The 56,345-nt window shown below is 62.1% G+C and carries 53 protein-coding genes and 1 pseudogene (2 of these 54 running past the window's edge); 25 read left to right on the forward strand and 29 right to left on the reverse strand.

What is annotated here, in order from left to right:
- The 6 genes from prmA to gcbA form a co-directional block, all read right to left on the reverse strand.
- Window positions 1-541, reverse strand: partial view of a 50S ribosomal protein L11 methyltransferase gene (gene prmA, locus NWV16_RS04025; RefSeq protein ID WP_260522057.1) — the 5' portion only. Its footprint begins 338 nt before the window's first position; the window shows 541 of its 879 coding nt (coding positions 1-541); its start codon is at window positions 539-541; its stop codon lies beyond the left edge, outside the window.
- 165 nt (window positions 542-706) lie between these two features.
- Window positions 707-2,065, reverse strand: coding sequence for an acetyl-CoA carboxylase biotin carboxylase subunit (accC, locus tag NWV16_RS04030; protein ID WP_065260263.1), 1,359 nt, complete (start codon window positions 2,063-2,065; stop codon window positions 707-709).
- Between the two features lie 17 nt (window positions 2,066-2,082).
- Window positions 2,083-2,550 carry an acetyl-CoA carboxylase biotin carboxyl carrier protein gene (gene accB / locus NWV16_RS04035; protein ID WP_065260262.1) on the reverse strand — a complete coding sequence of 156 codons (468 nt, stop codon included), beginning with the start codon at window positions 2,548-2,550 and terminating at the stop codon, window positions 2,083-2,085.
- A 24-nt stretch (window positions 2,551-2,574) separates the two neighbouring features.
- Entirely contained in the window at window positions 2,575-3,030 is a 456-nt protein-coding gene (gene aroQ, locus NWV16_RS04040) for a type II 3-dehydroquinate dehydratase (protein WP_065260261.1), read from the reverse strand.
- A 174-nt stretch (window positions 3,031-3,204) separates the two neighbouring features.
- The gene (locus NWV16_RS04045; RefSeq protein WP_260522058.1) at window positions 3,205-5,151 is read right to left on the reverse strand and encodes a methyl-accepting chemotaxis protein; all 1,947 of its coding nucleotides are present in this window, start codon (window positions 5,149-5,151) and stop codon (window positions 3,205-3,207) included.
- Window positions 5,152-5,202: 51 nt separating this feature from the next.
- Complete coding sequence (gene gcbA / locus NWV16_RS04050) at window positions 5,203-6,867, reverse strand: diguanylate cyclase GcbA (RefSeq protein ID WP_065260259.1); 1,665 nt, start codon at window positions 6,865-6,867, stop codon at window positions 5,203-5,205.
- Between the two features lie 324 nt (window positions 6,868-7,191).
- Here gcbA and NWV16_RS04055 point away from each other — a divergent pair, with 324 nt between their 5' ends.
- The 10 genes from NWV16_RS04055 (at window position 7,192) to NWV16_RS04100 (ending at window position 16,841) form a co-directional block, all read left to right on the forward strand.
- On the forward strand, window positions 7,192-8,340 hold the full coding sequence (locus tag NWV16_RS04055; RefSeq protein WP_260522059.1) for a DUF2515 family protein: 1,149 nt from the start codon (window positions 7,192-7,194) through the stop codon (window positions 8,338-8,340).
- Window positions 8,341-8,408: 68 nt separating this feature from the next.
- On the forward strand, window positions 8,409-9,059 hold the full coding sequence (locus NWV16_RS04060) for a hypothetical protein (protein WP_260522060.1): 651 nt from the start codon (window positions 8,409-8,411) through the stop codon (window positions 9,057-9,059).
- The gene (locus NWV16_RS04065; RefSeq protein WP_260522061.1) at window positions 9,038-9,544 is read left to right on the forward strand and encodes an Hcp family type VI secretion system effector; all 507 of its coding nucleotides are present in this window, start codon (window positions 9,038-9,040) and stop codon (window positions 9,542-9,544) included. The genes NWV16_RS04060 and NWV16_RS04065 overlap by 22 nt, the downstream gene beginning before the upstream one ends.
- The gene (locus tag NWV16_RS04070; protein ID WP_260522062.1) at window positions 9,541-10,017 is read left to right on the forward strand and encodes a hypothetical protein; all 477 of its coding nucleotides are present in this window, start codon (window positions 9,541-9,543) and stop codon (window positions 10,015-10,017) included. The genes NWV16_RS04065 and NWV16_RS04070 overlap by 4 nt, the downstream gene beginning before the upstream one ends.
- A gap of 137 nt (window positions 10,018-10,154) precedes the next feature.
- Window positions 10,155-11,222 carry a DUF2333 family protein gene (locus NWV16_RS04075; protein ID WP_065260254.1) on the forward strand — a complete coding sequence of 356 codons (1,068 nt, stop codon included), beginning with the start codon at window positions 10,155-10,157 and terminating at the stop codon, window positions 11,220-11,222.
- Between the two features lie 3 nt (window positions 11,223-11,225).
- Window positions 11,226-11,783, forward strand: a complete 558-nt coding sequence (locus tag NWV16_RS04080) for an NUDIX hydrolase (RefSeq protein ID WP_260522063.1) — start codon at window positions 11,226-11,228, stop codon at window positions 11,781-11,783.
- Window positions 11,784-11,970: 187 nt separating this feature from the next.
- Window positions 11,971-12,342, forward strand: a complete 372-nt coding sequence (locus tag NWV16_RS04085) for a translation initiation factor Sui1 (protein WP_065260252.1) — start codon at window positions 11,971-11,973, stop codon at window positions 12,340-12,342.
- Between the two features lie 219 nt (window positions 12,343-12,561).
- The gene (gene speA / locus NWV16_RS04090; protein WP_065260251.1) at window positions 12,562-14,475 is read left to right on the forward strand and encodes an arginine decarboxylase; all 1,914 of its coding nucleotides are present in this window, start codon (window positions 12,562-12,564) and stop codon (window positions 14,473-14,475) included.
- A gap of 231 nt (window positions 14,476-14,706) precedes the next feature.
- Complete coding sequence (locus NWV16_RS04095; RefSeq protein WP_260522064.1) at window positions 14,707-16,050, forward strand: type VI secretion system Vgr family protein; 1,344 nt, start codon at window positions 14,707-14,709, stop codon at window positions 16,048-16,050.
- On the forward strand, window positions 16,047-16,841 hold the full coding sequence (locus tag NWV16_RS04100; protein ID WP_260522065.1) for a DUF4123 domain-containing protein: 795 nt from the start codon (window positions 16,047-16,049) through the stop codon (window positions 16,839-16,841). Before NWV16_RS04095 ends, NWV16_RS04100 begins: the two co-directional genes overlap by 4 nt.
- Here NWV16_RS04100 and NWV16_RS04105 read toward each other — a convergent pair.
- Entirely contained in the window at window positions 16,832-18,199 is a 1,368-nt protein-coding gene (locus NWV16_RS04105; protein ID WP_260522066.1) for an MATE family efflux transporter, read from the reverse strand. The genes NWV16_RS04100 and NWV16_RS04105 overlap by 10 nt on opposite strands.
- 37 nt (window positions 18,200-18,236) lie before the next feature.
- On the reverse strand, window positions 18,237-18,530 hold the full coding sequence (locus NWV16_RS04110) for a hypothetical protein (RefSeq protein ID WP_065260247.1): 294 nt from the start codon (window positions 18,528-18,530) through the stop codon (window positions 18,237-18,239).
- Between the two features lie 143 nt (window positions 18,531-18,673).
- On the opposite strand from NWV16_RS04110, the gene NWV16_RS04115 reads away from it, so the two are divergent.
- The 5 genes from NWV16_RS04115 to NWV16_RS04135 all read left to right on the forward strand — a co-directional run bounded on the left by NWV16_RS04115 (window position 18,674) and on the right by NWV16_RS04135 (window position 23,107).
- Window positions 18,674-18,976, forward strand: coding sequence for a MazG-like family protein (locus NWV16_RS04115; protein WP_260522067.1), 303 nt, complete (start codon window positions 18,674-18,676; stop codon window positions 18,974-18,976).
- Complete coding sequence (locus tag NWV16_RS04120) at window positions 18,976-19,725, forward strand: methyltransferase (protein WP_260522068.1); 750 nt, start codon at window positions 18,976-18,978, stop codon at window positions 19,723-19,725. The genes NWV16_RS04115 and NWV16_RS04120 overlap by 1 nt, the downstream gene beginning before the upstream one ends.
- Window positions 19,726-19,737: 12 nt before the next feature.
- Window positions 19,738-20,349 carry a DUF4136 domain-containing protein gene (locus NWV16_RS04125; protein WP_260522069.1) on the forward strand — a complete coding sequence of 204 codons (612 nt, stop codon included), beginning with the start codon at window positions 19,738-19,740 and terminating at the stop codon, window positions 20,347-20,349.
- 54 nt (window positions 20,350-20,403) lie between these two features.
- The gene (locus tag NWV16_RS04130; protein WP_065260243.1) at window positions 20,404-20,961 is read left to right on the forward strand and encodes a DUF4136 domain-containing protein; all 558 of its coding nucleotides are present in this window, start codon (window positions 20,404-20,406) and stop codon (window positions 20,959-20,961) included.
- Window positions 20,962-21,109: 148 nt separating this feature from the next.
- Window positions 21,110-23,107 (forward strand): pilus assembly protein TadG-related protein, encoded by a 1,998-nt coding sequence (locus NWV16_RS04135; protein WP_260522070.1) that lies wholly within the window; start codon window positions 21,110-21,112, stop codon window positions 23,105-23,107.
- Here the strand turns inward: NWV16_RS04135 and NWV16_RS04140 are convergent.
- Together NWV16_RS04140 and NWV16_RS04145 are read right to left on the reverse strand one after the other, a co-directional pair.
- Complete coding sequence (locus NWV16_RS04140; RefSeq protein WP_260522071.1) at window positions 23,104-25,854, reverse strand: ATP-binding protein; 2,751 nt, start codon at window positions 25,852-25,854, stop codon at window positions 23,104-23,106. The genes NWV16_RS04135 and NWV16_RS04140 overlap by 4 nt on opposite strands.
- The gene (locus NWV16_RS04145) at window positions 25,851-26,297 is read right to left on the reverse strand and encodes a TadE/TadG family type IV pilus assembly protein (protein WP_260522072.1); all 447 of its coding nucleotides are present in this window, start codon (window positions 26,295-26,297) and stop codon (window positions 25,851-25,853) included. Before NWV16_RS04145 ends, NWV16_RS04140 begins: the two co-directional genes overlap by 4 nt.
- A 75-nt stretch (window positions 26,298-26,372) precedes the next feature.
- Here NWV16_RS04145 and NWV16_RS04150 point away from each other — a divergent pair, with 75 nt between their 5' ends.
- Entirely contained in the window at window positions 26,373-26,843 is a 471-nt protein-coding gene (locus tag NWV16_RS04150) for a prepilin peptidase (protein ID WP_260522073.1), read from the forward strand.
- 124 nt (window positions 26,844-26,967) lie between these two features.
- Entirely contained in the window at window positions 26,968-27,744 is a 777-nt protein-coding gene (locus NWV16_RS04155) for a response regulator transcription factor (RefSeq protein ID WP_312846921.1), read from the forward strand.
- Between the two features lie 49 nt (window positions 27,745-27,793).
- Here NWV16_RS04155 and NWV16_RS04160 read toward each other — a convergent pair whose 3' ends face one another.
- From NWV16_RS04160 to cpaB, 8 genes are read right to left on the reverse strand one after another with little or no spacing between them, the layout of a single operon-like run.
- Window positions 27,794-28,066 carry a DUF3613 domain-containing protein gene (locus NWV16_RS04160; RefSeq protein ID WP_260522075.1) on the reverse strand — a complete coding sequence of 91 codons (273 nt, stop codon included), beginning with the start codon at window positions 28,064-28,066 and terminating at the stop codon, window positions 27,794-27,796.
- A gap of 16 nt (window positions 28,067-28,082) precedes the next feature.
- Window positions 28,083-28,805: a tetratricopeptide repeat protein gene (locus NWV16_RS04165; protein ID WP_260522076.1), complete on the reverse strand. Its 723-nt coding sequence runs from the start codon at window positions 28,803-28,805 to the stop codon at window positions 28,083-28,085.
- A gap of 15 nt (window positions 28,806-28,820) precedes the next feature.
- Entirely contained in the window at window positions 28,821-29,702 is an 882-nt protein-coding gene (locus NWV16_RS04170) for a type II secretion system F family protein (protein WP_260522077.1), read from the reverse strand.
- Window position 29,703: 1 nt separating this feature from the next.
- Window positions 29,704-30,588 (reverse strand): type II secretion system F family protein, encoded by an 885-nt coding sequence (locus tag NWV16_RS04175; RefSeq protein WP_260522078.1) that lies wholly within the window; start codon window positions 30,586-30,588, stop codon window positions 29,704-29,706.
- An 18-nt stretch (window positions 30,589-30,606) separates the two neighbouring features.
- On the reverse strand, window positions 30,607-31,875 hold the full coding sequence (locus NWV16_RS04180) for a CpaF family protein (protein WP_260522079.1): 1,269 nt from the start codon (window positions 31,873-31,875) through the stop codon (window positions 30,607-30,609).
- Window positions 31,872-33,062 (reverse strand): pilus assembly protein, encoded by a 1,191-nt coding sequence (locus NWV16_RS04185; protein WP_260522080.1) that lies wholly within the window; start codon window positions 33,060-33,062, stop codon window positions 31,872-31,874. Before NWV16_RS04185 ends, NWV16_RS04180 begins: the two co-directional genes overlap by 4 nt.
- A complete protein-coding gene (locus NWV16_RS04190; protein WP_260522081.1) occupies window positions 33,059-34,282 on the reverse strand; it encodes a type II and III secretion system protein family protein in 1,224 nt (407 codons plus the stop codon). The genes NWV16_RS04185 and NWV16_RS04190 overlap by 4 nt, the downstream gene beginning before the upstream one ends.
- 20 nt (window positions 34,283-34,302) lie before the next feature.
- Window positions 34,303-35,244 (reverse strand): Flp pilus assembly protein CpaB, encoded by a 942-nt coding sequence (gene cpaB, locus NWV16_RS04195; protein WP_260522082.1) that lies wholly within the window; start codon window positions 35,242-35,244, stop codon window positions 34,303-34,305.
- Between the two features lie 330 nt (window positions 35,245-35,574).
- On the opposite strand from cpaB, the gene NWV16_RS04200 reads away from it, so the two are divergent.
- The 4 genes from NWV16_RS04200 (at window position 35,575) to NWV16_RS04215 (ending at window position 39,164) form a co-directional block, all read left to right on the forward strand.
- Entirely contained in the window at window positions 35,575-35,781 is a 207-nt protein-coding gene (locus NWV16_RS04200) for a Flp family type IVb pilin (protein ID WP_065260230.1), read from the forward strand.
- 112 nt (window positions 35,782-35,893) lie between these two features.
- Window positions 35,894-36,106 carry a Flp family type IVb pilin gene (locus tag NWV16_RS04205; RefSeq protein WP_260522083.1) on the forward strand — a complete coding sequence of 71 codons (213 nt, stop codon included), beginning with the start codon at window positions 35,894-35,896 and terminating at the stop codon, window positions 36,104-36,106.
- A gap of 63 nt (window positions 36,107-36,169) precedes the next feature.
- Window positions 36,170-36,577 carry a response regulator gene (locus NWV16_RS04210; protein WP_065260228.1) on the forward strand — a complete coding sequence of 136 codons (408 nt, stop codon included), beginning with the start codon at window positions 36,170-36,172 and terminating at the stop codon, window positions 36,575-36,577.
- 187 nt (window positions 36,578-36,764) lie between these two features.
- Window positions 36,765-39,164, forward strand: a complete 2,400-nt coding sequence (locus tag NWV16_RS04215; protein ID WP_260522084.1) for an autotransporter domain-containing protein — start codon at window positions 36,765-36,767, stop codon at window positions 39,162-39,164.
- 17 nt (window positions 39,165-39,181) lie between these two features.
- Here NWV16_RS04215 and NWV16_RS04220 read toward each other — a convergent pair whose 3' ends face one another.
- The 4 genes from NWV16_RS04220 to NWV16_RS04235 all read right to left on the reverse strand — a co-directional run bounded on the left by NWV16_RS04220 (window position 39,182) and on the right by NWV16_RS04235 (window position 45,115).
- Window positions 39,182-40,852, reverse strand: coding sequence for a ShlB/FhaC/HecB family hemolysin secretion/activation protein (locus NWV16_RS04220; RefSeq protein ID WP_260522085.1), 1,671 nt, complete (start codon window positions 40,850-40,852; stop codon window positions 39,182-39,184).
- Between the two features lie 135 nt (window positions 40,853-40,987).
- Window positions 40,988-42,556 (reverse strand): collagen-like triple helix repeat-containing protein, encoded by a 1,569-nt coding sequence (locus NWV16_RS04225; RefSeq protein ID WP_260522086.1) that lies wholly within the window; start codon window positions 42,554-42,556, stop codon window positions 40,988-40,990.
- 349 nt (window positions 42,557-42,905) lie between these two features.
- Window positions 42,906-43,760: a MaoC/PaaZ C-terminal domain-containing protein gene (locus tag NWV16_RS04230; protein WP_260522087.1), complete on the reverse strand. Its 855-nt coding sequence runs from the start codon at window positions 43,758-43,760 to the stop codon at window positions 42,906-42,908.
- A 2-nt stretch (window positions 43,761-43,762) separates the two neighbouring features.
- A complete protein-coding gene (locus tag NWV16_RS04235) occupies window positions 43,763-45,115 on the reverse strand; it encodes a 3-oxoacyl-ACP reductase (RefSeq protein ID WP_260522088.1) in 1,353 nt (450 codons plus the stop codon).
- Between the two features lie 278 nt (window positions 45,116-45,393).
- Between NWV16_RS04235 and NWV16_RS04240 the strand changes: the two genes are divergently transcribed.
- Window positions 45,394-46,671, forward strand: a complete 1,278-nt coding sequence (locus NWV16_RS04240; RefSeq protein WP_260522089.1) for an acetyl-CoA C-acetyltransferase — start codon at window positions 45,394-45,396, stop codon at window positions 46,669-46,671.
- Between the two features lie 49 nt (window positions 46,672-46,720).
- On the opposite strand, the gene NWV16_RS27780 is transcribed toward NWV16_RS04240, so the two are convergent.
- Together NWV16_RS27780 and NWV16_RS27785 are read right to left on the reverse strand one after the other, a co-directional pair.
- Window positions 46,721-47,578: a methyl-accepting chemotaxis protein gene (locus NWV16_RS27780; protein ID WP_409315751.1), complete on the reverse strand. Its 858-nt coding sequence runs from the start codon at window positions 47,576-47,578 to the stop codon at window positions 46,721-46,723.
- Window positions 47,579-48,667: pseudogene (locus NWV16_RS27785) on the reverse strand (cache domain-containing protein); the annotation flags it as partial. It lies immediately after the preceding gene.
- A gap of 440 nt (window positions 48,668-49,107) precedes the next feature.
- Between NWV16_RS27785 and NWV16_RS04250 the strand changes: the two are divergent.
- Window positions 49,108-50,004: a PA4780 family RIO1-like protein kinase gene (locus tag NWV16_RS04250; protein WP_260522091.1), complete on the forward strand. Its 897-nt coding sequence runs from the start codon at window positions 49,108-49,110 to the stop codon at window positions 50,002-50,004.
- A 47-nt stretch (window positions 50,005-50,051) separates the two neighbouring features.
- On the opposite strand, the gene cueR is transcribed toward NWV16_RS04250, so the two are convergent.
- The 3 genes from cueR to NWV16_RS04265 form a co-directional block, all read right to left on the reverse strand.
- Window positions 50,052-50,465: a Cu(I)-responsive transcriptional regulator gene (gene cueR, locus NWV16_RS04255; RefSeq protein ID WP_260522092.1), complete on the reverse strand. Its 414-nt coding sequence runs from the start codon at window positions 50,463-50,465 to the stop codon at window positions 50,052-50,054.
- On the reverse strand, window positions 50,462-52,852 hold the full coding sequence (locus NWV16_RS04260; RefSeq protein WP_260522093.1) for a heavy metal translocating P-type ATPase: 2,391 nt from the start codon (window positions 52,850-52,852) through the stop codon (window positions 50,462-50,464). The genes cueR and NWV16_RS04260 overlap by 4 nt, the downstream gene beginning before the upstream one ends.
- 108 nt (window positions 52,853-52,960) lie before the next feature.
- Window positions 52,961-53,344 carry a hypothetical protein gene (locus NWV16_RS04265; RefSeq protein WP_065261262.1) on the reverse strand — a complete coding sequence of 128 codons (384 nt, stop codon included), beginning with the start codon at window positions 53,342-53,344 and terminating at the stop codon, window positions 52,961-52,963.
- Between the two features lie 148 nt (window positions 53,345-53,492).
- Between NWV16_RS04265 and NWV16_RS04270 the strand changes: the two genes are divergently transcribed.
- Window positions 53,493-53,690 carry a heavy-metal-associated domain-containing protein gene (locus tag NWV16_RS04270; RefSeq protein ID WP_007958490.1) on the forward strand — a complete coding sequence of 66 codons (198 nt, stop codon included), beginning with the start codon at window positions 53,493-53,495 and terminating at the stop codon, window positions 53,688-53,690.
- A gap of 117 nt (window positions 53,691-53,807) precedes the next feature.
- Window positions 53,808-55,010 carry a multidrug effflux MFS transporter gene (locus tag NWV16_RS04275; protein ID WP_260522094.1) on the forward strand — a complete coding sequence of 401 codons (1,203 nt, stop codon included), beginning with the start codon at window positions 53,808-53,810 and terminating at the stop codon, window positions 55,008-55,010.
- A gap of 12 nt (window positions 55,011-55,022) precedes the next feature.
- Here NWV16_RS04275 and NWV16_RS04280 read toward each other — a convergent pair whose 3' ends face one another.
- Both NWV16_RS04280 and NWV16_RS04285 read right to left on the reverse strand, forming a co-directional pair.
- The gene (locus NWV16_RS04280; RefSeq protein WP_169428718.1) at window positions 55,023-55,196 is read right to left on the reverse strand and encodes a hypothetical protein; all 174 of its coding nucleotides are present in this window, start codon (window positions 55,194-55,196) and stop codon (window positions 55,023-55,025) included.
- A gap of 166 nt (window positions 55,197-55,362) precedes the next feature.
- Window positions 55,363-56,345: the 3' portion of a zinc-binding alcohol dehydrogenase family protein gene (locus tag NWV16_RS04285; protein ID WP_260522095.1), read on the reverse strand. It continues 31 nt past the right edge of the window; the window shows 983 of its 1,014 coding nt (coding positions 32-1,014); its start codon lies off the right edge, out of view; its stop codon occupies window positions 55,363-55,365.

Consider the following 56,345-nt stretch of genomic DNA (forward strand, 5'->3'; position numbering starts at 1 on the left):
TCGCGCCGAGCAGCAGGGCGGCGATAGCCAGAATCCCCGAGCCGCAGCCGAAGTCCAGGACGTTGCAGTCTTTCAGATCCTGACCGTCGAGCCATTCCAGGCACAGGGCGGTGGTCGGGTGGGTGCCGGTGCCGAATGCCAGGCCTGGGTCCAGCAGCAGGTTGACCGCGTCAGGGTGCGGTGCGGCGTGCCAGCTCGGTACGATCCACAGGCGCTGGCCGAATTGCATCGGCTGGAAACCGTCCATCCAGCTGCGCTCCCAGTCCTGGTCCTCGATCACTTCGCTGTGATGTTCGGGCAACGGGCTGCCGGTCAACAATTCGAGATGAGCCAGAACCGGCGCCGCTTCGGTACCGCCCTCGAACAGGGCCAGCAGGTGAGTATGCGTCCACAGCGGGGTGGTATTGAGTTCGGGTTCGAAGATCGGCTGATCTTCGGCGTCCATGAAGGTCACCGATACGGCGCCCACTTCAAGGAAAGCGTCTTCGTAGGTTTCGGCTTGTTCCGGGCTGATGGCGAGACGTACTTGCAGCCAAGGCATGGCGGGCACCTGTGAAAAAGATTGATTGCAGCCAGATGGCTGCGAGAAGCGCGCAAGTTTACGCGAGCGCGACGGTTTTGTGGGAGCGGGTAATGTGTGAGCAGATGAAAACTGCGCAAACAACAAAGCCGCCCGAAGGCGGCCTTGTCGTGTGCCGGTGAAAGCTTAGTGCTTGTCGCCGGCCAGCTTGTGCTCGAGGTAGTGAATGTTCACGCCCCCTTTGCAGAAGCCTTCATCGCGGGTCAGGTCACGGTGCAACGGAATGTTGGTCTTGATCCCGTCGACCACGATTTCATCCAGGGCATTGCGCATGCGTGCCATGGCTTCGTCGCGGGTGGCGCCGTAAGTGATCAGCTTGCCGATCAGCGAGTCGTAGTTCGGCGGAACTGCATAACCGCTGTACAGGTGCGAATCAACGCGAACGCCGTTGCCGCCCGGTGCGTGGAAATGCTTGACCGTGCCCGGACTCGGCATGAAGGTGCGCGGGTCTTCGGCGTTGATCCGGCACTCCAGCGCGTGGCCGCGGATGACCACATCTTCCTGGCGGATCGACAGCTTGTTGCCGGCGGCAATGCTGAGCATTTCCTTGACGATGTCGACACCGGTGACCATTTCCGAAACCGGGTGCTCCACCTGAACACGGGTGTTCATTTCGATGAAGTAGAAACGACCGTTCTCATACAGGAACTCGAAGGTGCCGGCACCACGGTAGCCGATGTCGATGCACGCCTGGACGCAGCGAGCGAAGACTTCCTGGCGGGCCTTCTCGTCGATGCCCGGTGCCGGCGCTTCTTCGAGAACCTTCTGGTGGCGGCGCTGCAGCGAGCAGTCGCGGTCGCCCAGATGGATGGCATTGCCCTGGCCGTCGGACAGCACCTGCACTTCGACGTGACGCGGATTGGTCAGGAATTTTTCCAGATAGACCATCGGATTGCCGAACGCCGCGCCAGCTTCGGTGCGAGTCAGTTTGGCGAATGCGACCAGGTCTTCTTCCTTGTGCACCACGCGCATGCCGCGACCACCGCCGCCGCCGGCGGCCTTGATGATCACCGGATAGCCGACCTCGCGGCCGATGCGCAGTGCCGTTTCTTCGTCTTCCGGCAGCGGGCCGTCGGAACCAGGAACGGTTGGAACGCCAGCGGCGATCATCGCGTGCTTGGCCGACACCTTGTCGCCCATCAGGCGAATGGTCTCGGCTTTCGGGCCGATGAAGGCGAAGCCGGAATTCTCGACCTGCTCGGCGAAATCGGCGTTTTCCGCGAGGAAACCGTAGCCTGGGTGAATGGCAGTGGCGCCAGTCACTTCAGCGGCTGCGATGATGGCCGGGATGTGCAGGTAGGATTGCGCAGCGGAAGCCGGGCCGATGCAGACGGATTCGTCTGCCAGACCCAGGTGCATCAGCTCTTTGTCGGCCTTGGAGTAAACGGCGACGGTCTTGATGCCCATCTCTTTGCAGGCACGCAGAATCCGCAGGGCGATCTCACCGCGGTTAGCGATCAGAACTTTTTCCAACTTCGCAGTCATCAAAGGCTCTCCGCAGTTCAAACGATGGTGAACAGCGGTTGGTCGTACTCAACCGGCTGGCCGTCTTCGACGAGGATGGATTCGATCACACCGCTGGTTTCAGCTTCGATGTGGTTCATCATCTTCATGGCTTCGACGATGCACAGAGTGTCGCCTTTCTTCACGGTCTGGCCGACTTCAACGAAGGCTGGCGAGGTTGGCGAAGATTTGCGATAGAAAGTGCCGACCATCGGCGAACGGGCAACGGTGCCGTTCAGCGCCGGAGCAGCCGCGGCAGCCGGAGCGGCGGCAACAGGAGCTGCGGCAGCGGCAGCGGCTGGCGCGGCAACCGGAGCGGCTGCAGGCGCCGGAGCGTAGTACTGCTGGGCTGGAGTCTTGCTGTTACGGCTGATGCGAACGGACTCTTCGCCTTCCTTGATCTCGAGCTCGTCGATGCCGGACTCTTCCAGCAATTCGATCAGTTTCTTAACTTTACGGATATCCATGAATCATCAACTCCCAAGGGTCGGTCAGGGGCGTATAGCTTGTTGTTCAAGCTGCTCTAGTGCAGCCTCCAGGGCCAGTCGGTAACCGCTGGCGCCAAGGCCGCAGATCACTCCCACCGCTACGTCGGAGAAGTAAGAGTGATGGCGGAAAGGTTCGCGTTTGTGCACGTTGGACAAATGCACTTCGATGAATGGGATGCTCACTCCCAGCAGCGCGTCACGTAATGCGACACTTGTGTGTGTAAAAGCTGCCGGATTGATAAGGATGAAGTCCACGCCTTCGCTGCGGGCGGCATGGATGCGATCGATCAATTCGTACTCGGCGTTGCTTTGCAGGTGCAGCAGATGATGGCCGGCTTCGCGGGCGCGGCGTTCCAGATCCTGATTGATCTGCGCCAGGGTGGTCGACCCGTAGGTCCCGGGTTCCCGGGTGCCGAGCAGGTTCAGGTTGGGGCCATGCAGCACCAGTAGCGTCGCCATCTGCGTGTTCCTTGTTTTGGGTGAGCCTTTATCAGAACCCGGCGACTATGCCGCAAAGGCTTTGTGACTGTCCAGTTCTCTGCAATAGCCAGCACGATCTCCGATGTTTGCGCGAAATATGTGACTGGGCAGTGAGATCCGGTCATTCGGGCACCCAAGACCGCATTATCGCGATCAGACGCGGAATGCCTGCACCGCAGTGTGCAGTTGCCCACCCAATACCAGCAGATTCTCCCCCTGTTCGCGTCCTTCACCGATACGAAGCAGGTTATCCCCACCCAATTGATGGATTCGTTCGCTGTGATCGCGGATCTCGCTGACCGCGCCACTTTGTTGTGCCGTGGCTTCGGCGATGCGGACCGCCGTGTCGGAAATGGTCTGGATCGCGCCGACGATCTTGTCCAGCGCACCGTCCGCCGATTGCGCCTGGCTGGCCGTGGCTTCGGCATGCTCCACTTGTGCGCGCATGCCTTCGACCGATTGTCGGGCAGCGGTTTGCAGGCCGGCGATCAGGGTTTGAATTTCAGCGGTGGCGCCGGCGGTGCGTTGCGCCAGCGAGCGGACTTCCTCGGCCACCACGGCGAAGCCGCGACCCATTTCACCGGCGCGGGCGGCTTCGATTGCTGCGTTCAGCGCCAGCAGGTTGGTCTGGTCGGCAATCGAGCGGATCACTGTCAGTACGCCACCGATGGTCGCCGACTCTTGCGCCAGATGTTCGATCATCTGCGCATTGCCTTGTACTTCACCGACCAGGGCATGCAGGCCGGTGAGGCTCTGGCCGATGACTTTCTGCCCGTGCTCGACGGCCAGGCCGGCATGGCGACTGGCATCCGCCGCCTGACGCGCATCACCGGCGACTTGCTGGATGGTCGCTTCCAGTTCGCTGAGGGAGTCGCGGATCAGCGCCGTGTCACCGGCCTGATGTTCGGCGCCGCTGTGCAAGTCGTTGCTCAGTTCGGCCAGCGTGCGGCTGCTGCCCGCCACTTGTTCGGCATTGCCGCGAATAGTGCCCACCAGATCCACCAGATAGGCACGCAGACGATTGAGCGAGGCTTCGATGTCGTGCAGCTCGCGGTTGGTCTTGCCCAGATGGATATCGCGGCTGAAGTCGCCTTCGGCCCAGGTAGACAAAGCGGGTGCGAGGTTGGTCAGGGTGCGGGCCAGGCGTCGCTGCAGGGTGTCGATCAGCAGGGCGATCAACAGGATCAGGCCGATCATCACGCCTTGCATCAGACGCACTTCGCCCTGAATCTGCCCGTGCTGGGCGCGTACCACCGGTTCGAGTCCGGCGATGGCTTGTTGCACGGCAGCGATTTTCTGGTGGGTCGCGGCGCTGAGGTCGGTGCGTTTCTGGATCTGCTCGCGGGTACGTGCCAGTTCGGCCGGATAGCGATTGAGCAGACTGTTGAGGTCGCGTTTGAGGCCTACGCCGGCATCTTCGGCAACCGCTTTTTCGGTGCTTTCGATGCCCATCAACGAGGCGAAATCGTCGCTGCCGGACTCACTGCTGGTCACCACCCCAAGCAAGGGCAAGGCGTCGATCGCCTGGGCCCGGGTACGGATGCTGCTCACTTCGCGCTCGACATCGGCGGCCAGTTCGCTGCGACCGCTGCTGACCAGTTTGTCCCGTGCCAGCGACAATTTGCCCAGGTGTTGCGACGCGGCCAGCAACGGCACCAGATAGGCCGGGTTGCCGCCCGCATAGGTACTGAGCTGGTCGAGGCTGGCGCTCAGCTCGCGCTCGGCCTGGAGCAGCAATGCCTGAGGATCACCGGCCAGTTTGCCGGCAGCGAGGAGGTCGGTCTTGCTGAATTCTTCGAGGCTCGACAGGCTCGGACGCAGCGTCTCGGCCAGCGCCGGTGGCAGTTCGCCGAGTTCTTTCTGCAGGCTGTCGATGGCCTGGCTGGCACTGCTCAGGCGCAGGGCGTCGCCACTGCCGAGGTAGTCCTCGACGTTGCGTGCGACTTCATTCTGAAATTGCTGCGACAGAGCGAGGTAGCGCTCCATCAACAGATACGGACGCTCGAGGGCTTTCTGCGACCACCACAGCGTGGCGCCGAGGGCCACGCAGACGGCGACCAGCAACAGCGTGTTGAGATTGGTGAGCAACTTCAGGCGCATGACGGCTACCAACGGCAGTAATGGTAAGCGCCTGAATTTATTGCGGTTCTGTTACAGGGTTATGACCGAATCGGTCGATTCCGATGAAAAAGTGGCACTTTGCTCCCGCGCGGTTTGCACCCGGTTTCGGCCTTGTGCCTTGGCGCGATACAACGCCTCGTCGGCCTGGCTGGCCATCATCAGGCTGTCGGAATCGTCGCGCATTTCCACCACGCCGGCGCTGAAGGTGCACCACAAATCCTGAGGCTGGGCCGGGTAATGAATCTCGGCGAAGCGCTGGCGGATTTCGTCGAGCACTTTATGGGCAGCTTCTATATCGGTATCGGGCATGACGATGGCGAACTCTTCGCCACCATAACGACCAATGAAGTCGGTCTTGCGCAAACGTTGCTTGAGGAACAGCGCCAGGCTCTTGATCACTCGGTCGCCCATGGGGTGGCCGTGGCTGTCGTTGACCCGCTTGAAGTGGTCGATGTCGAGCATGGCAAAGCTCAACGGCTTGTTCTCGCGACGGGCGCGGAACGAACAGTCTTCGAGCAGTTGCAGGATGTGCGTGTGGTTGTACAGCCCGGTGAGACTGTCGCGGACCATGCGTGCCTTCAGGTTGCGCGCGCGGGCGGCGCGATTGCGTACGGTGGTGATCAGGTGCCGCGGCTTGATCGGCTTGGTCAGGAAGTCGTCGCCGCCCTCGCTCATGGCATCGAGCTGCTTGTCCAGGTCGTCTTCGGCCGACAGATAAATGATCGGCACGCTGACGTAACGGTCGTTGTGGCGGATGACCTTGGCCAGTTCGGTGCCGGTGCAGGCCGGCATGTACATGTCGAGGATGATCAGATCCGGCTGGAAGTCCGCCAGTTCGGCCATTGCCTGAATCGGCTCGATCAGCGTACGGGTCACGATCCCGGCACTGTTGAGCAGCCGCTCGGTGTGCAGGGCCTGGGCGCGGGAATCGTCGATGATCAGCACTTTATAGGGTTCATACTGGGCGACGCAGGTCAGTACTTCGATTTTCTCCAGCAGGCTCGAGGCTTCGAGGGTGCCGGTGAGAAATTCCTGACCGCCGGCGCGCACGGCGGCGAGGCGGGTTGGTGTGTCGGTTTCATGCAGGCTGAAGAACAGCAGTGGCAAGGGTTCTTCCAGACCTTGCTGGGCTTCGGCGGCGAGTTTCAGGCCGACGCCGGCGCCGCTGAAATCCACGTCCATGACGATGGCGGCCGGCAGGCGCTCGACCATCGATGAACGAAACGCCGACACGCTGTCCAGCGCCTGGGCACTCAGGCCGAAGAACTCCAGTTGCTTGGCCAGCCGCTCGGCGCGGTCGTGATCCTGAAGCATCACGTAGATCGGTTTGCGCAGGGGCGGCAGGAAGGTCTGGTCGAGCTGGTCACCATGGCGCAGGCCGGTGCGGGACAAACGTTGCATCAAGCGGTTGAGGTCGGTGATCAGGCCGCTGCTCAGGCGCCCGCGATTGGCGTCCACCGCTTCCAGTGACTGGCTGATGTGGTGGGCCAGTTGGGTGTGCTCGGGCTGTTCGAAGCGCTCGGCGAAACGCAACAGGCGCAAATTGGCCTCGCTCAGCTCGGCGAGGTCGGCCGTGGACCACTCGCTGCGTTGCAGGCGCTGCCATATCTCAAGAATCTGACGTGCCTGATGAATTACCCGCTGGGCAAAGTGGTGCTTGAGGCGCTCACGGCTGGGGTCTTCTGGCTCGGTCATATCCTGACTACTAGTTAGGCTGCATGCTGAGGTCGACTGGTGGCTCTATGCTAGCACCTCTTTTCCCTTACATGAGTGTCGTACGTCAATAATCTGCGGTACGTCACTATTCAGTTTCTGACCGCGTGGTTTCGTCCCGGACCTGCTCGTCGATCAAGTGTCCGTGAACAGGGTTCTTCGGGAAGTTTCCCAAGGCTTTTGAGGAAGCGTCCCGGTGGCGTGAGGGCTTTGTCTGTCAGCGCATTCTGATTTTTCCCCGAGGCGGTTTCGGCAGGATTTCGGACTGGTAGGGTCAGGGAAACCCCTACAAGAATTTCTCCGGATATGAGCCAGTGTTTCAACGAACACCCCAGCGATAACCAGCGTCTGAATCACAGCACCCAGCCGGTTGCAGATTGTGAATGCAACGAAGAAACGTTGTATGGCGAGAAGAGGCGGGTAACTGAGGTCCCCGTGCTGACGTGCCAGTGCATCTGGCGTCGCTTTCAGCAGGAAGCCGAAGCCGTTGTCGCCCCCGATGGCGTGCTGATTGCCGATCCGGTGCAACGCAACCGGGCGATCAACGCCGCCTATGCCCGGCTGTGGTTGCATGACGCGCGATTCCAGTGGGCAGGTCTTGCAGCGTTTGCATCGAAGCAGGTGGGCTGCGGGTTGCTGCATGCGGCCGACAGCATCGAACTGATTCGTCAGGAACACGAGGCACGGCAGCGAATGCGGGAAGGACGCCGCGAGTCCGGACTGCTGACCCCGGCCAGAATGCCCGGGCAGGCGGAGGCCTTGAGTGACTACGAACAGGCGAGAAACCGCAATCCCGTGCCTGCGCTGGATCTGCGCCTACCGGGTGAAGAGCTGTCGTTGGTGCAGCAACAGTACCGCCACGTGTACGACATGATGGCGATGGGCAATACCACGTTGTTTCTGGATGTCTATCCGTTGCATCGGTTTTATGCGGTGCGTGGGTGGGAGGAGTTGAAGAAGTGCTTGAAAGAGCGTGAACGAATTTATGGGCACGCGAAGTTTCCCGTGCTTTGGCCCGTCGGTCAGGAAGCGCTCCCGTTTGGGCAAGCATTTGAGCAAATTCTGAACGCCTTCGAAGCGATAGATGCGGGGAAAATTGCCTCAAGCGTGCAGCATCTGGCCTGGCACGAACAGCAAAACATTCTTCAGCCGAGCATCTACGAAAACCGTCAATTGGTAATGCTGCTGCGTAGCAACCATTTTTCCTACGTGACCGGCTTCCCTTCCGGTGTGGCCCAGGCCATCGAGCTGACCCTCACCAGTCAGTGTCAGCGGGTCGATGACGGTCGCACCATCGATTTTGGCCGCGACCCGCTGGCGGATCTGTCCGACATCGATCAGCGAATGGAGTTTGTCCTGCGGGCGGCAGCCCGTTTTGACCAGATGCTCAATGACAGCAACAGGGACGCACTGGCGCAATCCATTCGAGAAATCGCTGCCAGGGAAGACGCTTGATGCGCTTGCGATCCTGTCTGTCCAGATGGCGCTGTTGGGCATGGCTGATGCTTTGTGGTGTTCTGGCCGTGGCTGCCGCACGCCAGTTGACGCAGCCATTGTGGGGCGACTCCGTGATCGCCATGTCCATAGGCGGAACCTATGAATACATGCGTGACCATTCGACCGCACCCCTCGCTATATGGGGCCATGTTGGCAGGCCCGTTTGGGGTGGCGCTTCCAAAACACCTGCGCGCCTGCGATTTGTCGATCCGCAGTACGGGTTCGAAACGCCGCCGGCGCGGTTCTTTACGTTCACGTTCGAGGGCCATCTGGTCGGTAATATTCGTATGTCTCCTCAGATCGAACCCTTGTTGATCGATGATGCCTTGAAGGTCGTTCTCGATCTGCAAGCCCAATGGTGCGCGAAAGGGTGGAGGCCGCTGGGGACCCCGTTGCATCCCACCATCGCGGACACCCCGGAGTGGCGAGCTTATCTAAGACCGGGGATACGGACTGGAACCACTTACTGGAAGGCCGGCGACCAGTACGAAGTGATGTTGTTCATTGGACGATTCGCCGATTCCAGGCACCCCGACCAGGAGCGCTATCTCATCACCCTGGAACTCAGCAAACCCTGGCGATTCGAGGGTATGGAGCACGTCGATGAAGTACCTCATCCCTTTCCCCCGCCTCAACCCGAACAAGGAGCAATACCATGCCAACCCCCGCGTTCATGACGATCTACGGCAGCCGTCAGGGCTTGATCAGCGCTGGTGCCTTCACCGAACCGTCGGTGGGCAACAGCTACCAGAGCGGGCGGGAAGACAAGATCATGGTTCAGGCCTTCAGTCATGGCATTTTCCTGCCCAAGGGATCGGGTGCCGGGCGGCGGATGCACAAGCCTCTGGTCATTACCAAGGTCATCGACAAGTCGTCGCCGCTGATCCAGATGGCAATGTGTTCGGGTGAGCTGCTGAGCAAGTGTTGTGTAGAGATGTATCGCACATCGGCCCATGGCATTCAGGAGCATTTTTATACGATTGAACTGGAGGACGCGCAGATCGTCAGCGCCGAAGTCTTTATGCCGGACTGTCAGGACCCCGCCGCCTCGCACCTGACGCAACGGGAAAAAGTCCAGTTCAGCTATCGACGCATTTACTGGCGACACGAGATCAGCCGGACGATGGGCTCCGATGAATGGCAGAGCGAGGGCCAGGCATGAGGCTGATTCATCGATCACACGTTACCCAGCTCGAACGCCGACAGGCTTATCCCGTGGATCAGGCACTGGAGCGGGTATGCAAGGCATTGCTCGACCGGCAACCGATCCAGGGCCTGGATCAGCTGCGGGCCGGCCTTGTGGTCGATCTGGACAGCGAGGTGCTGGAGCAGATCGAACAGGGCGAATGGTTGCTGCTCACGGGTGAAACAGAAGGCGGCGACTGGCCGGTCTACGACGCTGCCTTCGATCAGGCGGTGCTCGATCTGATGAACAATCCTCCGGCCCAGCCAGTCCGGATTCCGCGAATCTATCGTCTGGTCGAGAGCATGACCGGCGAGCCGCTGTCGCAGCAGCCCTACATTGCAACGGTTGACGGGGTCCCCATCCAGCGCCGAACCGACGGTGCCGGCATTGCCCATCTATTCATGCCGGACGATACCCGGCAGATCGCAATGAGGATCTTCAACGTCTGAGAGAGGCGTCTATTCTTTCGCTCACGGGCAACGTCCGATTGATTTTCCCCGATGCTCCATTCGTGGGTGCCGGGTCGAGGCACGTTGTTGTATGGTTGCTGTCGAACCGTTGAACCCAAGTTTGAAAGGATATCGCCATGCTGGACTGGAAGAATCGCGCGGGCAGCGCGCCCGAACGTGCCGCCGAGCCGAAATCCGCCACCCGCAGTTATGTGGGCGGCCTGTTGTTCAGCCGTGCGCTGGCCACGCTGGTCGGTATTTACCTGTTGGTGACCATCGCCCTGGGCTGGTACTGGAGCGAGGAGCCGGCCCTGTTCCCGGTGGCGCAGAATGCCCAGCTGGCCGCCGAGAAAGAAGGCAAGCAAATGGTGGTCGGCTACACCACCGTCGAAACCCTCAAGACGGTTGCCGGCACCCTGCTGAACAAGCCGGGTGGCTACATTTCCAACGATCGTTTCCCGCCTGGCCTGTGGATGGACAACATGCCGAGCTGGGAATACGGCGTGCTGGTTCAGGTGCGCGACCTGACCCGTGCCTTGCGCAAGGACTTCGCCCGCTCGCAGTCGCAGTCGGCTGAGGACGCCGATCTGGCCAAGGCCGAGCCGCGCTTCAACTTCGACAACAAGAGCTGGATCCTGCCGTCCAGCGAGTCGGAATACCAGGAAGGCATCAACTCCCTGAGCCGTTATCAGGCGCGCCTGTCCGACCCGACGCAAAAGAATGCGCTGTTCTATGCCCGCGCCGACAACCTGAACAACTGGCTGGGTGATGTCGGGACTCGTCTGGGTTCGCTGTCGCAACGACTGTCGGCCAGTGTGGGTCGGGTCAAGCTCAACACCGCGCTGAAAACCGAAGTCCCGGCGGTGGGTGAAGTGCCGCAGGTGGACGAGGAAGTCGTCGAGACGCCGTGGATGCAGATCGACAACGTGTTCTATGAAGCCCGTGGCCAGGCCTGGGCGCTGTCGCACCTGCTGCGCGCCATCGAGGTCGACTTCGCCGACGTGCTGGCGAAGAAGAACGCCACGGTCAGCGTGCGCCAGATCATCCGTGAGCTGGAGGCTTCCCAGGAAACCGTCTGGAGCCCGATGATCCTCAATGGCAGCGGCTTCGGGATCCTGGCCAACCACTCGCTGGTCATGGCCAACTACATCTCCCGGGCCAACGCCGCCGTGATCGATCTTCGTCAACTGCTCAATCAAGGCTGATTCATGAGCGACAACGCCAGAGAGGCGGCCCACCGCGCCGCCTCGGATGCCGAACGGATCGCCTGGGTCGACGAGCAGGACAACCTGCTCGGCTCCCTCGTCCGCTCCGACTTGCGCGCGCGCGGGCTGATCGGCCGTGGCACCTACATCATGCTGTTCAACTCCGCCGGTGAGCTCTGTGTCCATCGGCGGACCCTGAGCAAAGCCATTTATCCCGGTTACTGGGACGTGGCGGCGGGCGGCATGGTGCAGGCGGACGAAACCTACGCCGAGTCGGCGGCCCGTGAGCTGGAAGAAGAGCTGGGCGTGAGCGGCGTTGAGTTGATGGCGCATGACCATTTTTTCTTCGAGGACCCCGGCAATCGCCTGTGGTGTTCGGCGTTTTCGGCCGTGTGGGACGGGCCGTTGATCCTGCAGCCGGAAGAAGTGCTTGAAGCGCGCTTCATTCCGGTCGATCAGGTCATGCTGGAAATCGAGCAGAAGCCTTATTGCCCGGACTCTCTGGCCGCATTGAAACGCTATCTGAAAGCCCGACAGGGCGACGTCGCAAAGAACTCGTAAATTGGCGCCGATTGGCACTTAGCAATCGGCGTTTTTGCCGTTACACTGCGCGACCTTTTCAAGCTGTGCCGGCCTGCCTTTTGGAAGCAACCGGTGCAGTAGCGCTGCCCCTGCCTGAGTGGGGCTTCGCGGTCGATAGCCTTGCCCAAGGCTGCGATCAGTCTTTGTCCTCCCGAGAGGATTGCCGGTGGCCAAAAAAGCCGCATCCTTCGCCGCCTTGGGCGGCCTGGTATTTTCCACCGACGCAGGTCGTCATTGCCCGGAATGCAGTAAGCCGGTGGACGCCTGTATCTGCAGACAAACCGTGATCCCGGCCGGCGACGGCATTGCCCGCGTGCGTCGCGAGAGCAAGGGTCGTGGCGGCAAGACGGTGACCACCATCACCGGCGTGCCCCTGGCCGAAGACGCGCTCAAGGAGCTGGCGACAACGTTGAAGAAACGTTGCGGCACCGGCGGTGCGTTGAAAGACGGGGTCATCGAGATCCAGGGCGATCACGTCGAGCTACTCTTGGCCGAGTTGGTCAAGCACGGTTTCAAGGCGAAGAAGTCCGGCGGCTAGCAGCCTCTGTGAAAACCACCGGTGGCTTGATCCGGCACTGATGATCATCGGTTCCGGCGTCGTCTCCATGGTTTTCACAGAGCCTGTTCAAGACCGGTTTCTAAACTCAACGCTGTCAGCGCGGTCTACCGCCCCGCTGACGAACCGTCATTTTCATTCTTTAGACTGCGCCGGCCTGCAACCAGGCGACGCACCATGACTTCTTTATAGGGGACTTCGATGTCCGTACGACGCACACGCAAAGACGATGGCAGCCAATGGACAGTTGCGGACAGCCGCAGTGTTTACGGGATTCGCCATTGGGGGGCCGGGTATTTCGCGATCAATGACGCCGGTCGCGTCGAAGTTCGTCCGAACGGCCCGAACAGTTCGCCGATCGACCTGTTCGAACAAGTCGACCAGTTGCGCAAGAGCGGCCTGTCGTTGCCGCTGCTGGTGCGCTTCCCCGACATCCTGCAAGACCGCGTGCGTCAGCTGACCGGTGCTTTCGATGCCAACATCGAGCGTCTGGAATACCAGAGCAAGTACACCGCGCTGTACCCGATCAAGGTCAACCAGCAGGAAGCGGTGATCGAAAACATCATCGCCACCCAGAATGTCTCCATCGGCCTGGAGGCCGGCTCCAAACCTGAGCTGCTGGCCGTGCTGGCGCTGGCGCCGAAGGGCGGCACCATCGTCTGCAACGGTTACAAGGACCGCGAGTTCATCCGTCTGGCACTGATGGGTCAGAAGCTCGGCCACAACGTGTTCATCGTGATCGAGAAAGAGTCCGAAGTCGGTCTGGTGATCGAAGAGGCCGCTTCGCTGCGGGTCAAGCCACAGGTCGGCCTGCGGGTGCGCCTGTCGTCGCTGGCATCGTCGAAGTGGGCGGATACCGGTGGCGAGAAATCCAAGTTCGGTCTGTCGGCGGCGCAACTGCTGTCGGTGGTCGAGCGCTTCCGCGCGGCCGGCCTGGACCAGGGCATTCGCCTGCTGCACTTCCACATGGGTTCGCAGATCGCCAACCTGGCTGACTACCAGCATGGTTTCAAGGAAGCGATCCGTTACTACGGCGAGTTGCGCAACCTCGGCCTGCCGGTCGATCACATCGATGTCGGCGGCGGTCTGGGCGTGGACTACGACGGTACCCACTCGCGCAATGCCAGCTCGATCAACTACGACATGGACGACTACGCCGGTGTCGTGGTGGGCATGCTCAAGGAGTTCTGCGATGCGCAGAGCCTGCCGCATCCGCACATTTTCTCCGAGAGCGGCCGTTCGCTGACCGCCCACCACGCGATGCTGGTGGTGCAGGTGACCGACGTCGAGAAGCACAACGACGACGTGCCGCAGATCGAGAACAAGGAAGCGCTGCCGGAAACCGTGCAGTGGCTGGTCGACCTGCTCGGGCCGACCGACATCGAAATGGTCACCGAAACCTACTGGCGCGCCACCCACTACATGAGCGATGTCGCTGCCCAGTATGCCGACGGCAAACTGACCCTGGCCGAGAAAGCCCTGGCCGAGCAGTGCTATTTCGCCGTGTGCCGTCGCCTGCACAACTCGCTGAAGGCACGTCAGCGTTCGCACCGTCAGGTGCTGGACGAGCTCAATGACAAGCTGGCCGACAAGTACATCTGCAACTTCTCGGTGTTCCAGAGCCTGCCGGACACCTGGGCGATCGATCAGGTGCTGCCGATCATTCCGCTGCACCGTCTCGACGAAGAGCCGCTGCGTCGTGCGGTACTGCAGGATCTGACCTGCGACTCCGACGGCAAGATCAACCAGTACGTCGACGAGCAGAGCATCGAGACCAGCCTGCCGGTGCATGCGCTGAACGAAGGCGAAGACTACTTGCTCGGCGTGTTCCTGGTCGGCGCCTATCAGGAAATCCTCGGCGACATGCACAACCTTTTCGGTGACACCGACTCGGTGAACATCTACCAGAACGCCGACGGCAGCGTGTACCACGCCGGGATCGAGACCCACGACACCATCGAAGACATGCTGCGCTACGTGCACCTGTCGCCGGAAGAGCTGATGACTCACTACCGCGACAAGTGCGCCAGTGCCCGCATCAGCGCCAGCGAGCGCACCCAGTTCCTCGATGCGTTGCGCCTGGGCCTGACCCGCTCCTCCTACCTGTCTTCCTGACGGCAGGTTCCAGCTCCATCGGGTTGTCTGAAATTGTTCCGCACCAAGCGGAAGTTTCAGATGACCTGGTGAGACTTCTCTTCTTCGACTTGCGAATTGACCGTCGCCCTCACGAGAAAAGTGATGTCGTCTGCTTTTCGCGTAGGTCATTTCCGAATCTGTACTTCGGCTCTCTACTCGGCCATGGCTCTCGGCGAGAATCCCCGCCCGCCTTCCTGTAGAGAATCGCTTATGTTCGATCCAGCCGACGAGCCGTCGTTTCGCCTCGATGTCGCGGGTCTGCCCGCCCCGCTCGAAGTCCTGGCCTTTACCGGGTGCGAGGCCATCAGCGAGCCGTATGCGTTTGAAGTCGATCTGTTGATCGAGGATCCTCATCTTGACCTGGCCGGGCTGCTGCATCGCTCGGCGTACTTGTCTTTCGGGCCGCCGGGCAATGGTGTGCACGGCCAGTTGCAGGGGCTTGTCCAGCACGAACACGGTCACGGGCCCAGGTTGTGTCGCACACGGCTGGAGCCTCGATTGAGCTGTCTGGGACTGCGCCACAGCCAGCGAATCTTCAGTGGTCGATCCGTTCCGCAAATTCTGGATCAGGTCCTCAGGGAGCATGGCATCACAGGTCTGCGACGACGGTTCGAATTGCAGGCCGAGTATCCGCTCCGGATGTTCTGCACCCAATACGGCGAGTCGGATCTGCAACTGGTACAGCGCTTGTGTCGGCAGGCCCGGATTCACTATCACTTCGAACATGGGCATGACGGCCATTGCGTGGTGTTCGGGGATGATCCGGCGAGGTTGTCCCGAATCGGAACTGTACGATTCGATATCGAGGGGCAGGTGCCGGCAGTGCGGCGCTGGCTGATCAGGGAGCGAGCTGGAGAAGGCGGCGAACGTGTCCGGCGGATTCGCACCGCACAGGGGCATTCGGATGTGCCGAGTCTGCGCTGCGGACAATGGCTGAGCCTGGCTCCGGCACCGTTTGCAGAGGGTGCGACGGACTGGCTGCTGACCCGGATCGAGCATCGTGCCGACCGGATGCTCGAACCTTCCTATGTCAATCGCCTCTGCGCCGCCGAACACTTGCGGGTCAATGTGCCGCTCGTCGAGCATCCGGCACCGCGCATGAGCAGTCTGCAACGGGCCTGGGTCGTGGCGGTCGATGAACCACGACCTGACCGTTCGCGGCCCGTCGCGGTGCAATTCGACTGGCTTTATCAGGGCGAGGGCGCACGGCCCAGCCACTGTTGGCTGCCTTTGGCTCCCGCGCTGGCGGACAACGTGCTGGCGTCAATGCGTGAAGGTGTCGAGGTGGTGGTGAGTTTTCTGGAAGGCGATCCGGAGCAGCCGGTGATCAGTGGTGTTCTGCAACCGCCTGTACCTTTCGAATGCCCCGAGCGTGACGAACCGCCGCCACTGCCCGATGTCCTGGAGAGTGACGGACTGGCGCAATGGCTGCTTCGCGGTGAGCCGTTGCTCCTGCTATGCCTGATGCCCGGAGGTGGCAGCTATCGACACTGTCGGGCGTCGGTGTGCAGTTGTCGGCTGGTTGCCGGGGTCGGCCCGGGCGACGGGCGATGAGCGGCAGGGGGCCGGGGCAGAGTGCGCAATGGCTGTTGCTGGATGTCGCACAGGCGGCGCAGGCCGTGAACGTATTGCAGCAGGCGTTTGCGGGTGTGCCGAGCATGAGATTGTTTGACGGCACGGAGTTTCAGCCCGCAGCCGATCTCGGCCCGTTGCTGATCGACCTGCGCGACCGGCCGGTCCTGTCGGCGCTGTGTCATTCCGATCCGCAGACCTGGTGCGGGCTGTTGCTGGGCAGCAGGGCTCCTGCCGAGGCCATGCGTGGCCATTTGCAGCGGATGCTGACGGTCACGGTCGGTCTGAATCACCGTGCGCTGCTCAATTATTACAACGCCCAGACCGCCAGTTACTTTTTCGACGCCTGTGATGCCCGACAGTTGAGTCAATGGCTGGGTCCGATCGACTGGCTGCGCTGGTTCGGCGGTACGTGGGTCGATCGGGCGAACGGCAGCCAGGGCTGGCAGCAACTGAGCAATCCGGGGCTGGCCGTCGAACCGTTGCCGATTGAACAAAACCTGACCCGACGGCAGCGAGAACACCTGCATCGCTGCCTGCTGGACCAGCATCTGTGGCGCTGGAGCCGGGCGACAGGTGCTGGTTATCGCTCGTTGTCCAACTGGTTCGAGCAGGGGCTGTCATTGGGTTTCAGCGAGCGCAGCATACTGGACGACTGGTTATGGCTACGCTTGCAGCATCCACGGGCGGTGCTGGTGCAACCGCCGCCGGGATTGACGCCGCGTGAGCGGCTCGAGCATGTGCGCCGCCGCTGGCAGAACGATCAAGGGTGAGCGCTGCCCCCGTGAGCGGCTCCGGCGAACCAACCGTCGTTGTGCCGCAAACGCCACGCCAGCGTTCCGAGCGTCAGACTGCGCAACACCATGAACAGCAGGAAGGATATCCACAGACCATGGTTGCCCAATCCACTCAGTGCCCAGGCGACGGGCAGCAACAGCGTCACCGTCAACAACATGCCGTTGCGCATTTCCCTGGCGCGGGTGGCGCCGATGAACAGGCCGTCGAGCAGGTAGCTCCAGACCGCAATCAACGGCAACACGGCGAGGTAGGGCAAATAGATGAAGGCGGTCTCGCGTACGCTCGCTATGTCGGTCTGCATTTCGATGAACAGGTGGCCGGCGAACAGAAACAGTCCGGCAAAGCCCAGGCTCGCCAGCAACGACCAGCCGCCGGCCACCACCAGTGAACGGCGCAGGGCGAGGCGGTCGCGGGCGCCGATGGCATGGCCGCACAAGGCTTCGACCGCGTGGGCCAGTCCGTCCAGTGCATGGGCGGTCAACAGCAGGCCGTTGAGCAGCAGCGCATTGGCCGCCACCGTCGCGTCGCCCAGTCGCGCGCCTTGTACGGTGATCAGGAAAAACACCGATTGCAGCGCCAGGCTGCGAATGAAGATATCGCGATTGACCCCCAACAGCGGACGCCAGCTTTGCCACGCCCTTAATGCCGCCCAGACGATATGCCCGGGATAAGCGCGCAAGGCCTTGCGGGTGAGCGCCAGACCGAGCAGGGCGCCGCACCATTCGGCGACCACCGAAGCCCTGGCCGAACCGACCACACCCCAGTCCAGACCGATCACGAACCACAGGTTCAGTACGATATTGATCAGGTTGGTGGTCAGCAGAATCGCCAGCGGCGCCCGAGCGTTCTGGGTGCCGAGGAACCAGCCGACCAGCGCATAGCTGGCCAGTGCCGCCGGCAGCCCGAACAGACGGGTGTGGAAGAAGTCGCGGGTCAGTTCATTGAGTTCCGGCGACGGCTGCATGAAGTGCAAGGCGACCCCGCTCAATGGCACGCCCACGGCACCCAGCAGCAATGCCAGCCCCATCGCCAGCAACAGGCCCTGCAACAGGATTTGTCGTAAAGCCGCACCATCGCTGCGCCCGGCGGCTTGCGCGGCGAACCCGGTGGTGCCCATGCGCAGGAAGCCCATGGCCCAGGCCAGCACGGTGTACAGACTGGCGCCGACTGCAACGGCACCCAATTGATGGGCGTGGGGCAAGTGACCGATGACGGTGCTGTCGACCAGCGCCACCAGCGGCACGGAAATGTTGGAAAGGATCATGGGGGCGGCGAGGGCCCAGACCCGGCGATGGGTCGGGCGGTCGCGCCAGTCGGTGATCAGATTGCGCATGCGGGCTCCTTGGGGAGCGGCATTGTAACGGGTGAGGTCAGTGAATGATCCAGCTCAACAGCCAAAGGCCCAGCAGCAACCAGATGATCCCGGCAATGATCGAGGCGTTCATGAAGGCGCGGATCGCCGACCACAGCAGCATCAGGCCGATGATCAACGCGATGATGCTGATGATCGACGTGTCCATGCCCAGCGCCTTCGCCAACCCGTCGACGAAGTTGCCGCCGGCATGGCTCAACACGTTGAACAGACCGCTCAGGCCGTCGACGATAAAACGGATGATCGAGCCGAGCGCCTGGCCCAGCCATTCGAAAAAGCTTTCTACCTGCATGTTTGCATCCTGATGAAAGAGCTGAGCCTTGGGCCGCAGCGGGTGCGGCCGAGTTCCCTGCAAGCATAGAGGGTTTTAACCGGTGGCTGGCCCTTGCCTTCGATCCGCATCCCCCCGAAGCTATACGCCTTCAGGAGAACCCGATGAACCTTGTTGAACTGACCGAACGCCTGCACGCCATTCGCGACCGCAATGACTGGCGGCAATTTCACAGCCCGAAAAACCTGGCCATGGCCGCCAGTGTGGAAATGGCCGAACTGGTCGAGATCTTCCAGTGGCTGAGCGAAGACCAGTCCCGCGAATTGTCCGCCGATAAACTGGCCCATGCCGGGCAGGAAGTCGGTGACATCGTTCTGTATCTGTTGCTGCTGTGCAGCGAGCTGGGGCTGGACATGAATGAAGTGGTGCGCAGCAAGCTCGCCGACAGCGAACGGCGGTTCAGCTGATGAGCGACCGTCATTTCGATCAGTTGGCGACGCGCTTCGCCGAGAAGATCTACGGCGGCGCCAAAGGCGCGATCCGCCTCGCGGTGCTGCAGGCCGATCTCGCCGAAGTCCTGCCGGATCGTCCGTTGCGGGTGCTGGATATCGGCGGCGGCCTGGGCCACATGTCGCTGTGGCTGGCCGAGCGCGGGCACGACGTGACCTTCACCGAACCGGCTGAGCCGATGCTTGAAGGCGCACGCCAGCGTTTCGCCGAGGCCGGACAGACCGCGACGTTCATTCAAGCACCGTGGCAGGCCCTGCTCGGCCAGCTCACCGAACCCTATGACGTGGTGATCTGCCATGCGGTGCTCGAATGGCTGGCCGAACCGCACTCGATCCTGCCGGTGCTGCATCAACTGACCAAACCTGGCGGCTGGCTGTCGCTGGCGTTCTACAACCGTGATGCGCTGGTTTACCGGAACCTGCTCAAAGGTCATTTCAAGAAAATGCGCAGGAACGACATGGCCGGCGAAAAGCAGAGCCTGACGCCTCAGCAGCCGCTGGATCCCCGCGAACTGGCCACGCAACTCGAAGGGTTGTGGCAGGTCGAAATCCAGAGCGGGGTGCGGGTTTTCCATGATTACATGCCGGTGGAATTCCAGGCCCGCGCCGAGTTGATCGATTTGCTCGAGATGGAGCTCGCCCACCGTCGTCACCCAAGCTTCGCCGGGCTTGGGCGCTACCTGCACTGGATCTGCCGGCCGATCTGATCGGAGCATGAAATGAAAGGTCATTCCGGGGTATTGCTGATCTGTCTGGGTCTGGCCGCGTGCCAGGGCAGCAACCCTTATGTCGCGCAGTCACGGCCCCTGCCGCCGGCGCCAGCGCAAGCCGCGACCACCTTCGACCGCAGCGCCTATCCCGCGCCGCCACGGGATTACGGGCGCTACCGCAGCTGGGCGTGGCTCAACGGGCGCCTGCCCCCGGGCAGTGCCTGGGCGGATTCGGCACAGGTGGCCGAAGCCGTCAGCAGTGCGCTGGACCAGCGTGGCTTGCGGCCGTTGCATGACAACCGTCCGGCCGACTTGTTCGTCAGCGCCAACCTGAGTCTGGAAACCCGCTTGCGCCAGGTCCAGGACGATTACGGCTACTACGGCGGATACGGCGGCTATGACCGCTACGGCCGGGGCTACGGGATGTACAACTCGGTGCCCATTGTTCGCACTTATCAGGAACAGGTCGTGGTGGTGCGGATCGATCTGTTCGATGCCGGCACCGGTCAGCCGGTCTGGAGTGCCAGCGCCGAAACCGGCACGCAAGGCAATCAGAGTGACCGGGCCGATGCGATCCGCGAGGCTGTGGAAAAGGCCATGTCGGCGTATCCTCCCGGTTAGCTTCCCGTGAACCGGAAGCTCCCCCAGGTTCATGTTTTCCACCGGAGAAAAACCATGTTCCGCCGTTTTGCTTTACTGGCCATGGCCGCGCTGCTCAGCGCCTGCGCCGCCAACCAGGTCAATCATGACTACGACGCCAGCCGCGACTTTGCCGCCTACCGCAGCTGGAGCTGGAAAGAACCCGCCCTGCAATACCGTCCGGACGACCCACGGATCAAGAGCGACCTGACCGAACAGCGAATTCGTCAGTCCGTCGCCGATCAACTGGACCAGCGCGGCCTGCGTCCGGCCGCAGCGGGCAGCAAAGGTGATTTGAACGTACAGGCCTATCTGATCGTCGAGGATCGTCAGCAACAGGTCACCACCAACTATGGCGGCGGTTGGGGCGGCCCATGGAATGGCTACTGGGGCGGGCCGATGTACAACGAAACCCGCAACATCACGTACAAGGTCGCGACCATCCAGATCGATCTTCTCGACGGCAAGGACGGCAAACTGGTGTGGCGTGGCAGCGACGAGCAGATGCTCAGTCGTACGCCGAACCCGGCGGATCGCAGCAGCGCCATCCATGAAACGGTGACGCGTATCCTGTCGAACTACCCTCCGCGCTAGGTGAGCGCCACATAACGGGAGCCCAGGGGCTCCCGTTTTTTTTCGAAGGGACGGCTGGCGCGTTGCCAGCAGTGTCGTCATGCCGCGTCTACACTGAAATCCACCCACGGAGCTTGCGCCCGGCCGTGCGCCGGCAAAGGAGTGCGCCATGTCGCGTCGTTCGCAGTGTCGCGGCCCTGCCCGGCAGCGGGGGGCTATCGGCTTGATGGCGGCCGCCACCCTCAGCCTGGCGTTGGTGTTGATGTTGCTGATGGTGGACACCGGCCGTTTGTACATGGAGCAGCGCAAACTTCAGCGGCTGGTGGACAATGCGGCGCTGGAAGCGGTCAGCCGTGGCGGCAATTGCCTGCCGGGCCTTACTGCCGCCGCTTACGCCGGGCAAAGTGCGGCGCGCAATGGTTTTGTCGCCGATGCCAACAATGTGCTGGTGGTCGACTGCGGCACACTGGTGACAGCTTCCAGCGGTTTGCGCACATTCAGCGTGGACGCCACTCAGGCGGTGGCGGTCAAGGTCGCCGCCAATCACAGCGTGACCACCAGTTTCGCCGGCGGCGTACAGTCACTGTTCAGTGGTACGCCGTTCAATCTCAACACCGTGCTTTATGCCTCGGCAGTGGCCGCCAAACCCCAGCCGACCGTGGCCCAGCTGAATATCCGCAGCAATCTGGCCAATATCAGCACCGCCCAGTCGAACATCCTCAATCCGCTGTTTTCCGGCCTGCTCGGCGGTAACGTCAACCTGACGGCCCTGGGCTGGAACGGCCTGCTGAACACGGACATCAATCTGCTCAGCTATCTGAATCAACTGGCGATCAACCTCAACGTCGCCGCCGGCAATTACACCCAGCTGCTCAATACCCAGACCACCGTGACGCAACTGATCCAGGCCGCGATTACGGTGGTTCAGCTCAACGGCGCCACCGCCGACGTGATCACCGCGCTGGGACAATTGCAGGTGGCGGCGATCAATGCCGCGCCGCTCAAGCTGGGCGATATTCTGCAGTTGCAGACCGGCACCACAGCGGCCGGGCTCGACGCCAATCTGCAATTGCTGCAACTGATCCAGGGCGTGATCCAACTGGCCAACAGCAACAGCGCCGTGGCCGCCACCTTGCCGATCAGCGTGCTGGGGCTGGCGAATGTCACGGTGCGGGTCAAGGTCGTCGAGCCGCCGCAATTTTCCGCCATCGGCGATCCGGCGTTGGCCAAGGCCGACCCGCAGGGGCCGAACCGGATTTATGTGCGCACTGCGCAGATCCGCACGATGCTTTCGGTGAATCTGCCGGTCCTGTCCGGAGTGACCGGACTGACCAACGCGGTGTTGGGATTGGTCGGCACACTGACCCCGACACTCAATGCGCTGCTCAGCCTGAATCTGGTCGCCACCCTGAACTCGGTGGGTTGCCTGCTGGGTGCCGGCTGTCAGCAACTGGACCCGCAACTGCTGCCCTCGCCGGAAATCGACATCAGCCTCGATGCCGGCGGGGCCGTCAGTTATGTCACCGATTACAGTTGCCCCGCCGGTAATACCGGAACCAAGAGCCTGACGGCCCACACCCTTACCTCCGTAGCCGACCTCAAACTGGGCAAGATCGATCCGACCAACGCCTTTTCTTCCTCGGCCGAACCCACGGTCACGCCGTTGCCGCTGGTGGACCTGGGCATCGTGACGTGCCACAAGATCCTTGGCATCGGCACCTGCGACCCGAGCACCCACGTGCAATACGGTGCCGGCGGCATTGCAATCATGGTCAACTCCAGTGTGGCGCAGAACACTCAGGATCTGCTGTTTTCCAGCGGCACGCCGTTCGCCACTCCGCCCAACCTTAAGCTGCCGCCGAGCGTGATTGCCGTCGCGCCCACCAGCAATATCGTCAACAGCCTGGCGAGCACCCTCGCCGGGATCAATCTGATCGTCTACAGGCCGCAGGGCAGCAATCCGCTCGGGGCCATCGTGACCGGCGTCGCCAGCCTGATCAGCGATGTCACGACGATCCTGCAACCGCTGATCACCAATCTCGTCAGTCCGCTGCTCGACCCGTTGCTCAACAACTTGCTCAATGGGTTGGGGATCAATCTGATGGACGTGGACGTGGGCGCCAATATGACCTGCGGTCAGACCGGCAAGGCCTATCTCGTCATCTAGTCGTCGTGGGCGATCGGCAGTTCGATGCAGAACCGCGCACCGTCCGCCGAGTTGCTTACGCTCAGATGGCCGCCCATGTTTTCGATGATGCCGTAACTCACCGACAACCCCAGACCGGTCCCCACGCCCACCGGTTTGGTGGTGAAGAACGGCTCGAAAATCCGCTCCAGCAGACGCGGGTCGATACCCCCGCCGTTGTCCTCGACCCACAGACGCACCTTCTGCTCGTCACGCTCGGCGTAGATCGAAATCCATGGCTTGAACGCCGTATCGGACTCGCGTTTGCCCAGCAGCGCATCCCGGGCGTTGACCATCAGGTTGATCAACACCTGCTCCAGTTGATCGACGTATCCGCGTACCTGAACCTCAAATGCGGTTTCGCTGATGCGCAGGTCCACACCCTTGCCGCGCATGCCTTCGGCCAGCAGCGACAGCGTGCCTTCGATGGCGCTGGCGGGGTTGAACAGTTGCTGCTCGATCTCCGAGCGGCGGCCGAACACCCGCATGTGGTCCACGACTTTCGCGGCACGCTGGACCTGGGCGTCGATGCGGTTGAGTTTGTCGGTCAGGTAGTCGATCTGTGCATCGCCGTTGCTCAGGCGTTTCTGCACATTGACGATGGCCATGCGCATCACGTTCAGCGGCTGGTTGATCTCGTGGGCGAGGCCTGTGGCCATTTCGCCGAGGGTGGCCATTTTCGCGCTTTGGGTCAGCTGTTGCTGGGAGCGGCGCACTTCGGTGTTGTCGCGGCCCACGGCCTGCACTTCGATCAGTTTCCCGTGCTCATCGAACACGCCGCGATCCGACCACACCCACCACGCATGCTCGCGCCCCGGCAATTGCAGATTGATTTCGGCGGTGCTGACCGGGGATTCCGGGGTCAACTGTGCCAGGCGTTCGACGAATGCTGTGCGCTGCGCATCGGACATCCAGCTGCCCAGATCGACGCCGGCCAGCGCTTCGGGAGCGCATTCCAGATACTTCGCCAGCGGGCGGTTGCCGAAGGTCAGGATCAGGTCCGGACGATAGCGGCAGATCATCGCCGGGGAGTCTTCCACCAGGATCCGGTAGCGTTCTTCGCTTTGCCTGACCTGCTCGGCGGCCAGCGTCGCCTCGGTGACGTCCAGCCAGAGTCCGACGGCTTCCACCGGCAGGCCAAGGTCGTTGCGCAGCAGGCGGGCTTCATCGAGCAACCAGTGATAATCGCCGCGATGGTCGCGCAGGCGATAACGGGCACGCACCGAGCCTTCGCGCAACAGCTGCCGGGTCCGTTCGAAATACAGGGGCCGGTCATCGGGATGAATCCGCTCCACCAGCGCAGCGGCATCGCAGTCTTCCAGGCTCCAGCCCAGCAGCGGTTGCAGGCTGGCGCTGAAAAACGCCGGCAGCAACGCGCCCTCGACGTAGTGCTGGACATAGATCACCGCCGGCGAGCTGGCGATCAGATTGTCCAGCCGCGCATGAGCCGCCGCGGCCCGTTGCTGCTGATTCTTGATGTCGCTGATGTCCAGCATGAAGCCCGCCAGCCGACGGTGATCGCCGGTGCCGCTGACCTGTCCCTGAAGGCGATACCACGCTGGCGTCTGACTGGCGTCATGAGGGTGCAGGCGCACGCACAGGTCGAGGATTTCTCCATGCAGCTGGAGCGACTGCAATCGGCTGCGCACTTCTTCGCGGTCGGCGGGGTGGATCAGGTTCAGCCAGTTTTCCAGGGGCAGCGTCGAACTGTCCTGTTGCAGAATGGTGGTCAGTGTCGGCGCCAGTTGGATATGTTCGCCACCGCTGCCGATTTCCCACCAGCCGGTGCCCAGCAGTGTCTGCAACGATTCCAGGCGTTCCAGTTGCAGTTGATGCTGTTGCTCGCGCAAGCGCCCGAGCAGCGGCCCCGCCAATGCCCCGGCCAGCATCAGCCAGTCGCGGTCGGTCAGGTACGGGGCGGTCTTGTCGACGGCGTAAAAGCCGCAGAGCAGCCACGCCATGACGCCTCGATCGTCGCTGTAGGGCACGGCGAACCCCTCGGCGTTGCCGAACAGGCCCTGGACCCGTGAATGTTCATACTGGCCGTAATGCGCACCCAAGCGTTGCGGGGCGGTGCCATTGAGACTGTCCAGCGGCGTGCCCAGGCGCTGGCCGTCATGCCACAGCGCCGGTGCATCGTGGGCGTGGAATTCGCAGTGAATCTGCCACCCCTGTTCCTGTTCATTGAGCAGTGCGAGTGCCACACACGGGATCTGCCAGCGCTGGGCAATCATCTGCAGTTGATCGCTGACGACCGTGGGCAGTCGCCCCAGGCTGCAGCTGCGCAACTGCTTGCTGATCTGCTCGGCAATGGCGTGGCACGCCTCGCGTTGATGGGCCTGCCGGCGTTCGGACAAGAGATCGGTAATGTCGATCAGTTGCAGCAGCCAACCGTTGCCCAACGGCTGTACCCAGCCGCGCAGGTGCAGGACCTGCTCGCCCAGACCGGTGAAGTCCAGGTCCAGCAGTTGCCCTTGCCAGTCCGGGGGCCGGCCTTCGATGGTCAGAGTGCTGTGGGGCAACAGATGGTCGCGCAGTGGCAGCGGTGTATCCCGGGGCACCTGCTGCGCCAGCAGGTGGCGCAACGGTCCGGCGATTTGCAACACAGAACCTTCGCCATCGAGGTACAGATGCAGGCCCGTCGCCGGTGAGCCGAGCACATCCGGCACGTCGCCGGCGAGCGGACCGCGCTTGAGCAGGCGACCGAACAGATTGTCCCCGGGCGTCAAAATTTCAGGCTCGAGCTGGCGGTCAAATGGGTGGGCAGGCTCGGAACAGCGCCGATGCCCGGCAACACCAGAAACGGAATGACCTGATTGAGCTTGCTGACGGGGTAGTTGACGCTGACGGTGAGCGTGCCTTGCGCGGCGTCATAGGTCGCCGACGTGTCCACGCCAACCACCACGTTCAGGGAGGCTGGCAAGCCTGAAAACTGCTGCGTCAGGGCGGCATTGGCGGTGTTGACGACAACCGTCGAATAGTTGGGCGTCGTGGGGTCGACCGCGACGCTTCGACGTACCGCCTCGGCCGTGGCCTGATTGAACGTCTGCATCAGCACGAGCGGCAGGGCGTAGCTGACCAGGCCGTAAAACACCGCGAAAAAGATCACGAACACCAGGGCGAACTCGATCGCCACCGCGCCTTTTTGCGCCTTCCGAGAGCCGGTTTTCATCCGTGCGTCTACCCTGACAGTCACTGCGTAGTACCAGCATAGAATCATTCAGCCAAAACGGACGGTTTTTACCGGATGCAAAGTCTTGTTCTTCTGATCTGGCTGACCCTGTGCGCGGTCCAGGATGCCCGGCAACGCAGGATTGCCAACATCATGACGTTGGGTGTTGGTGCCCTGGCACTGGTTTATCTGCTGTATTTCGGAACGACCTGGACGGGGGCCGCAGCGGTGCAGGGGGGCTGGGCTTGTCTGTTGGCGCTGGCGTTCACCCTGCCGGGGTATTTCATGGGGCGCATGGGGGCCGGCGATGTGAAATTAATGACAGCCCTCGGTCTGGCGACGGACGGTCTGTCGCTGCTCGGTGTTTTTGTCGGTGCCGGCGCAGCGAGCCTGGTCTGGATCCTGCTGGCGCCAAGACTCTGGCTGCATATGAGTCAAGGACTTAGGCATCGTCTTCGATATATGACGCCATCGATGACAAAAAAGCTGCCATTTGCGCCGTTCGTGCTGGTCGGTTTTTTGCTGGCACTCCCCTGGATCCATTAGTCGCCAAACGCCACTAGTCTTATGTACATAGTCGGAAAGTGCGTCTACTTTCAATGTACTGGTTATACAGCCAACGGCTGACAGTACAGGAATGGTCAGTTTTGGCCCGGGCATGGAGTGGCACGTGAACAAGCTTACGTCTGCGGTAAAGGTCCTCGTTGTCGATGATCAGCCATTGATCGTCGAGGAGCTCTGCGAGTTTCTCGAGAGCAGCGGGTTTCGCTGTGTACCCTGCGGGTCCGGCAGGGAGGCGGTCGAGCGTTTTGCCGAAGATCCGGCGATCGGTCTGGTGCTGTGCGATCTGCACATGCCGGACCTCGACGGCATTCAACTGGTGCAGGAGCTGCAACGCCAGGCCGGCAAGCAGCGGGTGTTCGAGGCGATCATGCTGACCGGTCGCGCCGACAAGCAGGACGTGATCAAGGCGTTACGCGCCGGAATTTCCGATTACTACCAGAAGCCGGTCAATCTCGACGAGTTGCTCGAAGGCTTGCAGCGCCAGGAAACGGTCCTGCAGGAGCGGCAGAAAACCCTGCAACTGGGGCACTTGAACCAGAAATTGCAGGACCTGTCGTCGTCCATCGATGATCTGTATCAGGATCTGGACAGGGTGCGCCGCGGGCCGGCAATCGTCAGCGAACAGGCATCGGGTGACGCGGATGCACTGGAGATCCCGGCCATCTTCAATCAGTTGTCCCCACGGCAACTGGATGTGGCGCGACTGGTGGGCAAGGGGCAGACCAACTATCAGATTGCCTGCGAACTGGGCATCACCGAAAACACCGTGAAACTTTACGTCTCGCAGGTGCTGCGCCTGACCCATATGCACAACCGCACCCAACTGGCGCTGGCCCTTTCGCCGAGCGCAGCGGCTTTGCGGCAGCGGGTCACGGAGCATTGACCGGGCTTTGCAGCCGTCAGAGTCAGATCACCGACGGCTGCCTTACCCCTCAATTCTTGGTGTCGATCTTGCCTCCGGCATCCTGGTCATAGAAGTCGGGGATGTCGTATTTGTATTTCTTCAGCCAGCGTTGCATGGCCAGTTCCCGCTCGGTGGCCGTGGCGGCCTGCGGATCCGGGGAGGCGGCCTTGTTACGGCTTTGCAGCAGCAGCCAGCCCTCGGTTTCCTGCTGCTGGGCCGAGGCAGGGCCGGCGTCGATGGCCTGTACGCCGAGCGGCAGGCTCAGCAGGCTCAGGCAGCACAGTGTCTTGAAGATGTGCATGGCAGCTCCTTGAGGGTCATTTGAGGGTTGCCGGTTGCGGATCGGCCACCGCCGCGACCTGATTGCTTGCGGCAGATTTGGCCGGAACCGGAGCCTTGAGTCTTTCTGCGCGCTCCTGAGCCTCGGTGAACTGTTCCGGGCTCAGGTGCGCACGACTGACGATTTCGGCGGCTTGCTGCCAGTTGTTCTGGTAGATCAGCAGGGTGACCAGATTCAGCGTCGCCAGTTGATTGTTCTGCTTGAGTTCGATGGCTGTCAGGAACTCGAAGCGCGCGTCTTCGAGTCGCAACTGATTGAGGTACACCACGCCCAGATCGTTGTGGATGTTTTCATTGGTCGGCGCCAGCCGAACGGCCCGTTGCAGGTGAGCCTGCGCCTGACCGTTATCGCCCCGGGCGGCATACAGCTGACCCAGACCGTGTTCGGCGTCGGCACTCAGGCAGGTGCCGAGCAGACCGCGATACAGCGGTTCGGCTTCGCTGCGCCCCAGCAGGCGATAGACCTTGGCCTTGCGCAGACGCACTTCCACCAGGGTGTCGGGCAGACCCTGCAGGTTGGCCAGACTGGCGTGCAGCTTGCCGTCGTTGGCCAGTTCGTCCACCAGATTCAGCGACAGCTCCTGCTCCGAACTCAGCTTGCTGCAACCGGCGGGCGCCAGCATGGCTGTCCACGGCGCCTGGCCATCGGTTGCGCAACCGCCCAGCAGCAACAGGCTCGCCACCACCATCAGTGCTTTCATCAAACGCTCTCCATGTCAGGACGCGAACGCCCGGGTGATTGCGGTAAATCCGGGGCCCGCCAGCACGATCAGCAAGGCCGGAAACAGGAACAGCATCATGACCATCGACATCTTCGCCGACATCTTCGAGATGTACTCCTGCAAACGCGTCAGACGTCGGTCATCCAGCAGTTGCTTGAGCGCCAGCAGCGATTTCATCGCGCCGCCGCCCTGTTGAATCAGTTGCTGGAGGATCACGCAGGTGTCGGTGAACTCATCCACCGCCAGCATCGTCGCAGCGTTGTTCAGTTCCTGACCCAGTTCCAGCCCCGAGTCGACGCGGGCCAGAATCAGGCGCAATTCGCTGGTCAGTTCCGGCAACAGTTTCTGCCCTTCGATGCTCAACACACGCAACGCCTGTTCGACCGCCATGCCGGATTCGAACAGGATGCGCAGCAGAGGAAGGAACGTCGAAACCTCCACGGCGATGTTTTTCTGCCGCCGGGCGGCGGCATAGGCCAGCAGGCGCTTGGGCAGCAGATAACCGGTGCCGGTGGCGAACATCGGCACCAGCCAGCCCTTGGGCGTCTGGGGAAAGAACACTTCCTGCAAGAACAACCCGATGCCCAATGCCAGCAGCGGCGTACCGATCTGGCACGCGGCAAACAGCGAGCGCTCGCTGGCGCGGCGCCAGCCGAGGCGGTTGAGCAGGGTCTGGGTTTCGCTGTCCATGCTCACCGAGCGCTGGCCGAAACGGCTGTTGCCCAGCGCTCGCATCCAGTTGCGCAGACGGCTTTCGCGCACCAGATGACCTTGCAGGCGCTGGTTGACCTGACGCACCCGACGGCGTTCAGTCAATAGATGGTTGCCGACCAGCATCAGCGCCCCGAGCAGCATGAGACTGGCCAGGATCACCATCTCAGACACTCCTCAACATGCGCCACAGCGCCAGGCTGCCGATCACCTGCAACACCACCGCGACGATCAGCATGGTCTGGCCACCGGGGTCTTTCCACATGCCGAGCATGTAACCGGGATTGGTCAGCATGAAATAGCTGACCAGGATCACCGGCAGCGATCCGAGCACCCACGCCGTCAGGCGGGTTTCGCCGGTCAGGGCGCGCAGCTGGCGGGCGCCCTGATCGCGCTCGCGGATCAGTTTGATCAGGTTTTCCAGCAGCTCGCTGGCATTGCCGCCGTAGCGGTGATTGACCTTCAGGCCCAGGGCGAACATGCGCAGTTCGTCCTGTTCGTAGAGCTCGGCGAAGTCGTTCACGGCATCCGGCAGGTTCACCCCCAGTTGCACGTTGCGCTGTACCCGGCCCATTGCGGTTTTCAACGGATCCTCGCTGGACTCGATGCCGCCGAGCACGGCGTCGCTCAGGGTGCGCCCGGATTTGAGGCTGCGCACCGTGTGATCGAGCAACTGCGGCAGTTGCTCGATCATGCGACGGAGCCGCCGTCGATACAGCCAGGCGATGTACAGCCGCAGCGCCAGAGGCGGCGCCAGCGTCAGGATCAACAGACCGACCCAGTCGGCGGCCAGGTAACCGAGCATCATCGCGATGACCCACAGCGCCAGCCATAACCCCAGACGCTCGCCGGGACGGCCCAGACCTGCGCGCAGGAACATGCGCTCGAGCCCGATCCTGGAGGTTTTTCCCGGCGCAGTCTGTGGTTGTCCGGCGGCCAGGCGGCTGAGCACCCGTTCGTTGGCGGTCTTGCGCACGCCCTGCAGGAACAGGCGGATCGACAGCCCCAGCAGCATCAGGCAAATGGCGATGAGAATCACCGGCCCCGTCATGACGAAAGCTCCATGCGCTCAGCCCAGGCTCGATTCGTGCCGCAACTTGTCGCCGGCCGGATTGACCGCTTCGCGCAGGAAGCCGAACCCGGTGCGCCGGTCGAGGCGGAACAAGGTGTTGGTGACATAGATGTCTTCGCGCACACCGACCACTTCCACCACCTCGCTCACGCAGCGTCGGCCATCGGGCATGCGGGTCAACTGGATGATCAGGTCGAGCGCGGCACAGATCATCTGTCGCAACGTGCGCTCGGCCACCGAGCGGCCGGTCAGACCGACCAGGGTTTCCAGACGCAGCAGTGCGTCCTGGGCATTGTTGGCGTGGACCGTGCTCATTGAGCCATCGTGACCGGTGTTCATCGCCGTCAGCACGTCGAGCACTTCGACGCCACGGATCTCGCCGAGGATGATCCGGTCCGGCCGCATCCGCAGGGCATTGCGGATCAGGTCGCTGGCCTTGACCTCGCCATGGCCTTCGGCGTTCGGCGGGCGTGTTTCAAGACGTACTACGTGCGGGTGGCCAAGCTGCAGTTCGGCGACGTCCTCGATGGTCACCAACCGTTCGTGGGGATTGATCAATTGGCTGAGAATGTTCAGCAGCGTGGTCTTGCCGGTCCCGGTGCCGCCGCTGATCAGGATGTTGCAGCGCTTGCCCACCGCTTCCTGCAGGCAGTCGAATATGGCCAGGTCGATGGTCTGCATGGCGATCAGGTCGCTGCTCTTGAGCATGTCCTTGCGAAACTTCCGGATCGACAGGCACGGCCCGTCAAGGGCGATCGGCGGGATGATCGCGTTGACCCGACTGCCGTCGGGAAGCCGCGCATCGACCATCGGCGAAGATTCGTCCAGCCGTCGCCCGAGGGGCGCGAGAATGCGTTGCATGACCCGTTCGACGTGATGTGCATCGATGAAGCGCAGGTCACTTTGATGCAGCACGCCGTCGCGTTCGATGAACACGCGGTGCGGGCCGTTGACCAGAATCTCGGTCACGGCGCTGTCGCGCAGCAACACTTCCAGCGGGCCGAATCCGGTCAGTTCATCGACGATCTCTTCCGCCAGCCGTTCCATCTCGTAGCGTGAAATCGCCAGGTGCAGGCGGGCGATGTATTCGGCGACCTTGTCGGTGACGAACTGCGCCAGCAACTGCCGCGAACCTTCCAGCAGATTTTTTCCGGATTCCTCGATGGCATCGATGATGTAGCGATGCAGCACCAGTTTCAGGCCTTCGTGGTCGCTGTTGCCCGACTGACCGCGCGCCGGGGCACCGAAGAGTTTTTCCGCGCTCATGAGGTGCCTCGCAACCGGTCGAACCAGGTGACCCTGGGTTTGGCCAGGCCCTCGGAGCGTTTGGCCAGTCGTTCGCCAAGCGCCCGCAGGCTCTGGGTGAGTTTTTCCCTGGGGGCCAGTTCAAACAGGCTGACACCCTGATTCTTGGCGTTCAGACGCAACTCCGGACTCAAGGCCAGCACGGCGATCACCTCGAGATTGAAGGTCTTGCCGAGGGTTTCCGCATCCGGCGCCACGTTGCTCAGATAACGGTCGACCAAGAGCCGTCCGTGGTCGAGCTTCATGCCTTTTTCCCGCCATAGATTGAACACTGCGAGATTACGCCGGCAATTGAGGACGTTCTGGTCGGTGTACCAGATCAGTTTGTCGCAATGGCTGACGAAGGTGCGCAACGCTTCGCTGTCGGGCTGGCCGGTGAGGTTCACGACGATGTGCTGGAAGTGCTGGCGCAGCGCGCTGAGCAGCATGTACAGCTCGGCGGCGCTGGTGCTTTCCAGCGGCTCGTCATTGTCGGCGTACGCGAGAATCCGCAGCCCCGCTTCGGCGCTGGTGAAGGCGCTGTCGATCAGCGTGGCGTCGAGCCTGCGCACATGGCGCAAGGCATCGCCGAAGTGGAACGAACTCTCCAGCCCCAGCAGCGCCAGACTGTCGCCGCGGGGTAGCCCGAGGTCCAGCAGCAGTGTCTGTTGCCCGCTCTTTTGCACCACCAGTGCCATATGGTTGGACAACAGCGCGCCGTCGGAACTGCTCTGCACGCCGTACAGAACCGTCAGGCCACCCAGTTGCGCATTGTGGGTCACCGGCGGCATGCGTTTGCTCAGGCGGCGCACCAGTCCGGCCACCTCGCTGGAACGCGAACCGTAGGCGACGAAATCACGCGCCCCGGCGCGCATGGCGTTGAGCACCAACTGGTTGTCCATGCCGTCGCCCAGGGCCACGATCGCCAGCATCGGCTTGGCTTCCAGCGCGCCTTCGATCAGTGCGCTCTGGGCGACCACGTGTTCACGATCGAGGCCGACGAACACCAGGCTGGCGAAGGTGACATCCACCAGCGCGAGTAATTCGTCGAGGCTGCCCGTACCGGCGCTGACCACTTGTCCCAACGGGGCGAGCGCGTTTTGCAGCCACTCCAGATCGGTGCTGTTGCGGGTGATGGCGAGAAAGGTCTGACTCAGGTTCTGGCTCATTGGGACAACCCGCTGCGTTTGTCGAAGTTGCCGTTCTCCAGGAAAAACATGCGGTAGAAGTTCGGATCGTAGTTGCGCAGTTTCTCTCCCGGCAGCGACGGCAGTTGCGCCTCTGCCGACAGCGGATGCACCAGATGCGGGGTGACGATCATCAGCAGTTCGCGCTCTTCGCGTTTGATCTGCGAGCTTTTGAAAAACGCTCCCAGCACCGGGATATCTCCCAGCCCCGGAAACTTGTTGACCTGAGACGTGTTGCTGGTGCTGATCAGACCGCTGATGACGAAGCTCTCGCCATCGGCCAGGGAAATGCTCGTGTCGGTACGGCGGATGGTCAGGGCCGGCACTGTGGTGCCAGCAATCTGCACGGCATTGCTGAAGTCCAGCTCGCTGACTTCCGGTGCGACTTTCAGGGCGATGCGATCGTGGCTGATGATCGTCGGCGTCAGGGTCAGGCGTATGCCGAATTCCTTGTATTCGATCGACACGCTGTCGCTGCCGGCGCTGGGTACCGGAATCGGGATCTGGCCACCGGCAAGGAAGCTCGCGCTCTGTCCGCTCAGCGCCACCAGACTGGGGCGGGCCAGGGTGTAGGCAAAACCGCTGCCCTCCAGGGCATTGATGATTGCCATGGTCTTGCCGCCGATCCACGAGAAGTTGAACAGCGAGTTATCCACCGGCAGGCGTGGTTGCGGTACGCCATCGATGGGCGGCAATGTCCCCGGAGAGCCGAAGAGGAAATTGCCACGGGTACCGATGATCGAGGCCGAGGCCTGTTTGAGCTTGGTGCGGCTGACTTCGACGAAGCGAATGTCAGTCTGTACCTGTGATGGCAGCTGCGCATCTTCCGACGGCAATGGAGCGCTCCCGGTCAGCGCGTTCGTGGCGGCACCCTGGACAAACACCATGCTCTGACGCGGCTCGCTCGAACACGCGGTCCAGACCATCAGGCTGGTGGCGCCGGGGGCCATGCCGGTGAGCAGAAATGACGAATTGCCGGTGGCGTGCACATCGGCGATTTTCGGGTCGCCGATGGCCAGGCGCGTGATTGCCACCGGCGATTGCATGTCTTGTTGCCAACCCTCGTTGACTTCAATCACTGGCGGCAGCCGGCTCAACGCCGAGCAGTTGCCGGTGGCCGCCTGCGCGGCGCTCATCGACAGTCCCATCAACAGCAAGCCCCGCAGCAGGGGGTTGAAGGTCGGCCAGGAACGACTCTGCATGCACTTGGATCCTTGCTCAGTCATGGATTCTGTTGGGTGACCTGATTGCCGCGAATCACTTCCACCGCCGGCCGCGCTGCGCCGTTGTGTTCGCCGCTGTACGGGACTTTCGGTACGGCGCCCAGCGCGAGCTGGGTGAACTGGAAGAGCTGGCTGTTGGCGGCGACCAGTTTGTCCTGTGTCTGCTTTTCGCCGGCCCAGTATTTGGCCAGGCGCTGTTCTTCGCTGCTGCGCACCGCCAGGCGCAAGGTCCCGACCTGGGTGGCGAGCATCATCCGGCTCAGCAGTTGCTCCGGTACCGCCAGTACCACGGTGCGCGCGGTGAGCCGGCGCTGATCCTGTTTGAGCTTGTCATCGGTGCTCAGTGCCGGTGTGGCTGGCTGGCCGTCGTTGGTCAGGCCGTACTGTTCGCCAACGCCGAGTACGCGCATTGCCGGCACCACGATCTGCGCCGACTGTTGCGGGTTGCTGGCGTCCTGACGCAGGTACAGCAACACATCGACGTAATCACCGGGCATCAACTGTCCGGCGGCACCGATCACTTCATCCACCGAAACGGCCAGCGCACGCTCATCGCTGTGGATCATGCGGGCCAGCGCACCACCGGCTTCAAAGCTTTCGGCGTTGAGCCAGGTTCCTGCACTGAGACGACGCCAGGGCGTGCGGCCTACGGCTTGTTCGAGGGTGCCGAGGCTGCCGGCGGGAGCGCTGCGCAGTTTTTCGATGGCCAGGTCGGCGGCGGTGAGCGGGGTGAATGGCGGAACGTCGTGCACCAGGACGACCACGGGCTGGCGGGTCTGGTCTTCGGCGGCGGCAACGGTCTTTTCCACGGTGACCACCGCAGGTGCAGGAGTCTCGGCAACGGGAGCCGGTTGCCGGCTGAGAACAAGGCCCCAGTAGCCGACAACGATGGCTCCCAGCAAGAGCACGGCGGCAAGGCCCATGGTGACGCGACTGTTCATGATGGCTCTCCCTTTCCAGCTGCACTACCAGCCCGCACTTCCAACAAGGGAACATCGCAATCAGGCAGCTATGAACATCCAACTATTTCGCTATTTCCACGCTAGCTGAAACAAGCCAAAACGCCATTACTGGCGGGCAAATAACCTACGAAAGTATGGGGGTTGGCCAATTAGCAGTCGAAATGGGCAGAAAGACGAAGCGACTAATGCTTTGGGATTAATCCGTTCTTACAGTTGTTGAGGGGTGGTTTGTTGACAATGCTCAGATGGCACGGTGGAAGCATTGCCGCTGTAGCGACATCGGCGCCGGGAGCGCAAAGGAGTGAAGGTATGATTCTCGATTATCTGCTGGCCAGAGCCCGTTTGTTTTTCAAGAGTGAGGAAGGGGCTTCGGCTATCGAGTACGCGATCGTGGTAGCGATGGTCGCGGTGGTGGTCGTGGTGTTCGTGACGCCGATCGGCACCAAGGTGCTGAACATCTTCAACTCTGTTCTGGTCGCTCTTGGCGGTACTGCGCAGACCAAGCCTGTGCCCTGATCACGTCGTTCGTCGAATCCTGCCTGCCGGTTTGCGGCCTGTGTCCCGGGCCGTGAACCGCGAGCACCCTTGAAAGCCGCAATCCGGTGCCCCGGCACTAAGGAGTAGCGCCATGCTCTTCGAATTCCTGATGTTGCATGCCCGGCGTTTTCTGCACAGCAAAGAAGGCGCGTCGGCCATTGAATATGCCATTGTGGTGGCCATGGTCGCCGTTGTGGTTGTGGTGTTCGTGACGCCGGTAGGCGCCAAGGTGCTGGCCATTTTCAACAATATTCTCGTGGCTCTGGGTGGCACCGCACAAACCGCACCCGTGCAGACCCCCTGACTCGCTGGGGCGCCATTCTCACACTACACTCGGTTTCACTTTCAGCTTCTCAGGGATTGACCCATGACTGCTTCCTCGCTGCCCCGCCAACAGTTGCTTCTGGTTGACGATGAAGAGGACGCATTGCTGGAACTGGCGGAGTTGCTGGAGGGCGAGGGCTTCGTCTGTCATACCGCGACCTCGGTGAAACTTGCCCTGCATCATCTGACCCGCCATCCCGACATCGCCCTGGTGATCACCGATCTGCGCATGCCGGAAGAAAGCGGCATGTCGCTGATCAAACGCCTGCGCGAACACACCTCGCGCCAGCATCTGCCGGTGATCGTTACATCGGGGCATGCGGACATGGAAGACGTCAGTGACATGCTGCGCCTGCAGGTGCTGGATCTGTTCCGCAAGCCGATCTATCACGTGCGGTTGCTGGAAACCCTCGACAACCTGTTTCCCAGACCCGGTATCAATATCTCGTGATGACCGGTACGAGGCATTCATTCAGAAGTTGACGCCACTTGTTTGACTTTGAAGTGGTGTCGAAATGATGGCTCGTGTACATTCCCCGCGCCCGATCCGGATGACCCGGACCGGCGCGGCAGGGACGTCCGACACAATGTGTGAACCCTGCTGAAACTGCTTTTCATGTTTTGGAAGGGAATCCCGTTTGAACACTGCTCGCTTGCGCCACTCGCTTTTGGCGCTGTCCATCGCTGCAGCCATACTGCATGCCCCGATCACCACCGCTGCCGGCGCCAGTCTGAATTACGACCTGAGTGGCGGGCCACTGAACAGCAACCTGCAGAACTACGGGCTGGTCGATTTGAACGGCAACGGGACCATTGCCCCCGGTTCGCCGTCGACTTTTACCTATGGCGCCCAGTTCATGGGCCTGACCGCTGACCAGTTGCGCAACAACGGCACCCTCCGGATCGATGGGGCCAATCATGGCGTCGGCATCAATCTGGGAGCCGCCGGTGCAACGCTGACCACTGTCGCCTACAACGTGATCAACAAGGGTTCGATTGCTGTCCACGGCCTGGCCGACTCCGGCAGTTCCGCCGGCATTTCCGATATCGCAAGCCAATTCACTGGCTCGCTGCTCAACGATGGCGTCATTGATGTCAGTGGTGCGACCGCCAGCGGCGTGATGCTGGTGCATACCACTCTGAACGGGGTATCCAACAACGGCACCATCAGCGCCAGCGGGACGGATGCTTTGGGGCTGTTTCTCGACGGTGCCACGCTCAAGGAAGCCTTGAACAACAACGGTACGATTCGCGCCACCGGGGCAAACGCCGAAGCCTTGACGCTGGAGGGCGTGAAATACAGTGCCCCGGCAGGAACGGGTACTTTCGCCCTGTTTAACCAGGGCACGATTTCAGGTGAGTCCATCGGTGTGCACGTCAGCGATCAGCCGGCCGGTGGCCTGCCGTTCGTGATCTATCAGCAGGAAGGTCTGATCGAGGGTGGTCAGGCGGCGATTCAGGTAGATGACGGGGTCAGCTACTTTCACCTCTATGGCGGCCAGGTCAAAGGCGATTTGATCGGCCTGTCCGGTGTGAGTGTCGACGGTGAAGCTACCTTCGATGGTTCCACCATCAAATCCGGCTACGTCACCATCGAAGACGGCACGCTGACCCTGATGAGACCGCACACCACGATCATCGGCGACTTCGACATGGAAGAATCCGACTCGGTGCTGGAGATGTATTTGGGCAACGACACCAACCCGGCGTTGCCGGTGCTGAAAGTCACCGGTACCACCGATATCGCACCCGGCGCGACCTTGCGTCTGCTGGCGCGCTCCAGTGATTTTCGCGTGACGCCTGGCGGCACGAAGTACACCCTGATCAGCTCGGGCAATCTGATCGGAGGCAACAACCTCAACGTAACCTCCAACTCCGCATTGCTGGATGTGAAGAGTTTTGGCGTCGCAGGCAACGACATCATGTCCGTGGTGACCAACAAGTCCGAAGAGACGCTGGCGCAAAATACCCTTGTGGCCGGCGGCAGTCGCAACGCTGCCACGGCGGTGGGCCGCGTGTCGGGTCTGATGTCCCGGCTCGACGAGCAGGATCCGGTGTTCCAGGCTTTCGCCAACGCCAGTACCGACGCACAACTGGCGCGGCTGTCCGAAACCCTCAGCCCCGATGTCAGTCGCGGGGTGATTAAGGCCGCCACCAACAGCCAGACGCTGGTTTCCGGTGTGCTCGACGAGCGCTCCAGTCGCGCCCGTGAGGCGGCGGCTGCAATGGAAAAAGGCGTCTGGCTGCAAGCCTTGAGCAGCGACGCCAGTCAGGATCAGCGTCGCGGTGTCAGCGGTTATGACGCCGACAGCCACGGTATCGCCGTCGGTGCCGATGGTCAGCTGAATGCCGATCTGGCGGTCGGTCTGGCCTACAGCTACCTCGACACCGATGTGAAATCCGATCGCGGCAACAAGACCCGGGTCACCGGGCATGCGCTGACCCTGTACGGCAACTGGACCCACGACAACTGGTTCGCCGATACGTCGTTGATGTACGGCTGGAACGACAACGAATCAAAGCGCTACATCGCCGGCACGCGGGCCAAGAGTGATTACGACAGCAACGTGTTCGGTGTCAGTGCGCTGGCCGGTTACACCGTGCGCCTGCTGCCGGATGTGGTGGTCGAACCCCAGGTCGGCGCGCGTTACGCCAACGTGAGCATGGACAGCTATCGCGAGAAGGGCAGTTCGGTCTCGCTGAATGTAGGCAGCCAACGCTACGAAGTGGGTGAAGTCGGCGCCGGCGCACGTCTGGCCGCAGCGTTTGCGATGGGCTCGGGCAGCTTCGAGCCGGAAGCGAAACTGATGGCCTGGCATGACGTCATTGGCGACAGGACAGCGACCACTTCTTCCTTCGTGCCGGGTGGTGACTCGTTCACCAGCCGGGGCACGACACCGGTTCGCGACAGCTATGAACTGGGTCTGGGCGCCAACTATCGCATGGGCCCGTGGAGCGTCGGCGGGTCTTACAACTACGTGACCGCCAGCGGGTTCGACGCTGACGGTTTCACTGCAAAAGTGCGTTACGCCTTCTGACCGCACAGCCGGCCGGGCTACAGCTGATAGCTGAAGCTGATGCTGTAGCGCGGCCGGCGGTTGTAGGTATCCAGCGCTTCATCGGACATGGGTTTGGCCGCTTCCAGGGCGATGTTGTAGTACCTGGCATCGCCAAATCTGAGGCCCACGGCTGCCGACGACAGGCTGTTGGCCTGCACCGGCAACTGGTTGAACCAGCTGCGGGAACGGTCGAGCACGACATAGGGTTGCAGGATGCGTACCCAGTTGCCGTCGCGGTTGAAGCTGTAGTTGATCTCGTAAGCCACGCCCCAGCCCTTGTCGCCGGATGCCTGATCGTCCGGGTAGCCACGACCGAAGTTCTGCCCGCCGAACACCGCGCGCTCGCTGTCAGGCAGGGTGTCGTCGGTCCAGTAAAGCGCGCCGGACAGCACGCCCTGCCAGTTATCGAGGAACTTGTCGCTCTGCACCCCGGAAAGACGCAGGCGCAGGAAATTGAGATCGATGGCGCTGTTGTTGGTGTGCGCGCCCATGCTGTCGAGCCCTTGATAGACGCCGCCGCTGAGAATCCTCAGCTGCCGGGCGTCAGCCTTGCGCCAGTCGCTTTCGAAGGCCAGGGCGCGGATGTCGGTACGCTCTTCGACGCTCAACGGGTAGCCGATGACGTTATAGCGGGTCTTGTCGTTGACCGCATACAGGCGCGCGCCCGCGGTCAACAGTTCATTGGGGGCGGCAATCAGCGGCAGGCTGAAACCGACCGAGTACCGGTCATTTTCGCGATGGGGCTTGAGCTCCAGGCCGTTGTCCAGCGCGACGTTGGTGCCGGGGTCGGCACGGTAGCGCGAGGCGGACAGGTTCAGTTGCGTGCCTTCGGCGTCGAGAAACTGGCTATAGTCCAGACGGTAGTAATGCTCGTGATCCTTTCCCGGTGGAAACAGCCCGCTGAGCGTCAGCTGTTCGCCCATCGACGTCTGGGAGTTGCTGCTCACACCGAGCAGGGCCTGGGTGCCCTTGCGATTGTCTTCGGTGGTGCTCAGGGAACTGGTGAACGGCTTGCGGCTGGCCTGGGCGATCAGCGTGGTCGCACCATCGGTGGTGCCGGGCGGTGGCACCTGGGCCTGGATCGTGATACCCGGAATCCGCGTCATCAACGTGGTATAGCGCTCGAAGGTCTTGCGGGTCAGCGGGCGTTCCGCCTGGATTTTCGCCGCCAGCCTGTCGAGCAGTCCCTTGACCCGGCCGACATCCCCCTGCACCTGCACATCCCTCACGTAGCCTTCCACCAACACCACCCGCGCCACACCGTCCTGGAAACTCTGTTGTGGCAGAAACGCGTAGGACAGCAGGTAGCCGTCGTTCTGGTAGCGTCGGGTGATGTTGCGGGTGGCTTCGATCAGGTCGGCGAGACTGGATTGATGGCCGATCAGGGGTTTATAGATTTCTGCCAGTTCGTTGAGCGGATAAAGCGTTCCACCCTCGATCTGTACGGTTTTCAGATTGATCTTCGTCCCCATCATCAGCGGTTCGGCTGCCGCAGCACCGGGCTCCGGGACTTGCAGTGGCGCCGCCCGCGGCCGATAGGCGTCCGCGGGCAGATTCGGCACCGGCAGGTTGCGGATGGTTTCGTTACTGTTCAGAAAGCTGGGAAGGGTGTCGGCGAGAGCTGTGGAACTGAGACTGAGCAACAGCAGGGATGCCATAACGCGCATAGGACACTCCATGTTCAAACCGCAGCACCGGGCAGGGTTTTTCCTAAGAAAAAAGCGGAAGACTCATGGGGAATCTTCCGCTCTCAACCAAGCGTAGGCGCTGTAGGTTCGGCCGTCGAATCGGCCAGGTGCAATTCAGGGTTTGCTGCCACCCAGGGCACCGCTGAGGCCGCCGAGCACTCCGCCCAGACCACCGCTGGTGCCAGTGCCGCCGGTGGAGGTGCCACCGTTGACCAGTCCACCGACCGCGCCCACGGTGCCGCCCACGTTGCTGACCAGGCCACCGACTGCGGTGGTGACCGGGTTATTGGTGGCGGCGATCGCGCCACCGAGATTGCTGACCGCACCGCCCACCTGACCGGTGATACCGGCAACCGGAGTACCGAGCCCGGTGGCGCTGCCGACGTTCTGGGTCAGGCTGGTGACGGCACTGGTGACCGGCGCGAGGCCGCTGCCGACATTGTTGCCCAGTGTGGCCAGTGGTGTGGTGGGTGCAGTGATCGGTGTACCCGAACCGCCCAGCACAGTGTTGAGCGAAGCCACGGTATTACCGGCCGAGGCCAGTACGCCGCCAGGGGCGCCCAGCGCGCCATTGCCGGCTGCCAGCCCTGTACCGACGTTGGAAACCGCGCCGCCGACGGTTTGCAGCAGGCCGTTGTTGCCGAGTCCGCCACCCACGCCTGTGCCCGATCCGGTGCCGTTGTCCACCAGCCCGCCGGCCTTGCCGACGGTGGTGCCGACATTGCTCAGGGCGCCGCCGACGGTATTGGTCAGGGCATTGCCGTTGCCGGCCGCCGTGACGTTGTTACCCACACCGTCGACGGTGGTACCGACTTTCTGCAGCAGTCCGTTCAAGGGGTCACCCAGGCCGGTGGTGCTGCCCAGTTTGTCAGTGGTGCTTTCGACCATGGCGATCACGGGTACGAGACCGTTGCCGACATCTTTGGTCACCGAACCGAGGGGGCCTGTGGTGGTAGCCGTGCTCAGGGTATCGCCGAGCATGGTGACTTTCTCGCCGACGCCGTTGACCAACGGCGCGACTTTGGTCACGACACCGCCAACCACGGGGACGCTGCCGGTCGCGCTGGCGAGTTTGCCGCTGAGGTCCGATACGCCGTTGCCGACATCCTGCACCACGCCGCCGACTGCCGAGGCGGTAACGCCCAGGCCGTTGTCGGTCGTGCCCAGTTTGCCGAGGCCATTGGCTACGCCATCACCCAGTGTCGTCACCACATTACCTGCGGTTCTGGCGGCGCTTTGCACCACGCCGCCGACGACCGGCACGCCACTGAGCGAATCGCCGACCTGACCGACACCGCTGCCGACGCCGGCGACGGTGTTGCCGACATCCTGCACCAGCGTCGAGGTAACCAGTGGCGATGGTGTGCTCGGATTTGTGGGGGTGGTCGGATCCGTCGGGTTGGTCGGATTTGTTGGATTGGTCGGATCCGTGGTGCCGGTGCCACCTGTTCCGCCCGTTCCGGCAGTGCCGCCAGTCCCGGTCGTACCGCCGCTGCCGCTTGTTCCGCCAGTCCCGGTCGTACCGCCGCTACCGCTTGTTCCGCCAGTGCCGGCGGTGGAGCTGTCCGGAGTCGAGCTGGAGCTGCTGTGATGACCGCCACCGCCGCTGCTGCAGCCGGCCAGTCCGAGGGAGAGGATCAATGCCAGCGCTGTTGCCGATTTGCACCACACTTGAGTTTTCATGAGGTTGATTCCTTGCACCTGTCACAACGTTCGTTGTCTTCGATGGCTTGCCGATTCTGTTGCCGGCAATGCCTTCGCCCGTGGTGCTCATATCAGTCGCAAGGCTGGATCCACGCCATTCTCGAGTTGGTATTAACGCCTTTATATAAATGGCCGCGGCTGCTGCTTAACGATTAATGCCGAAGATATAAAGGCGCAAAAAAAAGCCTTGAAAATCAAGGCTTCCTGTTGGGCGCAACGGCGGATGCGGGAGGTGAAAACTTAAGTTATATACACACAATTGATCATGTTGCGCCGGCCTGGATCGCCTCCTGCACAGTGCGCAGTGGCGACTGCGCCGGTGTCTGTTTCAGGCAATCGGTCGCCAGTTTCCGACCATGTGCTCCAGATCCCCGGCGCCGATCAGACGCAACTCACCGCTGGAGCCTGCCGAACTGGCGAACAGCGATACCTCGCTCGGCAGGCGCACCGGCTTGCGAAAATGCACGGTGATCTCCAGATTGGCCCGGGGCAGATGATCCGCCAGCGCCGCCAGCGTGCGAGCCTTGTTCCACAGGCCATGAGCGATGGCGGTGGGAAAACCGAACAGCTTTGCACTGGCCGCGCTCAGGTGGATCGGGTTGTAGTCGCCGGAAACCCTGGCGTATTGCCGGCCGATGTCCACCGGGGCTTTCCACTGCGCCACCTGCAGCAGTGGCAGCGACGGTTCCCAGGCTTGCTCCAGGGCATCGCCCTCAAGCTTCACGCCTCGACAGAGCATCCGGCTTTCGGCTTCCCACAACGGCCCGAGCTGATCGTCGAAGGTGGTCAGCAGATCGAAGGTTGCGCCTTTCGGATGGGGTTTGAGGTTGCGCACCCGGACGCTGACCTGCGCCCGACTGATCCCGCCCATCGGCCGCAACACGCGGATACGGTTGCTCAGGTGAATCAGCCCCAGCAGCGGAAAAGGAAAATCCCTGGCCGTGAGCAATTGCATCTGCAATGCAAACGCCAGGACATGTGGATAAGTCGGCGGCAGCAGACCGTCGTCGGCAAAGCCGCAGACCCTGCGGTAGGCCGCCAGGCGTTTGCCATCGACGTCGACCCAGCAGCGCAGACCGGTGTCGGGCAACGTGGTGCCGGTGATTTTTCGCCGGGTCGCCGCTCGGACATACAGCCCCGGCAGGCTCGGCTCGCGGTGCAGCGTGTGCCATTCGATGCTCATGCCTAAGCCCCCAGAACACTTTGTCCACAGACCCGCAGCGCCTGCCCGGTGAACGCACCGGTGCCCGGTTGTGCCAGCCACGCGACGGCTTCGGCGACGTCTTGCGGCAGGCCGCCCTGGCCTAGCGAACTCATGCGCCGCCCGGCTTCGCGCAGGCCGAAAGGAATGTGTGCGGTCATCTGGGTCTCGATGAAACCCGGCGCCACGGCGTTGATGCTGATGCCACGTTCCAGCAAGGTCGGCGCCCAGGCCTGGGCCAGGCCGATCAGCCCGGCCTTGCTCGCGGCGTAATTGGTCTGCCCGCGATTGCCGGCAATGCCGCTGATGGAGGCCAGCAGAATCACCCGTGCGTTGTCGCGCAGGGTGCCGCTGTCGAGCAGGGCCCTGGTCAGCACTTGCGGGGCGTTGAGATTGACCGCCAGCACCGCGTCCCAGAACTCGGGCGTCATGTTGGCCAGGGTTTTGTCGCGAGTGATACCGGCGTTGTGCACCAGAATGTCGAGGCCGTCCGGCAATTGTTCGATCAATTGCGCGGCGGCGTCTTCGGCGCAGATGTCGAGGGTGATGGCGCGTCCACCGAGGCGCGCGGCCAGGGCTTCGAGATCGGTTTTCGCTGGCGGTACGTCGAGCAGGATCACCTCGGCACCGTCCCGGGCCAGGGTTTCGGCGATGGACGCACCGATGCCCCGCGCTGCGCCGGTGACCAGCGCCTTGCGCCCGGCCAACGGGCGAGTCCAGTCGCTCACCTGCGTCGCACAGGCGTTCAGGCGGATCACTTGCCCGGAGACGAACGCGCTTTTCGGTGACAGAAAGAAACGCAGCGGCCCTTCCAGCTGATCTTCGGCACCTTCACCCACGTAAATCAATTGCAGCGTACCGCCGCCACGCAACTCCTTGGCCAGCGAACGGGAGAAACCTTCGAGCGCCCGCTGGGCACTGGCGGCAAATGGTTCGCGCAAGGCTTCCGGGGCACGGCCGAAAATCACCAGGTGCGCACTGTGGTCGAGGTTTTTCATCAACGGCTGGAAAAATTCGCGCAGTTGCTTGAGCTGGTCGGTGTGCTGCAATTGACTGGCGTCGAACACCACCGCCTTGAGTTTAGGGCCATGACCGGGAATCCATTGGATGGCGGACACAGGCTGGTCACCGTAGCGATAAATGGCATCGGTCAACCGGTTGGCGAAGGTGCTGACCCGTTCGGCCAGCGGCCCGCCACCGATCAGCAGTGCTCCGTCCACCGGCCGCAGGCGCCCGGCCTGCCAGCGTTCCAGCCGCACGGGCGACGGCAGGCCCAGGGCCCCGACCAGACGGTGGCCGATGGACGAGTTGGCGAAGTCGATATAGCGGTCAGACATGGAACGCTCTCCGGAAGATGGGGTTCAAAGTGTGGACTGCGAAGGGCAATCAATCGTTCGATCCATGCAATAAGGCCTACGCTAGAACAGCAGAGTAGTTTGCCCCCGGTACTTTTGGGGCCGAACCCGATAGCAAGTACACCACCGACCCTGTGGGAGCGGGCTTGCCCGCGATGGCGCAGCGTCAGCCACTGAAGAGCCTGGAAGTGCCGGCCCCATCGCTGGCAAGCCAGCTCCCACAGGGATTTCCATGAGCCCGGATCAACAAGGAGTTTTTCATGAGTCAGCTGCGCCGCGTCGCGATCATTGGTGGCAACCGCATTCCGTTTGCCCGTTCCAACGGCCCCTACGCTACTGCGAGCAATCAGGACATGCTCACCGCCGCCCTTGAAGGCCTGATCGAACGTTACAACCTGCACGGGTTGCGCCTGGGCGAGGTGGTCGCGGGGGCGGTGCTGAAATTGTCACGGGATATGAACCTGACCCGCGAATGCGTGCTCGGCTCGCGCCTGTCACCGGCCACACCCGCCTATGACATCCAGCAGGCCTGTGGCACCGGCCTGGAAGCCGCGCTGCTGGTGGCGAACAAGATTGCCCTCGGCCAGATCGATTGCGGCATCGCCGGCGGCGTCGACACCACGTCGGACGCGCCGATCAGCGTCAGCGAAGGCCTGCGCAAGATTCTCCTGCAAGCCAACCGTGCGAAAACCACCGGCGACAAGCTCAAGACTTTTCTCCAACTGCGCCCGAAACACCTGATCCCGGAATTCCCGCGCAACGGCGAGCCGCGCACCGGCCTGTCGATGGGCCAGCACTGCGAATTGATGGCACAGACCTGGGGCATCCCACGCGAAGCGCAGGATCAACTGGCCCTCGAAAGCCACCACAAACTCGCCGCGTCCTACAGCGAAGGCTGGCACAACGATCTGATGACCCCGTTTCTCGGCCTGACCCGCGACAACAACCTGCGTCCCGACCTGACCCTGGAAAAACTCGCGACCCTGAAGCCGGCCTTCGAGAAAAGCGCCAAAGGTACGCTGACCGCCGGCAACTCCACACCGTTGACCGATGGCGCGTCGGTGGTGTTGCTGGGCAGTGAAGAATGGGCGAAAGAACGTGGTCTGCCGATCCTCGCGTACCTGCGTGACGGCGAAGCGGCGGCGGTGGATTTCGTCAACGGCGCCGAAGGACTGCTGATGGCCCCGGTGTATGCGGTGCCGCGTTTGCTGGCGCGCAATGGCCTGACCTTGCAGGATTTCGACTATTACGAAATCCACGAAGCGTTCGCCGCACAGGTGTTGTGCACGTTGAAGGCCTGGGAAGATCCGGAATACTGCAAAACCCGGCTCGGTCTGGACGCACCGCTTGGCTCGATCGATCGCAGCCGCCTGAACGTCAAGGGCAGTTCGCTGGCGGCAGGGCATCCGTTTGCCGCGACGGGCGGGCGGATCGTCGCCAACATGGCGAAACTGCTGGATGCGGCGGGGCAGGGGCGGGGGTTGATTTCGATTTGTGCGGCTGGCGGACAGGGAGTGACGGCGATCATCGAGCGCTGAAAGAGCAGGAATTCCCTCACCCACACGGAGAGGGAATTCCAAAGGTTACTCAAGTCCGGAACCGTCGCACCAACCCATCCAGCTCATTCGACAGCCCCGCCAGACTCTGCGAATCCAGCCGCGCCGAATTCGCCAGTTCTGCCACCAGTTGCGCATCGCCATGAATCTGGCTGATGTGCCGATTGATGTCTTCGGCCACCTGATGCTGCTCTTCGGCAGCGGTCGCGATCTGGGTGTTCATGTCGCGGATCACATCCACCGACTCACGGATCTGGCCGAAGCTTTGCCGCGCTTCGCCGATACGCGCCACCGACTGCTGCGACACATCGAGACTGGCGCGCATCTGCTGGGTCACGGCGCTGGTGCGTTTGGCGAGGTTGCCCAGCAGGCCGTCGATTTCCGCCGTTGAATCCGCCGTGCGTTTGGCCAGTGCGCGAACCTCATCGGCCACCACCGCAAAACCGCGCCCTTGCTCACCGGCCCGCGCCGCCTCGATGGCGGCGTTGAGCGCCAGCAGGTTGGTCTGTTCGGCGATGGAACGGATGGTGCCGAGGATCGACTGGATGTCGTTGCTGTCGCGTTCCAGTTGCTGCATCGATTGCGCCGACTGTTCCAGCTCCTGGCTCAGTTGATCGACGCTGTGCACCGCCGCATCGATCTGTTGCTGACCTTCGCGGGCCTGGCGCTGACCACTGTCGGCCGACTCCGCCGCCTGGCTGCATGAGCGGGCGACTTCGTTGGCGGTCGCGACCATTTCGTGGAACGCGGTCGACACCATGTCCACGGCTTCGCGCTGGCGACCGGCGGCTTCGGCCATGTCACCGGAGACCCGGGTCGAACTCTGCGACGTGGCGAGGATTTTCCCGGCCGCACCGCCAATGTGCTGGATCAGGCTGCGGATTGCCATCAGGAACTGGTTGAACCAGCTCGCCAGTTGCGCGGTTTCGTCGCTGCCGCGGATATCGAGATTTTTGGTCAGGTCGCCTTCGCCCTGGGCGATGCCTTCCAGACCGCTGGCCACACTGCGGATCGGCCGTACGATCAGGCTGGCGAAACTGGCGCCGACCACCGCGAAGAACACCGCCAGCACGGTCGCGATGATCGCGATCAGCCAGGTCAGTTGGGTGGCCGAGCTCATCACGTCGTTCTGCTTGATCAGGCCGATGAAGGTCCAGCCCAGTTGCTCCGACGGCCAGACATTGGCCATGTAACGCTCACCGTTGAGCTCGACGTCCACCAGCCCTTTGCCGGCCTTGGCCAGTTGCGCATAACCCTCGCCGAGACTGTCGAGGCGTTTGAAGTTGTGCTCGGGCTGTTTGGGATCGACCAGTACCGTGCCGCTGTTTTCCATCAGCATCAGATAGCCGGTTTCACCCAGTTTGATCTGTTTGACGATTTCGGTGAGCTGTTTGAGCGAGACGTCGATGTTGACCACGCCGCCCTGGGCGCCCAACTGGTTGGCCACCGCGCGCACGGTGCTGACCAGTACCGCATCGTCACCGGCCCAGTAATAGGCTTCGGTGCGCAGGGTCTTGCCCGGGTTGGCCATGGCGGTCTTGTACCACGGGCGCGTGCGCGGATCGTAATTGGACATTTTCGGGTCGCCCGGCCAGAACGCGTAACCACCGCTGCTCAGGCCATAGGAGACATAAGAGTACGCGGGGTGGGATTTGGCCAGGCTTTCGAACAGGGTGAACAATTGCTTGTCGATTTCGCCGTCATGGGTGTCGTCGGCGTTGGCGCTCATGCGGCTTCTGACGCTGGCATCAGCACTCTTGACCAGCGGTTGCGCCGCCAGGTAGTCGACGTTCTGGCTGATGCCGTCAAAAAACAACTGCATGGCGTTGCTGACCTGGCGGATCTCACGCCCGCTGCTGTCGACAAATCCTTCCCGGGCATCGCTGCGCAGGTTCATTACCACCAGCGTGGCGACCAGCACCACCGGCAAGCAGGCGATGATTGCAAACGCCCAGGTCAACTTCTGTTTGATGTTCATCCGCGCTCCAGATTTTCTTGTAGTCCCACGCAGTGCAGATGACTCGCGGTTTATTGGCAGCCGAAAAACGTTGTGGCTCACTCGTTGGCCGAGTGCGACATCGATTTCTTTGAACGATTGTCGGACAAATTTCTCTGTCTCTGAGGAATTCGGCCGCTGGCGATGGAAATTGAGGCTTGAAGAGAAAATTCATGCGAAGTGCGTGGCGATGAATGTCAGATTCTGTCGCAAATGCCCTCAAGTCCTCGCGCCAACAGGATCGACAGGCTCGGCTATGATTCGAAACGTTCGATAACGGGAAATGGACGGGCCTGTTTGGTCCGGCACAGTGTGTGCATCCACCGCTTCACAGGTCGGCAACCCTTCCACGGGGTGCAAGGATTGCCGTATAACGACTGACATTCGCGTGTTTGGTAATAAAGGACCCACAATAAAAGCTGATGAAGACTCCAAAACGCATTGAACCCCTGATCGAGGACGGTCTGGTCGACGAAGTGCTGCGTCCACTCATGAGTGGCAAAGAAGCAGCTGTTTATGTGGTGCGCTGCGGCAATCAGTTACGTTGCGCAAAGGTCTACAAGGAGGCGAACAAACGCAGTTTCCGTCAGGCGTCCGAGTATCAGGAAGGCCGCAAGGTGCGCAACAGCCGCCAGGCCCGGGCGATGGCCAAGGGCTCGAAGTTCGGACGCAAGGAGGCCGAAGACGCCTGGCAGAATGCCGAAGTCGCGGCGCTCTTCCGCCTGGCCAATGCCGGGGTGCGAGTGCCCAAACCGTACGACTTCCTTGAAGGCGTGCTGCTGATGGAACTGGTGGCCGACGAGTACGGCGATGCCGCGCCGCGTCTGAACGATGTGGTGCTGGAGCCGGATCAGGCCCGCGAATATCACGCGTTCCTGATTTCACAGATCGTGCTGATGTTGTGTACCGGTCTGGTGCACGGTGACCTTTCTGAGTTCAACGTGCTGCTGGCGCCGACCGGCCCGGTCATCATCGACCTGCCACAGGCGGTGGACGCGGCGGGCAACAACCACGCATTCAGCATGCTGGAACGGGACGTCGGCAACATGGCCTCGTACTTCGGCCGCTTCGCCCCGGAGCTGAAGAAAACCCGCTATGCCAAGGAAATGTGGGCGCTGTACGAAGCCGGCACCCTGCACCCGGGCAGTGTGCTGACCGGTGAGTTCAAGGATCCCGAGGAGTTGGCCGATGTGCGCGGAGTGCTGCGTGAAATCGAAGCGGCGCGTCTGGATGAGGAGCGCAAGCAAGCGATCCGTGCGGCGGACGACGACCCCAAGGGCAAGTCCGACGAACCGCCTCCACCCCCATGGATGCAATGAACGTCTGAAAAAGAAACCCGGCTTCGGCCGGGTTTTTTACTCGCCGCTCAGACGCGGGCGGGTTGCGCGCAACAGCCCGACGCCAGTTCCTTGAGGATCGGGCAGTCCGGGCGATGGTCGCCGTTGCAGTGTTCCACCAGATCCTGCAGGGTGTCACGCAACTCGCCGAGCTCGCGGATCTTCTGATTCAGTTCGTCGATGTGCTGGCGGGCGAGGGCCTTCACATCGGCGCTGGCGCGCTGGCGGTCCTGCCATAGCGTCAGCAGTTTGCCGACTTCCTCGAGCGAAAAACCCAGATCCCGGGAGCGTTTGATGAACGCCAGGGTGTGCAGGTCATCGTCGCCGTAGATGCGATAGCCACTGTCGGTGCGATGGGCGGCCTTGAGCAGACCGATCGACTCGTAATAACGGATCATCTTCGCACTCAGGCCGCTGTGGCGGGCCGCTTGGCCGATATTCATCGGTTGTCCTCCGGGTCCTCGGGTTTCCAGGTTTTCAACAGTAGCGCATTGCTCACCACGCTGACGCTCGACAGTGCCATCGCCGCGCCGGCCAGCACCGGATTGAGCAAGCCGAATGCGGCCAGCGGAATGCCGATCAGGTTGTAGACGAAGGCCCAGAACAGATTCTGGCGGATCTTCGCGTAGGTCTTGCGGCTGATCTCCAGCGCTGCCGGCACCAGACGCGGATCGCCGCGCATCAAAGTGATGCCGGCGGCGTGCATGGCCACGTCGGTGCCGCCGCCCATGGCGATGCCGATATCGGCAGCGGCCAGCGCGGGGGCGTCGTTGATGCCGTCGCCGACCATGGCCACGACGTCGGTCTTTTTCAGCTCGGCGACGGTGGCGGCCTTGTCCGCCGGCAGCACTTCGGCGTGGACGTTTTCGATGCCCAGCGCCTGCGCAACCACGTGAGCGCTGCCACGGTTGTCGCCGGTCAACAGGTGGCTGTGGATATCTCGCGCAGCCAGTTGCTGCACCGCATGCAGCGCGCCAGGCTTGAGGGTGTCGCCGAAGGCGAACAGCCCAAGCACCCGGGGTTCGGGGCTCTGCTCGATCAGCCAGGACAATGTGCGGCCTTCGGTTTCCCAGACCTTGGCGGACTCCGCCAACGTGCCGGCGTCCAGACCGGTTTCTTCCAGCAGTCGACGATTGCCCAGCGCCAGGCGCCGACCGTCGAGATCACCGGCGATGCCACGACCGGTCAGGGACTGGCTGTCGCGGATATCGGGCACCTTCAGATTGCGTTCGGCACAGGCATCCAGCACCGCTTTGGCCAGCGGGTGTTCACTGCCGCGTTGCAGCGCACCGGCTGCAGTCAGCAGGGCGGTTTCATCACCTTCGAGGGCACTGAAATGAGCAATGCGCGGGGTGCCGGAGGTCAGTGTTCCGGTTTTGTCGAACACCACGGCACTGACTTCATGGGCACGCTCCAGCGCCTCGGCATCCTTGATCAGAATCCCGTGCCGCGCGGCCACACCGGTGCCGGCCATGATCGCGGTCGGTGTCGCCAGGCCGAGGGCGCAGGGGCAAGCGATCACCAGCACTGCAACGGCGTTGATCAATGCGGTTTCCAGTGGCGCACCGTACAGCCACCAGCCGATCAGCGTGGCGAGGGCCAGCAGCAGAACCGTCGGCACGAACACCTGACTGACTTTATCCACCAGTTTCTGGATCGGTGCCTTGGCGGCCTGAGCGTCTTCCACCAGACGGATGATCCGCGCCAGCACGCTTTCCGCGCCTAGTGCGGTGGTGCGCACCAGCAAGCGGCCTTCACCGTTGATCGCACCGCCGGTGATCTTGTCCCCCGGTTGCTTGGGCACCGGCAGGCTTTCACCGCTGATCAAGGCTTCGTCGGCGTGGCTCTGACCTTCCAGCACTTCCCCGTCCACAGGAAAACGCTCACCGGGTCTGACCAATACACAGTCGCCGAGGCGCAGGGCGCTGATGGCGACATCCTGTTCGCGGCCATCGATGACTTGAATCGCCCGCTCCGGCCGCAGCGCTTCCAATGCACGGATGGCACTGGCGGTCTGGCGCTTGGCGCGGCTTTCCAGGTATTTGCCGAGCAGCACCAGAGCGATGACCACTGCCGAGGCTTCGAAATACAGATGCGGCATGCCTGCGTCGGCGGTCGCCCATTCGTAGAGACTGAGGCCATAACCGGCGCTGGTGCCCAGGGCCACCAGCAAGTCCATGTTGCCGGCCCCGGCGCGCACGGCTTTCCACGCGGCCACATAAAACCGTGCGCCGAAAATGAATTGCACCGGCGTGGCAAGGGCGAACTGCGCCCAGGCCGGGAGCATCCAGTGAATGCCGAACGGTTGCAGCAACATCGGCAGCACCAGCGGCATGGCGAGGGCGATGGCGCAGATCAGCGCCCAGCGCTCGTGGCTCAGGCGATGCTGATGATTGTCGGTCTGGTGTTCATGTTCGAAGACGGTGGCCGAATAACCGGCCTTGCTCACGGCGGCGATCAGGGTTTGCGGGTCGACTGCGCCGAGCAGCTCGAGGTGGGCCCGCTCATTGGCCAGATTGACGCTGACGCTGTTCACCCCCGGCACTTTTTGCAGGGCGCGTTCGACGCGACCGACACAAGAAGCGCAGGTCATGCCGTCGATGCTCAACTCCAGGGTTTGCCGCGGTACGCTGTAGCCGGCGCGTTCAACCGCTTCCATCAAGGCCGGCAGGCTGTCGCCGGGGGCTTGCACCCGAGCCTGCTCGGTGGCGAGGTTGACGCTGACGGCGCTGGCGCCGCTGACTTTGCTCAAGGCGCGCTCGACGCGGCCGGCGCAACTGGCGCAGGTCATGCCGCTGATGGGCAGATCGAACGTGATGGAATCGGACATCGGTCGTACTCCCTGTAGTGGATGTCTACAGGATCAACCTTGCCATGCTGGCAAGGTCAAGCGCCAAAAAATGGGGAGAGCAAACCTGCTTACCCCATTTCCATTCGCTCAGTATTCGAGCGCGGCCGGTCGCAGGTACAAACCTTTGGCGTTCGACGCGATCCGGTACTTCAGTACATCTCCCGCCTTCAGCGTGATTTCCTGCGCCGGCGGAGCCAGCATGCCCGCCTGGCAACCCGGCATCTGGCCGGGTTCGAGCTTCAGACGGATGGAGAACGTGCCATGGGGCAGGTTGAACGAGGTGGACTGTTCCTGCAGCAGGCGGGCCGCGAACTGATCCTGAATGTATACGCCGATCTCACAGGAGGTCGGCACTTCCAGGCGCTCGCGGGAGATGATCAGAACGGCGTAGTCCTCGCCCGTCGCGTTGGCCTGTGGCAGGCAGGTAAAGAGGCTGAGTAGGCCAAACAGGCTGAAAGCTGACCAGCGCATGGCTGAATCTCCTGAATTGATGTCATTAATGCACGCAGCTTGGCCGAGCGCGGCGCCGATTGCCAGCCCGGCAGGTGTTTGCAGAACTTGACCTTGCCATCGTGGCAAGCTCGACACTGCGGGCAACCTCACTCAAAGGAGTCATTCCATGCAAGTGTTCACTGTTGAAGGCATGTCCTGCGGTCACTGCGTCAAAGCCGTCACCCAAGCGGTTCAGAGCAAGGATCCGGCGGCCAGTGTGCGGGTCGATCTGGCGGCGAAGGAAGTCGGTGTCGAAAGTGCGTTGAGCGCCGAGCAGGTGATCGAGGCGATCAGCGAAGAAGGTTACGCCATCAAGCTCGCCTGAACAGTTTAATAGTTAGCGAGCTACCGGATTGTTCAAGGTGTCCCTGCGCGGCTAGACTGTCGGGCTGCACGCTCTACCCGAGTGTCCGCCCAACTGCCTGCCAAACCTGGACGCCTGATGAACTTTCGTACCATTCTGATTCTCGGTGCCTTGACCGCCTTCGGTCCCTTGGCGATCGACTTCTATCTTCCCGCATTTCCCGCCATGGCGCTGGCGTTCGGCACCGATGAGAAACACGTCCAGCTGACGCTGTCGGCTTATTTCTTTGGCTTGTCCATCGGTCAACTGGCCTACGGGCCGGTGGCGGATCGTTTCGGTCGACGGATTCCATTGCTCACGGGCCTTGCGCTGTTCACTCTGGCGTCAGTGGCCTGCGCCTATGCGCCGAATCTGGAATGGCTGATCGCTGCGCGATTCGTCCAGGCGCTGGGCGGATGTGCAGGGATGGTGATTTCCCGGGCGGTGGTCGCCGACAAATGCGACGCAGTGGGGGCGGCGAAAGTCTTCTCCCAGTTGATGCTGGTGATGGGGCTGGCGCCGATCCTCGCGCCGATGCTGGGTGGCTTGCTGGTCAACACCACCGGCTGGCAGTCGATTTTTCTGGTATTGACCGGGTTCAGTGCCCTGGCCGGTCTGGCGGTAGCGCTCGGCCTGCCGGAAAGTCTGCCGGCCCATGTGCCGCGCCAGCCCCTGTCCGGAGCCCTGCGCCAGTATGGCCGGCTGCTGACCGACCCGATCTACATGGGGCATGCCCTGACCGGCGGCATCGCCATCGCCGGGATGTTTGCCTACATCGCCGGCTCCCCGTTCATTTTCATCAAGTTGTATGGCGTGCCGGCCGAGCATTTCGGCTGGCTGTTCGGCACCAACGCAGCGGGCTTCATTCTGGTGGCGCAGGTCAATGCGCGACTGTTGGCCAAGCGCGGCCCGGCCTTTCTGTTGTCACGGGCGGTCTGGGTCTACTTCGGTGCCGGGCTGACGCTGCTTGCGGTCAGCGCCCTGCATACCGAGGCCCTGTGGCCGTTGCTGATTCCATTGTTCATTTGCGTGGCGAGTCTTGGGTGCATCAGCCCGAATGCGGCGGCGAGTGCGATGAACGGGCAGGGCGCCCGCGCTGGCAGTGCTTCGGCGTTGCTCGGTTGCATGCAATTCAGCGTCGCCGCCGGCGCCTCGGCGCTGGTCGGGGTATTGCACGACGGCACAGCCGTGCCGATGGCGCTGGTTATCAGCCTGTGCGGCTTGCTGGTGGTGAGTGCAGCAATGCTTACCCGGCGCATGCAGAATGCCCGGGCGCTGGCAAAGGCGCAGGCTGAAACTTAAGAACGAAATACCTCAGCCGACAGCGCGCTGCTGACCGGGGTCGGGAATCTGATGGGGCGCGTGCAGACGCGCTTCGAGGGTGCGGGTGAAGGCGCGAGCTTCGGCTTCACTGCGAAATGTCACGGCGTGCTGGTCAAGGCGAACTTGCCACTGGGACTTTGCCACTTCTTTTATCAGGATCTTCATTGCTGACCTCCCGTACGTAAAAGATTGCACCGCAGAGTTGTCGATTGTAGTCCTGAATACGATCGCAATTGTGACAAGCATCAAGCATCTGACTGACGGCAAAAAAACACCGCGGCCCCCGTTCCAGATACTTTGGGTATCGGCGGGGGCGGCGGTCTTGCTGATTTTAGAAACCTTCTAAAACAATTTTCCCCTTGGCCTTGCCGCTTTCCAGCAATTCATGAGCGCGGCGCAGGTTGCTCGCGTTGATCGTGCCGAAGTGCTCGCCGACAGTGGTTTTCAAGGTGCCGCTGTCGATCAGCTCCGCCACGCGGTTGAGCAGTTTGTGCTGCTCGATCATGTCGGGCGTCTCGAACAGCGAGCGGGTGTACATGAACTCCCAGTGCAGCGACAGGCTTTTGCGTTTGAGTTTGCTCACGTCCAGCGACTTCGGATCATCGATCAGCGCCAGTCTGCCTTGTGGCACCAAGGCTTCGACCAGTTGGTCCAGGTGCTGGTCGGTCTGGGTCAGACTGGCAACGTGGGTCACCTGGTCGACGCCGGCGCGTTTCAGTTCTTCGCTCAACGGCTGGCTGTGATCAATCACAAGATCAGCGCCCAGCTCTGTCACCCAGTTGCGAGTCTCCGGGCGGGAGGCGGTGCCAATCACCTTGAGCCCGGTCAGTTGACTGGCCAGTTGAGTGAGGATCGAGCCTACGCCACCGGCTGCGCCGACGATCAGCAGACGCTGGCCTTCGTCACTTTTGCCTTCACGAATCTGCAGGCGCTCGAACAACAGTTCCCAGGCCGTTATCGCGGTCAGCGGCAGCGCGGCAGCCTCGGCAAAATCGAGGGTTTTCGGCATGTGGCCGACGATCCGTTCATCCACCACATGCAGTTCGCTGTTACCGCCGGCCCGGGCGATGGAGCCAGCGTAGAACACCTTGTCGCCAGCCTTGAACAGTGTCACTTCACTGCCGACAGACTTGACCACACCGGCCACATCCCAGCCCAGCACTTTGGCGGCACCGCCTTCTGGTGCGACGTTCTGTCGAACCTTGGTGTCGACCGGATTGACCGAAATCGCTTTGACTTCCACCAGCAGGTCGCGCGGGCCGGCAATCGGCTCCGGCAGTTCGATGTCTTGCAGGGCTTTTTCGTCGCTGATCG

The organism is Pseudomonas sp. BW7P1 (genome assembly GCF_024981055.1).
GTDB classification, from domain to species: Bacteria; Pseudomonadota; Gammaproteobacteria; order Pseudomonadales; family Pseudomonadaceae; genus Aquipseudomonas; species Aquipseudomonas bananamidigenes.

Excerpts from the sequence above, each read along its gene's own strand:
- NWV16_RS04160 (WP_260522075.1), bottom strand. The coding sequence starts at position 28,066 with ATGCACATCTTCAAGACACTGTGCTGCCTGAGCCTGCTGAGCCTGCCG.
- NWV16_RS04170 (WP_260522077.1), bottom strand. The coding sequence starts at position 29,702 with ATGGTGATCCTGGCCAGTCTCATGCTGCTCGGGGCGCTGATGCTGGTC.
- NWV16_RS04100 (WP_260522065.1), top strand. The coding sequence starts at position 16,047 with ATGAGCGGCAGGGGGCCGGGGCAGAGTGCGCAATGGCTGTTGCTGGAT.
- NWV16_RS04270 (WP_007958490.1), top strand. The coding sequence starts at position 53,493 with ATGCAAGTGTTCACTGTTGAAGGCATGTCCTGCGGTCACTGCGTCAAA.
- accB (WP_065260262.1), bottom strand. The coding sequence starts at position 2,550 with ATGGATATCCGTAAAGTTAAGAAACTGATCGAATTGCTGGAAGAGTCC.
- NWV16_RS04105 (WP_260522066.1), bottom strand. The coding sequence starts at position 18,199 with ATGCGCAATCTGATCACCGACTGGCGCGACCGCCCGACCCATCGCCGG.
- NWV16_RS04275 (WP_260522094.1), top strand. The coding sequence starts at position 53,808 with ATGAACTTTCGTACCATTCTGATTCTCGGTGCCTTGACCGCCTTCGGT.
- aroQ (WP_065260261.1), bottom strand. The coding sequence starts at position 3,030 with ATGGCGACGCTACTGGTGCTGCATGGCCCCAACCTGAACCTGCTCGGC.
- NWV16_RS04150 (WP_260522073.1), top strand. The coding sequence starts at position 26,373 with ATGCAAAGTCTTGTTCTTCTGATCTGGCTGACCCTGTGCGCGGTCCAG.
- gcbA (WP_065260259.1), bottom strand. The coding sequence starts at position 6,867 with ATGACCGAGCCAGAAGACCCCAGCCGTGAGCGCCTCAAGCACCACTTT.
- NWV16_RS04200 (WP_065260230.1), top strand. The coding sequence starts at position 35,575 with ATGATTCTCGATTATCTGCTGGCCAGAGCCCGTTTGTTTTTCAAGAGT.
- NWV16_RS04075 (WP_065260254.1), top strand. The coding sequence starts at position 10,155 with ATGCTGGACTGGAAGAATCGCGCGGGCAGCGCGCCCGAACGTGCCGCC.
- NWV16_RS04235 (WP_260522088.1), bottom strand. The coding sequence starts at position 45,115 with ATGTCTGACCGCTATATCGACTTCGCCAACTCGTCCATCGGCCACCGT.
- NWV16_RS04165 (WP_260522076.1), bottom strand. The coding sequence starts at position 28,805 with ATGAAAGCACTGATGGTGGTGGCGAGCCTGTTGCTGCTGGGCGGTTGC.
- NWV16_RS04210 (WP_065260228.1), top strand. The coding sequence starts at position 36,170 with ATGACTGCTTCCTCGCTGCCCCGCCAACAGTTGCTTCTGGTTGACGAT.
- cueR (WP_260522092.1), bottom strand. The coding sequence starts at position 50,465 with ATGAATATCGGCCAAGCGGCCCGCCACAGCGGCCTGAGTGCGAAGATG.
- cpaB (WP_260522082.1), bottom strand. The coding sequence starts at position 35,244 with ATGAACAGTCGCGTCACCATGGGCCTTGCCGCCGTGCTCTTGCTGGGA.
- NWV16_RS04280 (WP_169428718.1), bottom strand. The coding sequence starts at position 55,196 with ATGAAGATCCTGATAAAAGAAGTGGCAAAGTCCCAGTGGCAAGTTCGC.
- NWV16_RS04125 (WP_260522069.1), top strand. The coding sequence starts at position 19,738 with ATGAAAGGTCATTCCGGGGTATTGCTGATCTGTCTGGGTCTGGCCGCG.
- NWV16_RS27780 (WP_409315751.1), bottom strand. The coding sequence starts at position 47,578 with ATGGCAATCCGCAGCCTGATCCAGCACATTGGCGGTGCGGCCGGGAAA.
- accC (WP_065260263.1), bottom strand. The coding sequence starts at position 2,065 with ATGACTGCGAAGTTGGAAAAAGTTCTGATCGCTAACCGCGGTGAGATC.
- NWV16_RS04190 (WP_260522081.1), bottom strand. The coding sequence starts at position 34,282 with ATGCAGAGTCGTTCCTGGCCGACCTTCAACCCCCTGCTGCGGGGCTTG.
- NWV16_RS04250 (WP_260522091.1), top strand. The coding sequence starts at position 49,108 with ATGAAGACTCCAAAACGCATTGAACCCCTGATCGAGGACGGTCTGGTC.
- NWV16_RS04260 (WP_260522093.1), bottom strand. The coding sequence starts at position 52,852 with ATGTCCGATTCCATCACGTTCGATCTGCCCATCAGCGGCATGACCTGC.
- NWV16_RS04185 (WP_260522080.1), bottom strand. The coding sequence starts at position 33,062 with ATGAGCCAGAACCTGAGTCAGACCTTTCTCGCCATCACCCGCAACAGC.
- NWV16_RS04240 (WP_260522089.1), top strand. The coding sequence starts at position 45,394 with ATGAGTCAGCTGCGCCGCGTCGCGATCATTGGTGGCAACCGCATTCCG.
- NWV16_RS04045 (WP_260522058.1), bottom strand. The coding sequence starts at position 5,151 with ATGCGCCTGAAGTTGCTCACCAATCTCAACACGCTGTTGCTGGTCGCC.
- NWV16_RS04095 (WP_260522064.1), top strand. The coding sequence starts at position 14,707 with ATGTTCGATCCAGCCGACGAGCCGTCGTTTCGCCTCGATGTCGCGGGT.
- NWV16_RS04205 (WP_260522083.1), top strand. The coding sequence starts at position 35,894 with ATGCTCTTCGAATTCCTGATGTTGCATGCCCGGCGTTTTCTGCACAGC.
- NWV16_RS04180 (WP_260522079.1), bottom strand. The coding sequence starts at position 31,875 with ATGAGCGCGGAAAAACTCTTCGGTGCCCCGGCGCGCGGTCAGTCGGGC.
- NWV16_RS04120 (WP_260522068.1), top strand. The coding sequence starts at position 18,976 with ATGAGCGACCGTCATTTCGATCAGTTGGCGACGCGCTTCGCCGAGAAG.
- speA (WP_065260251.1), top strand. The coding sequence starts at position 12,562 with ATGTCCGTACGACGCACACGCAAAGACGATGGCAGCCAATGGACAGTT.
- NWV16_RS04175 (WP_260522078.1), bottom strand. The coding sequence starts at position 30,588 with ATGACGGGGCCGGTGATTCTCATCGCCATTTGCCTGATGCTGCTGGGG.
- NWV16_RS04115 (WP_260522067.1), top strand. The coding sequence starts at position 18,674 with ATGAACCTTGTTGAACTGACCGAACGCCTGCACGCCATTCGCGACCGC.
- NWV16_RS04135 (WP_260522070.1), top strand. The coding sequence starts at position 21,110 with ATGTCGCGTCGTTCGCAGTGTCGCGGCCCTGCCCGGCAGCGGGGGGCT.
- NWV16_RS04065 (WP_260522061.1), top strand. The coding sequence starts at position 9,038 with ATGCCAACCCCCGCGTTCATGACGATCTACGGCAGCCGTCAGGGCTTG.
- NWV16_RS04230 (WP_260522087.1), bottom strand. The coding sequence starts at position 43,760 with ATGAGCATCGAATGGCACACGCTGCACCGCGAGCCGAGCCTGCCGGGG.
- NWV16_RS04225 (WP_260522086.1), bottom strand. The coding sequence starts at position 42,556 with ATGAAAACTCAAGTGTGGTGCAAATCGGCAACAGCGCTGGCATTGATC.
- NWV16_RS04070 (WP_260522062.1), top strand. The coding sequence starts at position 9,541 with ATGAGGCTGATTCATCGATCACACGTTACCCAGCTCGAACGCCGACAG.
- NWV16_RS04110 (WP_065260247.1), bottom strand. The coding sequence starts at position 18,530 with ATGCAGGTAGAAAGCTTTTTCGAATGGCTGGGCCAGGCGCTCGGCTCG.
- NWV16_RS04080 (WP_260522063.1), top strand. The coding sequence starts at position 11,226 with ATGAGCGACAACGCCAGAGAGGCGGCCCACCGCGCCGCCTCGGATGCC.
- NWV16_RS04055 (WP_260522059.1), top strand. The coding sequence starts at position 7,192 with ATGAGCCAGTGTTTCAACGAACACCCCAGCGATAACCAGCGTCTGAAT.
- NWV16_RS04145 (WP_260522072.1), bottom strand. The coding sequence starts at position 26,297 with ATGAAAACCGGCTCTCGGAAGGCGCAAAAAGGCGCGGTGGCGATCGAG.
- NWV16_RS04265 (WP_065261262.1), bottom strand. The coding sequence starts at position 53,344 with ATGCGCTGGTCAGCTTTCAGCCTGTTTGGCCTACTCAGCCTCTTTACC.
- NWV16_RS04220 (WP_260522085.1), bottom strand. The coding sequence starts at position 40,852 with ATGCGCGTTATGGCATCCCTGCTGTTGCTCAGTCTCAGTTCCACAGCT.
- NWV16_RS04130 (WP_065260243.1), top strand. The coding sequence starts at position 20,404 with ATGTTCCGCCGTTTTGCTTTACTGGCCATGGCCGCGCTGCTCAGCGCC.